This window comes from Candidatus Methylomirabilota bacterium (assembly GCA_035936835.1).
Classification (GTDB): Bacteria; Methylomirabilota; Methylomirabilia; order Rokubacteriales; family CSP1-6; genus AR37.
Genome location: DASYVT010000123.1, coordinates 1 through 57,157, shown reverse-complemented (window position 1 = coordinate 57,157; position 57,157 = coordinate 1). Strand labels below are relative to the sequence as shown.

Annotated in this window: 52 protein-coding genes and 2 pseudogenes (1 of these 54 cut by a window edge); 36 read left to right on the top strand and 18 right to left on the bottom strand. The window is 68.6% G+C overall.

Annotation, left to right across the window (positions count from 1 at the left end; translation table 11 throughout):
• From VGV06_10490 to arc, 9 genes are all read right to left on the bottom strand, one after another.
• Window positions 1–1,005 carry the 5' portion of an FAD-dependent oxidoreductase gene (locus tag VGV06_10490; GenBank protein ID HEV2055584.1) on the bottom strand. 144 nt of this gene lie to the left of the window's left edge, so 1,005 of the gene's 1,149 nt are visible here — the first part of the coding sequence; the start codon lies at window positions 1,003–1,005; its stop codon lies off the left edge, out of view.
• A 16-nt stretch (window positions 1,006–1,021) separates the two neighbouring features.
• On the bottom strand, window positions 1,022–2,284 hold the full coding sequence (locus VGV06_10485; GenBank protein ID HEV2055583.1) for a Glu/Leu/Phe/Val dehydrogenase: 1,263 nt from the start codon (window positions 2,282–2,284) through the stop codon (window positions 1,022–1,024).
• Window positions 2,284–4,437, bottom strand: coding sequence for a glycogen debranching protein GlgX (gene glgX / locus VGV06_10480; GenBank protein ID HEV2055582.1), 2,154 nt, complete (start codon window positions 4,435–4,437; stop codon window positions 2,284–2,286). The genes VGV06_10485 and glgX overlap by 1 nt, the downstream gene beginning before the upstream one ends.
• Window positions 4,438–4,442: 5 nt before the next feature.
• A complete protein-coding gene (gene glgB / locus VGV06_10475) occupies window positions 4,443–6,647 on the bottom strand; it encodes a 1,4-alpha-glucan branching protein GlgB (GenBank protein ID HEV2055581.1) in 2,205 nt (734 codons plus the stop codon).
• A 30-nt stretch (window positions 6,648–6,677) separates the two neighbouring features.
• Window positions 6,678–8,033, bottom strand: coding sequence for a Pup--protein ligase (pafA, locus tag VGV06_10470; protein HEV2055580.1), 1,356 nt, complete (start codon window positions 8,031–8,033; stop codon window positions 6,678–6,680).
• A gap of 38 nt (window positions 8,034–8,071) precedes the next feature.
• Window positions 8,072–8,782, bottom strand: coding sequence for a proteasome subunit alpha (gene prcA, locus VGV06_10465; protein ID HEV2055579.1), 711 nt, complete (start codon window positions 8,780–8,782; stop codon window positions 8,072–8,074).
• Window positions 8,782–9,597: a proteasome subunit beta gene (prcB, locus tag VGV06_10460; GenBank protein ID HEV2055578.1), complete on the bottom strand. Its 816-nt coding sequence runs from the start codon at window positions 9,595–9,597 to the stop codon at window positions 8,782–8,784. The genes prcA and prcB overlap by 1 nt, the downstream gene beginning before the upstream one ends.
• A 2-nt stretch (window positions 9,598–9,599) precedes the next feature.
• Window positions 9,600–11,099 carry a depupylase/deamidase Dop gene (gene dop / locus VGV06_10455; GenBank protein ID HEV2055577.1) on the bottom strand — a complete coding sequence of 500 codons (1,500 nt, stop codon included), beginning with the start codon at window positions 11,097–11,099 and terminating at the stop codon, window positions 9,600–9,602.
• A gap of 76 nt (window positions 11,100–11,175) precedes the next feature.
• A complete protein-coding gene (gene arc / locus VGV06_10450) occupies window positions 11,176–12,927 on the bottom strand; it encodes a proteasome ATPase (GenBank protein ID HEV2055576.1) in 1,752 nt (583 codons plus the stop codon).
• Between the two features lie 534 nt (window positions 12,928–13,461).
• Between arc and VGV06_10445 the strand changes: the two genes are divergently transcribed.
• From VGV06_10445 to VGV06_10365, 17 genes and pseudogenes are all read left to right on the top strand, one after another.
• Window positions 13,462–15,015, top strand: coding sequence for an ABC transporter substrate-binding protein (locus VGV06_10445; GenBank protein HEV2055575.1), 1,554 nt, complete (start codon window positions 13,462–13,464; stop codon window positions 15,013–15,015).
• 80 nt (window positions 15,016–15,095) lie between these two features.
• The gene (locus VGV06_10440; GenBank protein ID HEV2055574.1) at window positions 15,096–16,079 is read left to right on the top strand and encodes a hotdog domain-containing protein; all 984 of its coding nucleotides are present in this window, start codon (window positions 15,096–15,098) and stop codon (window positions 16,077–16,079) included.
• A gap of 4 nt (window positions 16,080–16,083) precedes the next feature.
• On the top strand, window positions 16,084–16,836 hold the full coding sequence (locus VGV06_10435) for a YebC/PmpR family DNA-binding transcriptional regulator (protein ID HEV2055573.1): 753 nt from the start codon (window positions 16,084–16,086) through the stop codon (window positions 16,834–16,836).
• Between the two features lie 19 nt (window positions 16,837–16,855).
• Window positions 16,856–17,344, top strand: a complete 489-nt coding sequence (locus VGV06_10430) for a crossover junction endodeoxyribonuclease RuvC (protein HEV2055572.1) — start codon at window positions 16,856–16,858, stop codon at window positions 17,342–17,344.
• A 115-nt stretch (window positions 17,345–17,459) separates the two neighbouring features.
• The gene (gene ruvA, locus VGV06_10425) at window positions 17,460–18,116 is read left to right on the top strand and encodes a Holliday junction branch migration protein RuvA (GenBank protein ID HEV2055571.1); all 657 of its coding nucleotides are present in this window, start codon (window positions 17,460–17,462) and stop codon (window positions 18,114–18,116) included.
• Window positions 18,113–19,147 (top strand): Holliday junction branch migration DNA helicase RuvB, encoded by a 1,035-nt coding sequence (ruvB, locus tag VGV06_10420; GenBank protein ID HEV2055570.1) that lies wholly within the window; start codon window positions 18,113–18,115, stop codon window positions 19,145–19,147. Before ruvA ends, ruvB begins: the two co-directional genes overlap by 4 nt.
• An 11-nt stretch (window positions 19,148–19,158) precedes the next feature.
• Window positions 19,159–19,386 carry a DUF2905 domain-containing protein gene (locus tag VGV06_10415; GenBank protein HEV2055569.1) on the top strand — a complete coding sequence of 76 codons (228 nt, stop codon included), beginning with the start codon at window positions 19,159–19,161 and terminating at the stop codon, window positions 19,384–19,386.
• Between the two features lie 56 nt (window positions 19,387–19,442).
• Window positions 19,443–20,492 (top strand): SpoIID/LytB domain-containing protein, encoded by a 1,050-nt coding sequence (locus VGV06_10410; protein ID HEV2055568.1) that lies wholly within the window; start codon window positions 19,443–19,445, stop codon window positions 20,490–20,492.
• Between the two features lie 20 nt (window positions 20,493–20,512).
• Window positions 20,513–20,846: pseudogene (locus tag VGV06_10405) on the top strand (tRNA-binding protein).
• A 170-nt stretch (window positions 20,847–21,016) separates the two neighbouring features.
• Window positions 21,017–22,054 (top strand): tRNA preQ1(34) S-adenosylmethionine ribosyltransferase-isomerase QueA, encoded by a 1,038-nt coding sequence (queA, locus tag VGV06_10400; protein ID HEV2055567.1) that lies wholly within the window; start codon window positions 21,017–21,019, stop codon window positions 22,052–22,054.
• Window positions 22,051–23,211 carry a tRNA guanosine(34) transglycosylase Tgt gene (gene tgt, locus VGV06_10395; GenBank protein HEV2055566.1) on the top strand — a complete coding sequence of 387 codons (1,161 nt, stop codon included), beginning with the start codon at window positions 22,051–22,053 and terminating at the stop codon, window positions 23,209–23,211. The genes queA and tgt overlap by 4 nt, the downstream gene beginning before the upstream one ends.
• A gap of 5 nt (window positions 23,212–23,216) precedes the next feature.
• Window positions 23,217–23,552 (top strand): preprotein translocase subunit YajC, encoded by a 336-nt coding sequence (yajC, locus tag VGV06_10390; protein ID HEV2055565.1) that lies wholly within the window; start codon window positions 23,217–23,219, stop codon window positions 23,550–23,552.
• A complete protein-coding gene (secD, locus tag VGV06_10385) occupies window positions 23,552–25,105 on the top strand; it encodes a protein translocase subunit SecD (protein ID HEV2055564.1) in 1,554 nt (517 codons plus the stop codon). Before yajC ends, secD begins: the two co-directional genes overlap by 1 nt.
• Window positions 25,106–25,129: 24 nt before the next feature.
• Window positions 25,130–26,068 carry a protein translocase subunit SecF gene (secF, locus tag VGV06_10380; GenBank protein ID HEV2055563.1) on the top strand — a complete coding sequence of 313 codons (939 nt, stop codon included), beginning with the start codon at window positions 25,130–25,132 and terminating at the stop codon, window positions 26,066–26,068.
• A 68-nt stretch (window positions 26,069–26,136) separates the two neighbouring features.
• Window positions 26,137–28,284, top strand: a complete 2,148-nt coding sequence (locus tag VGV06_10375; GenBank protein ID HEV2055562.1) for a bifunctional (p)ppGpp synthetase/guanosine-3',5'-bis(diphosphate) 3'-pyrophosphohydrolase — start codon at window positions 26,137–26,139, stop codon at window positions 28,282–28,284.
• Window positions 28,281–28,652 (top strand): metallopeptidase family protein, encoded by a 372-nt coding sequence (locus VGV06_10370; GenBank protein HEV2055561.1) that lies wholly within the window; start codon window positions 28,281–28,283, stop codon window positions 28,650–28,652. The genes VGV06_10375 and VGV06_10370 overlap by 4 nt, the downstream gene beginning before the upstream one ends.
• A gap of 300 nt (window positions 28,653–28,952) precedes the next feature.
• The gene (locus tag VGV06_10365) at window positions 28,953–29,876 is read left to right on the top strand and encodes a type IV toxin-antitoxin system AbiEi family antitoxin (protein ID HEV2055560.1); all 924 of its coding nucleotides are present in this window, start codon (window positions 28,953–28,955) and stop codon (window positions 29,874–29,876) included.
• Between the two features lie 329 nt (window positions 29,877–30,205).
• On the opposite strand, the gene rpmB is transcribed toward VGV06_10365, so the two are convergent.
• The gene (gene rpmB / locus VGV06_10360; GenBank protein HEV2055559.1) at window positions 30,206–30,403 is read right to left on the bottom strand and encodes a 50S ribosomal protein L28; all 198 of its coding nucleotides are present in this window, start codon (window positions 30,401–30,403) and stop codon (window positions 30,206–30,208) included.
• A gap of 121 nt (window positions 30,404–30,524) precedes the next feature.
• Here rpmB and recG point away from each other — a divergent pair, with 121 nt between their 5' ends.
• The 6 genes from recG (at window position 30,525) to VGV06_10330 (ending at window position 35,995) form a co-directional block, all read left to right on the top strand.
• Window positions 30,525–32,618: an ATP-dependent DNA helicase RecG gene (gene recG, locus VGV06_10355; GenBank protein ID HEV2055558.1), complete on the top strand. Its 2,094-nt coding sequence runs from the start codon at window positions 30,525–30,527 to the stop codon at window positions 32,616–32,618.
• Complete coding sequence (gene rsmD, locus VGV06_10350) at window positions 32,618–33,172, top strand: 16S rRNA (guanine(966)-N(2))-methyltransferase RsmD (GenBank protein HEV2055557.1); 555 nt, start codon at window positions 32,618–32,620, stop codon at window positions 33,170–33,172. Before recG ends, rsmD begins: the two co-directional genes overlap by 1 nt.
• Before the next feature lie 50 nt (window positions 33,173–33,222).
• A complete protein-coding gene (gene coaD / locus VGV06_10345) occupies window positions 33,223–33,708 on the top strand; it encodes a pantetheine-phosphate adenylyltransferase (protein ID HEV2055556.1) in 486 nt (161 codons plus the stop codon).
• A 9-nt stretch (window positions 33,709–33,717) separates the two neighbouring features.
• The gene (locus VGV06_10340) at window positions 33,718–34,908 is read left to right on the top strand and encodes a pyridoxal phosphate-dependent aminotransferase (protein HEV2055555.1); all 1,191 of its coding nucleotides are present in this window, start codon (window positions 33,718–33,720) and stop codon (window positions 34,906–34,908) included.
• Window positions 34,905–35,348: a carbon monoxide dehydrogenase subunit G gene (locus VGV06_10335; protein HEV2055554.1), complete on the top strand. Its 444-nt coding sequence runs from the start codon at window positions 34,905–34,907 to the stop codon at window positions 35,346–35,348. The genes VGV06_10340 and VGV06_10335 overlap by 4 nt, the downstream gene beginning before the upstream one ends.
• A gap of 149 nt (window positions 35,349–35,497) precedes the next feature.
• Window positions 35,498–35,995: a hypothetical protein gene (locus VGV06_10330; GenBank protein ID HEV2055553.1), complete on the top strand. Its 498-nt coding sequence runs from the start codon at window positions 35,498–35,500 to the stop codon at window positions 35,993–35,995.
• Here the strand turns inward: VGV06_10330 and VGV06_10325 are convergent.
• The 3 genes from VGV06_10325 to VGV06_10315 form a co-directional block, all read right to left on the bottom strand.
• Window positions 35,992–37,173, bottom strand: a complete 1,182-nt coding sequence (locus VGV06_10325; GenBank protein HEV2055552.1) for an MFS transporter — start codon at window positions 37,171–37,173, stop codon at window positions 35,992–35,994. The genes VGV06_10330 and VGV06_10325 overlap by 4 nt on opposite strands.
• Window positions 37,174–37,230: 57 nt before the next feature.
• Window positions 37,231–38,598: an MATE family efflux transporter gene (locus tag VGV06_10320; GenBank protein ID HEV2055551.1), complete on the bottom strand. Its 1,368-nt coding sequence runs from the start codon at window positions 38,596–38,598 to the stop codon at window positions 37,231–37,233.
• A 63-nt stretch (window positions 38,599–38,661) separates the two neighbouring features.
• Complete coding sequence (locus VGV06_10315) at window positions 38,662–39,471, bottom strand: alpha/beta fold hydrolase (GenBank protein HEV2055550.1); 810 nt, start codon at window positions 39,469–39,471, stop codon at window positions 38,662–38,664.
• 40 nt (window positions 39,472–39,511) lie between these two features.
• On the opposite strand from VGV06_10315, the pseudogene VGV06_10310 reads away from it, so the two are divergent.
• Window positions 39,512–39,808 (top strand): annotated as a pseudogene (locus VGV06_10310) (indolepyruvate ferredoxin oxidoreductase).
• A gap of 146 nt (window positions 39,809–39,954) precedes the next feature.
• Window positions 39,955–40,683 carry an enoyl-CoA hydratase/isomerase family protein gene (locus tag VGV06_10305; GenBank protein ID HEV2055549.1) on the top strand — a complete coding sequence of 243 codons (729 nt, stop codon included), beginning with the start codon at window positions 39,955–39,957 and terminating at the stop codon, window positions 40,681–40,683.
• 132 nt (window positions 40,684–40,815) lie between these two features.
• On the opposite strand, the gene VGV06_10300 is transcribed toward VGV06_10305, so the two are convergent.
• The 5 genes from VGV06_10300 to VGV06_10280 all read right to left on the bottom strand — a co-directional run bounded on the left by VGV06_10300 (window position 40,816) and on the right by VGV06_10280 (window position 45,546).
• Window positions 40,816–42,099 (bottom strand): MFS transporter, encoded by a 1,284-nt coding sequence (locus tag VGV06_10300; protein ID HEV2055548.1) that lies wholly within the window; start codon window positions 42,097–42,099, stop codon window positions 40,816–40,818.
• 3 nt (window positions 42,100–42,102) lie between these two features.
• A complete protein-coding gene (locus VGV06_10295) occupies window positions 42,103–42,864 on the bottom strand; it encodes a CoA-transferase (GenBank protein HEV2055547.1) in 762 nt (253 codons plus the stop codon).
• Between the two features lie 55 nt (window positions 42,865–42,919).
• On the bottom strand, window positions 42,920–44,047 hold the full coding sequence (locus VGV06_10290) for a mandelate racemase/muconate lactonizing enzyme family protein (GenBank protein ID HEV2055546.1): 1,128 nt from the start codon (window positions 44,045–44,047) through the stop codon (window positions 42,920–42,922).
• A 21-nt stretch (window positions 44,048–44,068) separates the two neighbouring features.
• The gene (locus VGV06_10285; GenBank protein HEV2055545.1) at window positions 44,069–44,989 is read right to left on the bottom strand and encodes a CoA-transferase; all 921 of its coding nucleotides are present in this window, start codon (window positions 44,987–44,989) and stop codon (window positions 44,069–44,071) included.
• A 74-nt stretch (window positions 44,990–45,063) separates the two neighbouring features.
• Complete coding sequence (locus tag VGV06_10280; GenBank protein HEV2055544.1) at window positions 45,064–45,546, bottom strand: hypothetical protein; 483 nt, start codon at window positions 45,544–45,546, stop codon at window positions 45,064–45,066.
• Window positions 45,547–45,652: 106 nt separating this feature from the next.
• Here VGV06_10280 and VGV06_10275 point away from each other — a divergent pair, with 106 nt between their 5' ends.
• From VGV06_10275 to VGV06_10225, 11 genes are all read left to right on the top strand, one after another.
• Window positions 45,653–45,922, top strand: coding sequence for a hypothetical protein (locus VGV06_10275; GenBank protein ID HEV2055543.1), 270 nt, complete (start codon window positions 45,653–45,655; stop codon window positions 45,920–45,922).
• On the top strand, window positions 45,919–46,518 hold the full coding sequence (locus VGV06_10270) for a plasmid pRiA4b ORF-3 family protein (GenBank protein HEV2055542.1): 600 nt from the start codon (window positions 45,919–45,921) through the stop codon (window positions 46,516–46,518). The genes VGV06_10275 and VGV06_10270 overlap by 4 nt, the downstream gene beginning before the upstream one ends.
• A gap of 622 nt (window positions 46,519–47,140) precedes the next feature.
• On the top strand, window positions 47,141–47,752 hold the full coding sequence (locus VGV06_10265) for an N-6 DNA methylase (GenBank protein ID HEV2055541.1): 612 nt from the start codon (window positions 47,141–47,143) through the stop codon (window positions 47,750–47,752).
• A 159-nt stretch (window positions 47,753–47,911) separates the two neighbouring features.
• A complete protein-coding gene (locus VGV06_10260; GenBank protein ID HEV2055540.1) occupies window positions 47,912–48,418 on the top strand; it encodes a (2Fe-2S)-binding protein in 507 nt (168 codons plus the stop codon).
• 34 nt (window positions 48,419–48,452) lie between these two features.
• Complete coding sequence (locus tag VGV06_10255; protein ID HEV2055539.1) at window positions 48,453–50,879, top strand: molybdopterin cofactor-binding domain-containing protein; 2,427 nt, start codon at window positions 48,453–48,455, stop codon at window positions 50,877–50,879.
• Window positions 50,876–51,859 carry a xanthine dehydrogenase family protein subunit M gene (locus VGV06_10250; GenBank protein HEV2055538.1) on the top strand — a complete coding sequence of 328 codons (984 nt, stop codon included), beginning with the start codon at window positions 50,876–50,878 and terminating at the stop codon, window positions 51,857–51,859. Before VGV06_10255 ends, VGV06_10250 begins: the two co-directional genes overlap by 4 nt.
• Complete coding sequence (locus tag VGV06_10245; protein HEV2055537.1) at window positions 51,856–52,404, top strand: XRE family transcriptional regulator; 549 nt, start codon at window positions 51,856–51,858, stop codon at window positions 52,402–52,404. The genes VGV06_10250 and VGV06_10245 overlap by 4 nt, the downstream gene beginning before the upstream one ends.
• A gap of 51 nt (window positions 52,405–52,455) precedes the next feature.
• Complete coding sequence (boxC, locus tag VGV06_10240) at window positions 52,456–54,129, top strand: 2,3-epoxybenzoyl-CoA dihydrolase (GenBank protein ID HEV2055536.1); 1,674 nt, start codon at window positions 52,456–52,458, stop codon at window positions 54,127–54,129.
• Window positions 54,129–55,547, top strand: a complete 1,419-nt coding sequence (gene boxB / locus VGV06_10235; GenBank protein HEV2055535.1) for a benzoyl-CoA 2,3-epoxidase subunit BoxB — start codon at window positions 54,129–54,131, stop codon at window positions 55,545–55,547. The genes boxC and boxB overlap by 1 nt, the downstream gene beginning before the upstream one ends.
• An 11-nt stretch (window positions 55,548–55,558) precedes the next feature.
• Window positions 55,559–56,029: a RidA family protein gene (locus VGV06_10230; GenBank protein ID HEV2055534.1), complete on the top strand. Its 471-nt coding sequence runs from the start codon at window positions 55,559–55,561 to the stop codon at window positions 56,027–56,029.
• A gap of 26 nt (window positions 56,030–56,055) precedes the next feature.
• Window positions 56,056–57,157: benzoate-CoA ligase family protein (locus VGV06_10225; GenBank protein HEV2055533.1), on the top strand; the 1,102-nt coding region annotated here is incomplete at its 3' end.

Here is a 57,157-nt window from a genome sequence, read left to right as displayed (position 1 = left end):
GGCGGTCGCGAGAAAGACGCCGGGCATCTCGGGGTGGAAGTCGAGCAGGAAGTCGTTGCTCGTGGAGAGGTTGTACATGCAGCTCTCGTAGGTGGCGCGGTAGTCGCCGGGATCGACACCGAACCAGCTACGCATGAACTCCCCGGCAGCCTCGATGAATCCCCTTGGCGTCGTCCGCCGGTCGAAGTCGGGATCGTCGATGGGATGGGTGACGAGATGCCGGGCCAGCTTGAGGCCCGCGCGGCCGGGTTCGGCGGGGAAGCCGTAGAAGCCCGTGTCGGCTCCCGAGTACGGGACGAACGCGGGGCGGCAGAACGCCGCGGGCACACCTTCGAGGTACATGATGCCCTGCTGGCACTGCCAGAGGGCGCGCCCCAGCTCGGGAAAGAGGTGATTCGACCAGCCACCGGCCGCCACGACGACCTGGGGAGCGTGATACGTCGCCGTATCCGTCCGGACTTCCACCCCGCTGCCGCTGCGCGCTACGGCGGCTTCGTGTCCGGTCGCGAACAGGACGCCGTGCTTCTCGGCCAGCTCCCTGAGCGCGGTGACGCAGTCCGTGGCGCGGAGGAAGCCGGCCTCCTCTTCCAGGAGGGCGCGGTGACCGCGTCGAAACTGCGGGAACTCCCGGCGCAGTGTGGCCGCGTCGAGCCAGCGGACCTTCGCGCCGCCCCGCCGGGCATTGGCCTCGAGCGTTTCCAGATGCGCGTCGGCTGGGCTGTCGCTCACGTTCAGATTACCGGCGGCGACGTAGAGCGCCTTGCCCGTCTCGGCCTCGATCCGCCGCCATCCCGCCATCGCCTCGAGGGCGAGGCGCGTGTAGTGCGGGTCAAGGTACGTGGAACGAATTTTTCTCGACGGGCCATACGAGGCCGAGATGGAATTCGGCACCTCGCGCCGATCGACGACCAGCGTCTGCCGCCGCCGCCGCCCGGCCTCGAGCGCCGTGCTGAGCCCAAAGACGCCCCCACCGACCACGATGAGATCGAAGCTCCGGGCCGTCACGACGGATTCGGCCCAGCTACGGGTAGAGCCCGCGAATCTGGTGGGCGTCGGCCACGCGGCGGACGCCTTCCATGAGCGCGGCGGTGCGCAGGTCCACGTTGTCCTTCTTCGAGGCGTTCCAGACGCGCGTGAAGGCGCGCGCCATGATCTCCTGGAGCCGGCTCGTGATCTCGCTCTCCTTCCAGAAGAAGAACTGGAGGCCCTGGACCCACTCGAAGTAGGAGACGACGACGCCGCCCGCGTTGGCGAGGATATCGGGGATGACGGTGACGCCGCGGTCGCGAAGGATCGCGTCGGCTTCAGGGGTGGTCGGGCCGTTGGCGCCCTCGACGATGATCTTCGCGCGGATCCTGTCGGCGTTGTCCTCGCGAATCTGGGAGCCCGTGGCCGCGGGCACCAGGATGTCGCAGGGCTGCTCGAGGAGGTCGTGGTTGGAGATCGCGTCGGCGCCTCGGAAGCCCAAGACGCTGCCGGCCTCCTTGACGTGCTCGTCCAGCGCGCGGAGGTCGAGGCCCTGGCTGTTCCAGACGCCGCCCCTAAAGTCGCTGAGGCCCTGGATCACGGCGCCGTCGCGCCAGAGCATGCGCGCCACGACGCCGCCGACGTTGCCGAAGCCCTGGATGACGACCTTCTTGCCCTTGAGCTCCTCGCCCAGGCTGTGGGTCGCCTGGTAGAGCACGTAGACGATGCCGCGCCCCGTGGCCTCGCGCCTGCCCGCCGAGCCGCCGACCAGGATCGGCTTGCCCGTGACGACGCCCGGCACGCTCCTGCCCTGGGTCATGGAGTAGGTGTCCATCATCCAAGCCATGGTCTGCTCGTCGGTGCCGAGATCGGGCGCCGGGATGTCGAGGTCGGGACCGATGAACAGCATGATCTCGGCCGTGTAGCGGCGCGTGAGCGCTTCGAGCTCCCGCTTGGACATGCCGCGCGGGGTGCACCGCACGCCACCCTTGGCGCCGCCATAGGGCAGGCCCATGAGCGAGCACTTCCAGGTCATCAGCATGGCGAGCGCCGTCACCTCGCCCATGTTGACGTCGGTATCGTAGCGCACGCCGCCCTTGGTCGGGCCGAGGGCCGTGTCGTGATGGACCCGGTAGCCCATGAAGACTTCCGTGCGCCCGTTGTCCATCCGCACCGGGATGGACACCACGAGCGCCCTCCTCGGGTAGCGAAGCCGGATGTGGGTGTCGTGGTCGAGGTGGAGGCGCTCCGCGACCTGATCGAGCTGGGCCACGGCGGTGCGGTGCATCTCGGATTCGAATTCGGGCATGTCGGCCATCAGGCGGACTCCTTCACGCGTTGCCGGAGCACGGCCAGCGTGCGGCCTTCGAGCGGGTAGGGCTCGCTGCCCTTGAAGAGCCGTCCTTCGAGGACGGGCTCCCAGTCGCGCGTGTCGAGGTAGGGCTCCCACTCGATGCGCGGCTGGTGGTTCGGCAGGACGAAGGGCACGGCCTCGTCGTGGGCGTTCAGCAGGATGAGGAAGGTGTCGTCCCGCACCGGCAGCCCCTCGTCGTCGACCTCCTCGATGGCGTCGCCGGCCAGGTGGAGACCGAGGCAGCGGCTGTGCGAGTTGCTCCACTCCTCGTCGGTCATCTCGGTGCCGTCGGGTTTCAACCAGGAGAGGTCCTTGACGGCCGAGCCGTGGATGCGCCGCCCCTGGAAGAAGCGGCGGCGCTGGAAGACGGGGTGGTCGAGCCGGAGACGAATCAGCCGTCGCGTGAAGTCGAGCAGGCGGGCGGCCGAGCCCATCGGCGGCCACGCGAACCAGGACGTATCGTTGTCCTGGCAGTAGGCGTTGTTGTTGCCGCGCTGGGTGCGGGCAATCTCGTCGCCGCCCGACAGCATCGGCACGCCCTGCGAGAGGAGGAGCGTGGCGAGGATGTTGCGCTGGTGGCGCTCGCGGAGCGCCCGCACGTCCGCGTCGTCGGTTTGCCCCTCGACACCGCAGTTCCAGGAGAAGTTCTCGTCGCTGCCGTCGCGGTTTTCTTCCCCGTTAGTGTCGTTCCGCTTCCTGGTGTAGGCGACCAGGTCGGCCAGGGTGAAGCCGTCGTGCGCCGTGACGAAGTTGATGCTGGCCGAGGGGCGCCGGCCGCCCTGCTCGTAGAGGTCGCTCGAGCCCGTCAGGCGGTAGGCGAGCTCGCCGACCTGGCCCCAGTCGCCCTTCCAGTAGCGGCGGATGGTGTCGCGGTACTTCCCGTTCCACTCGGCCCAGCCCGGCGGAAAGTTGCCGACCTGGTAACCGCCCTCGCCGAGGTCCCACGGCTCCGCGATCAGCTTCACCTGCGAGATGACCGGGTCCTGGTGGATGACGTCGAAAAAGGACGACAGGCGGCCCACGTCGTGGAGCTCGCGGGCCAGCGCCGAGGCCAGGTCGAAGCGGAAGCCGTCCACGTGCATGTCGAGCACCCAGTAGCGCAGGCTGTCCATCAGGAGCTGGAGCGAGCACGGGTGCGTCAGGTTCAGCGTATTGCCGCAGCCGGTGTAGTCGCGGTAGCGGCGGCGGTCGCCCGTCTCGACGCGGTAGTACGCGGCGTTGTCGATGCCGCGGAAGCAGAGCGTGGGCCCGCCGTGGTTGCCCTCGGCCGTGTGGTTGTAGACCACGTCGAGGATGACCTCGATGCCGGCCTGGTGCAGGCGCTTGACCATGGTCTTGAACTCGGCGACCTGCTCGCCGCGGGCGCCGGTGGAGGCAAAGCGGGAGTCCGGAGCCAGGTACCCGATCGAGTTGTAGCCCCAGTAGTTCGTGAGCCCGCGCTCGACGAGGTGCTGCTCCGCGACCGAGTGGTGGACGGGCAGGAGCTCGACGGCCGTCACGCCCAGCCGCTTCAGATGCTCGAGCGCCGGCGGGGAGGCGAGCCCCGCGTACGTGCCGCGGAGCTCCGGCGGCACCTGCGGGTGCCGCGCGGTGAAGCCCTTGACGTGGACCTCGTAGATGACGGTCTTGTGCCACGGCGTGCGGAGCAGCCTGTCGTCACCCCAGGAGAACGCCGACTCGACGACGACGCACTTGGGGACGAAGGCCGCGCTGTCGCGCGGGTCGGGCGTCGCGCTCGTCTCCGCGTCGCCGGGGCGGTAGCCGAAGAGGGCGTCGTCCCAACTGACGCTGCCGGCTACGGCCTTCGCGTAGGGATCGAGCAGGAACTTGGCCGGATTGAAGCGGTGCCCGACGGCGGGCGCGTAGGGGCCGTGGACGCGGTAGCCGTAGAGCAGGCCAGGGCGCGCTTCGGGCAGATAGACGTGCCAGATCTGGTCGCTGCGCTCGGTGACGGCGATCCGCCGGACCTCGCGCGCGGGGTTCGCCGCGTCGAAGAGGCAGAGATCGACCGCCGTCGCGTGCTCGCTGAAGAGTGCGAAGTTGACGCCGGATCCGTCCCAGGTGGCGCCCAGCGGGTAAGGACGCCCCGGTCGGGTGCGGAAGGGCGCGGCGGCCATCGCGCCTAGCCCTCCACCAGCGTGAGCCACAGCGCGCCGAGCGGCGGCAGCGTCAGGAGCACGGAGTGAGGCTGGCCGTGCCAGGCGATCGGCTCACTCCTGACGCCCCCGCCATTGCCCGCGTCCGAGCCGCCGTAGAGACCGCTGTCGCTGTTGAGGGCTTCCCGGTAGAAGCCGGGGGTGGGGACGCCGACGCGGTAGCCGTGGCGCGGCACCGGCGTGAAGTTGCAGACGCACAGCGTGAGGCGGCTGGGGTCGCGCGCGAAGCGGGCGAACGCGACGACGCTCTGCTCCGCGTCGGCGCAATCCATCCAGGCGAAGCCCGCCGGCTCACAATCCTGCTGGTGAATCGAGGGCTCCGCGCGGTAGAGGCGGTTGAGTTCGCCCACGAGGCGCTGGAGGCCGCGGTGGTAGGGCCCCATGTCGAGCAGATGCCAGTCGAGGCTCTGGTCGTGGTTCCACTCACCGGACTGGCCGAACTCGCTGCCCATGAAGAGGAGCTTCTTGCCGGGGTACGCCCACATGAAAGCGTACAGGAGGCGCAGGTTGGCGAAGCGCTGCCAGTCGTCGCCTGGCATCTTGGCGATCAGCGAGCCCTTGCCGTGGACGACCTCGTCGTGGCTGAGCGGCAGGACGAAGTTCTCCGTCCAGGCGTAGAGCATCCCGAACGTCAGCTGGTTGTGGTGGTACTTGCGGTGCACGCTCTCCCGGCGCATGTAGTCGAGCACGTCGTGCATCCAGCCCATGTTCCACTTGAGCCCGAAGCCCAGACCCCCCAGGTGCACGGGCCGCGAGACCATGGGCCAGGCCGTGGACTCCTCGGCGACGGTGACGACGCCGGGGTGAGCGCCGTAGACAACTTCGTTGAGCCGCTTCAGGAACGCGATGGCCTCGAGGTTCTCGCGCCCGCCGTGGACGTTCGGCACCCACTCGCCGGCCTTCCGCGAGTAGTCGCGGTAGATCATCGAGGCGACCGCATCCACGCGCAGGCCGTCCACGTGGTACCGCTCGAGCCAGAAGAGCGCGTTGCCGATCAGGAAGTTGGCGACCTCGCGCCGGCCGTAGTTGAAGACGCGCGTGCCCCAGTCGGGGTGCTCGCGCTCGCGCGGGTCGGCGTGCTCGAAGAGATGCGTGCCGTCGAAGTAGGCGAGCCCGTGCGGGTCCCGGGGGAAGTGGGCCGGCACCCAGTCGAGGAGCACCCCGATCCCGCGCCTGTGCAGATGGTCCACGAAGGCCATGAAGTCCTGCGGGCGGCCGAAGCGCCGCGTGGGGGCGTAGTACCCGAGCGTCTGGTAGCCCCACGAGGCGTAGAAGGGATGCTCCATCACGGGCAGGAGCTCCACGTGCGTGAAGCCCATCTCCGTCACGTAGTCCGCCAGCTGCTCGGCGGCTTCCCGGTAGTCCATGGAACGGTGGCCCTCCTCGGGCTTGTGGCGCCACGAGCCGAGATGCACCTCGTAGACGCTCATGGGCGCATCGAGCGCCTGCCGCCTGCCGCGCTCGGAAAGCCACGCGCCGTCGGACCACGGGTAGCCGTCGAGGCGCTCGACCACGGAGGCCGTGCGGGGCTCGTCGGGCTCGAAGCCGAACGCGTACGGGTCGCTCTTCAGCGCGAGCGGCGCGCCTGAGTTGGACAGGATCTCGAACTTGTAGCGCGCGCCCTCGGCCACGCCCGGCAGGAAGAGTTCCCAGACGCCGTTGCCCGGGTGCAGGCGCATCGGGTGCCTGCGCCCGTCCCAGCCGTTCCAGTCGCCGACCACGCTGACGCGCTTCGCGTTGGGCGCCCACACGGCGAAGATGACGCCCGCCACATCGTCGAGGGACGCCGCATGGGCGCCGAGCTTGTCGTAGACGCGGTAGTGGGTGCCTTCGCTGAGCAGGTGGAGGTCGAAGCCGGACAGCGTCGGCGGGAACCGGTACGGATCCTCGACGTCGGCGACGTGTCCCGCGCCGTCCGTCACCCGGAGACGATACGCCAGCGGCGGCCGCCCGGCGATCTCGCCCTCCCAGAGCCCGTCCGGATGGATCGGCTTGAGCGGATGGGCGAGGAAGGCGCCGCCGTCGGCCACGACCGCGACCTCGCCGGCGCCGGGCAGGAAGGCGCGGACGGTGACGCTGCCGTCGCGGGACGCGTGAGGACCCAGCACCGAGAAGGGATCGCCGTGCTCCCCGGTGACCAGCATCTGGATGGCTTCGGAAGTGAGGCTCATGGACGTCGCCTGGTCAGGCGGCCGCCGACGCTAGAAGGAGCGGATCAGGCGCTCCACCCGCTCGTCGTGGCTCTGGAACGGGTCCTTGCAGAGGATGGTCTCGCGCTCCGGGTCGTTGAGCTTCAGGTACACCCAGTCCACGCGGTAGTCCTTCCCCTTGAGGTTGGCCTGCCGGATGAATTCGCCCCGCAGGCGCGCCCGCGTCGTCTGCGGCGGCAGGTGCTTGGCGCGCTCGATCGCGTCGTCCGTCGTGATCCGGTCGACCATGTCGTGCTTGACCAGCTGGCAGTACAAACCCTTGTGGGGGCGGATGTCGTGGTACTGGAGGTCCATGAGCGAGACCTTGGGGTCGCGCCAGGACAGCCGGTGCTTCTCCATGAAGGACTCGATGATGCGCTTCTTGATGACCCAGTCCACCTCGCGGTACAGGTTCATCGGGTCGCCGTGCAGGGCCTCGATCACGTGCGTCCAGCGCGCGAGCACGTCCTTCGTCACGGGGTCGGCGTCGATCGAGTTGACGTAGCGCGTCGCGTGCTCGAGGTACTCCGTCTGCAGCTGTAGCGGCGTGATCGTCCGCCCGTCCTTGAGCCTGACCGTCTCCCGCAGCGTCGGGTCGTGGCTGATGTCCCGGATGGCCTGGACCGGCGACTGGAGGCTGTAGTCCTTGTCGAAGAAGCCGTCCTCGATCATGTCGAGCAGCAGCGCGGTGGTGCCGACCTTGAGGTAGGTCGCCACCTCCGACATGTTCGAGTCGCCCACGATGACATGCAGGCGCCGGTATTTCTCGGCGTCGGCGTGCGGCTCGTCGCGGGTGTTGATGATCGAGCGCGACGAGGTCGTGGCGCCGGAGATCTCCTGGCAGATGTGCTGCGCCCGCTGCGAGAGGCAGTAGTGGAAGCCGCGCGGGGTCTGGAGCACCTTGCCCGCGCCGGCGAAGATCTGCCGCGTGACGAAGAAGGGGATCAGCCCCTCGGCCAGGCGCTGGAACGAGACGTCGCGGCTGACGAGATAGTTTTCGTGGCAGCCGTAGGAGTTGCCGGCCGAGTCCGTGTTGTTCTTGAAGAGCAGGATGTTGCCCGAGATGCCGTCCTCGCGCAGCCGCTTCTCGGCCTGGTGCAGGAGGTCCTCGACGATCCGCTCGCCCGCCTTGTCGTGGATGACCAGGTCGGTGATGTCGTCGCACTCGGGCGTAGCGTACTCGGGGTGGAAGCCCGTGTCGAGGTAGAGCCGGGCGCCGTTCTCGAGGAAGACGTTGGCGTTGCGGGCGCCGGGGATGACCTTTTCGAACAGGTAGCGCGCGACGTTGTCCGGCGACAGGCGCCGCTGGCCGTTGAGCGTGCACGTCAGGCCGTACTCGTTCTCGATACCGAAGATGCGGCGCTTCATGAGGGACTCAGCCTAGCAGGGCAGGGGACCGAGGGCAACTATTCCGAGTGGGGGGGCGACTTGTCGTCCGCGAGGAGCTGATGGAGCACCTCGGCCGGGATGCGGCGGAACTTTCGGCGCTCCTTGCCGCGGTCCAGGACGGCAACCTCGAGGTCGCGCTCGGTCAGGGTCTTGTTCTGCGTCACCATGAGGGCCCGGACGCCCAGCTTGACGGCGCCCGCGAAGTCGAGCCCCTCCTGGTAGTTGTCCTTGAGGTAGCGCCGGATCTCGTCTGACTGTCCCCCCATGGCCGCGTAGTTCTTCTCGTCCTCGATCGTGCCGTCGTAGAGGATGTGGTAGATCTCGTTTTTCGTGTCGTTGCTGTCGCCGACCTCGACCACCAGCACCTCGACTTCGAAGGGCTTGTTGTCCTGGGTGAAGATGTTGCCGAGCGCCTGGGAGTAGGCGTTGGCGAGCGACTTGGCGGTCACGTCCCCGCGGCTGTAGGAGTAGCCCTTGATGTCCGCGTGCCGGACGCCCGCCACCCGGAGGTTCTCGAACTCGTTGTACTTGCCCACGCCGGCGAACGCGATGCGATCGTAGATCTCCGAGATCTTGTGCAGGAGCGTCGAAGGGTTCTCGGCGAGCAGCAGCACGCCGTCGCGGTATTCGAGGGCCACGATCGCTTTGCCGCGGGAGATGCCCTTGCGGGCATACTCCGCCTTGTCCTTCATCATCTGCTCGGGCGATACGTAGTACGGCAGCGGCACTACAGGCGCCCTCGCTCGCCCAGGATGGCTTCGCAATACCGGCGGATCTCGTCGTCCGCCACGTCGCCGAAGCCCGACCGCGTGATCGTCTTGACGGTCGGGTAGATCCCGCGCTGGAGGTCCGGCCCGCCCGTGCCGAGGTCCTCGTCGGCGGCGTCCATCAGGGCCTCGATGGCCACGCGCACGGCCTCGTCCTTGGCCATGTCGCGCTTGAAGCGCTTCTTGAGCGAGTCGCGGGCGTCCTTGCCCCCCGAGCCCTGGGCGAAGTAGTCGGTCTCCTCGTAGCGGCCGCCGGTGACGTCGTACTTGAAGAGCCGCCCCACGCCCGCCCGCTCGTCGAAGCCCGCGAAGATCGGCACCACGACGAGGCCCTGCATGGCCATGGGCAGGTTCATCCGGATCATCTGCCCGAGCTTGTTGGCCTTACCGTCGAGCGAGAGGTTCTCGCCCTCGACCTTCTCGTAGTGCTCGAGCTCGGTCTGGAAGAGGCGCGCCATCTCCATGGCCGGCCCGGCCGCGCCCGCGATGCCGACGCCGGAGAGGTCGTCGGACTTGAAGATCTTGTCGATGCGGCGGGAAGCGACCTGGTAGCCCTCGCTGGCCTGCCGGTCGCCGGCCATGATCACGCCGTCGCGGTAGCGGAGCGCCAGCACCGTCGTGCCGTGGGGCACCGCCGGGGCGCTGTGCGGGCCACGTTCTTCGCGGGGGAGGTCCTCAGGGTGCGGCAAGAGATGGGGCGCCGAGTTGCGGAGGATGTCCGCGAAGCTCGACGTGGCGTAGTCGAAGAACGCGCCCTGCCAACGGTCAGGCGTCATGCTCACACGTCACCCGTCGGCTTGCCGAGGTTGCGCAGCAGGTCCCTGGCGGTGGCGGATTCGGCGAAGAGCTGTCGGACGTGCGCCTCGGTGCCGCGCAGCGGTTCCAGCATGAAGATCTTCTTGAGCGGGCCTTCCTTGAGGTCGAAGATCACCGAGTCCCAGGACGCCGACACGACCTCGTCCGAGTACTTCTGCAGGCACATGCCGCGGAAGTAGGCGCGCGTGTCCTTGGGCGGGTCGTAGATCGCCTTGGTCACCTCGTCTTCCGAGGTCATGCGCTCGACCGCGTCGGACTCCTCGAGCTTGTAGTAGAGCCCCTTGCCCGGCCGGATGTCGTGGTACTGGAGATCGATCATCGCCACGCGCGAGTCGGACCACTCGAGGCTGTGCTTGCCCATGTAGCTTTGAATGAGCGAGCGCTTGATGACCCAGTCGACCTCGCGGCCGAGGCTCATCGGGTCCCTCGCCAGGCGGTCGAGCACCGAGCCCCAGCGCGCCATGACGTCGTCCACCCAGGGCTCGTGCTCGCGGGTGCGGTAGTACTCGCGCGCGAGGGCGAGGAACTCCTGCTGGAGGTCCACGGCGGTGAGCGCGCGGCCGTCCTTGAGCTTGAAGGTCTCGCGGCAGGCGAGGTCCCGGGACACCATGCGGTACGCGAGCACCGGGCTCTCGAGCGAGAGGTCCCGCTCGATGAAGTCGTCCTCGATCATGCTGAGCACGATCGCCATGGTGCCGCACTTGAGATAGTTCGCGACCTCGCTCATGTTCGCGTCGCCCACGATGACGTGGAGGCGGCGGTACTTCTCCGGGTCGGCGTGCGGCTCGTCGCGCGTGTTGATGATGGGGCGGCTGTGCATCGTCTCCAGCCCCACCTCGGTCTCGAGGAAGTCGGCCCGCTGCGAGACCTGGTAGTCGCAGTGCTCCGTGTTGTTCTCGGCGCCGACCTTGCCCGCGCCGGTGAAGACCTGCCGGCTCGCGAAGAACGGCATCAGGTACTGGACAATGCGCGCGAAGGGCACCTTGCGGTCCATGAGGTAGTTCTCGTGGGTGCCGTAGGAGTTGCCCTTCGAGTCGGTGTTGTTCTTGTAGATGAGGATCCGCTGCTCGGGAGGCGAGACGGCCTCCGCCCGCGTGCGGGCGAGGTCCAGGATGCGTTCACCGGCCCTGTCCCAGATGACGCAGTCGCGCGGGTTGGTCGTCTCCGGCGAGGAGTACTCGGGGTGCGCGTGGTCGACGTAGAAGCGCGCGCCGTTCGAGAGGATGAGGTTAATGAGGCGCGACTCCTCCTTCGACGGCGTCTCCTTCTCCTCCATGTACTCGAAGCCGCGCGCGTCCCGGAGGGGGCTCTCGGCCTCGTAGTCCCACCGGATGCGCGAGGAGCGGTACGTCTCGTACGAGTTGATGAGCAGGAGCGACGAGAGGATCGGATTGAAGTCGGGCTGGTTCTTGACCGTGATCCCGTACTCGGTCTCGATGCCCATCACTTTCGGAATCGCCATGGAGCCCCCGGACGACAGCTCGTGGTGAGAACAGACGGCGGGAGGAGGTGCTTATGCCCCCCTCCCGCCGGGATGCTTACAGGTACTGGCCGGTGTTGATCACCCGCTCGACGGCCCGCTGCTTCTCTTTCGCCTCGCCCATCAGCGGCTTGACGTAGACGATCCGCTCGCCCTTCTTGCCGGCGATCTTGGCCCAGTCGTCGGGGTTCGTCGTGTTGGGCAGGTCCTCGTTCTCCTTGAACTCCTCGCGGACGGCGTTGAGGAGGTCGTCGAGGTTGATGCCCTTCTCGCTCGTCTTGATATAGCGCTTCAGCGCCAGCTTCTTGGCCCGGCGCACCACGGACTCGATCATTGCCCCCGACGAGAAGTCCTTGAAGTACAGGACTTCCTTGTCGCCGTTGGCGTACGTCACCTCGAGGAAGCGGTTCTCCTCTTCCAGGCTGTACATCTCCGCCACGGCGGCCGCGATCATGCGGTCAACCGCCGGCTGGATCTCGCCGCCGTTCTGGCTGAGCTCCGACTCGTGGATCGGCAGCTCGGCGGTCATGTACTTGTTGAAGATGTCCACGGCGGCGGCCGCGTCCGGCCGCTCGATCTTGATCTTCACGTCGAGCCGGCCGGGGCGCAGGATGGCCGGGTCTATGAGGTCCTGGCGGTTCGAGGCGCCGACGACGATGACGTTCCGCAGGTACTCGACGCCATCGATCTCGGCCAGGAGCTGCGGCACGATGGTCGTCTCCACGTCCGACGAGATGCCCGAGCCGCGCGTGCGGAACAGCGCGTCCATCTCGTCGAAGAAGACGATCACAGGCACGTCCTCGGCCGCCTTCTCGCGGGCCTTGACGAAGATCTCGCGGATCTTCCGCTCGGTCTCGCCGACATACTTGTTGAGCAGCTCGGGGCCCTTGATGTTCAGGAAGTAGCCCTTGACCTTCTCGCCGCGCTTCTCGGAGATCTTCTGGGCGAGGTTGTTCGCCATCGCCTTGGCGATCATGGTCTTGCCGCAGCCCGGAGGGCCGTAGAGCAGCACGCCCTTGGGCGGCCTCAGCTGGTGCTCGCGGTAGTAGTCGGCGTAGAGGTACGGCAGCTCAACGGCGTCCCTGATGGCCTCGATCTGGGTCGTGAGACCGCCGATGTCCTCGTAGTTAATGTCCGGCACTTCCTCGAGCGCCAGGTCTTCGACCTCGCTCTTCGGCAGCTTCTCGAGCAGGTAGCCGCTCTTGCCGTCCATCAGGATGTGGTCGCCGACCTTGAGCTTCACGGAGCGGAGCGGATCGGCCACGATGCCGACCTTGTCCTCGTCGGCGCGGAGCGTGACGATCGCGCGGCCTTCCTCGAGCAGCTCCTTCAGGATGACCACGTCGCCCTGGATCTCGTAGCCCGCCGCCTCGACCACGTTGAGCCCTTCGTTCAGCACCAGCTCCTGGCCGGGCTTGAGCCCGTCGGGCTTGATGGACGGGTGCAGGTTGACCTTGACCTTGCGGCTCTGGGACAGCACGTTGACCGTCCCGTCCTCGTTGACCGAGAGGTAGACGCCGTACGTCGACGGCGGCGCGCAGAGCTTGTCCACCTCCTCCTTCAGCGAGGTGATCTGCTCCCGCGCCTCGTAGAGCGCGTTGACGAGCTTCTCGTTCTGGTTGAAGGCCTGGACGAGCTGGCGGTTGGCCTCGCGCAGCTTGTTCTCGAGGACCATGAACTCCTTCGGCGCGTCCTCGAGCTTCTTGCGCAGGCGGCCGGTCTCGGCTTCGAGCGAATGCACGTAGGCCTGGAGGTCCTGGACCTGGACCTCGTACTCGGTCAGCCGGCGGCGGTAGTTGGAATCGGACATGGGCAGAAACTTGGACAGGCCCGTCATCCGTTCGGACGACGGCTCCCGGCTCGGAGTCTTCTTCTCGAACTCCTTCATGTTCGCCCGTTCCTTTCTGGTGGTCCAGCGGGCGCTTCCTGAGAGCCGGCCTCTGCTCTCAGTCGCCAGCCCCTGCTCTCAGTCGGTGGTCCCGAAATTTTTCTCAGTATAGGGGGCCGGTTTGAAATAAGTCAAGGGAATTGGCCCCGGATGACGGTTCAGAGCTATTGAATTCATTCGAGTTTTTCCATTTCGTCTCTTCGGCTCCTCCGATGGCTCTCATCAAGTGCAACTTGCGGCCGTCGATGCCGGTTCCGCGATGGCTCGAAGGGCCCCTTTGTTCCTGCCAGAGAACAGAGCACGTTTGGTGCCACGGAAGGGCCGGAGCCGGAAAGCCATGAGAACAGCCCCATGCCCGCCGCAGACGGCCGCGCCGGTGCGGACCCGTGCGGAAAGGATGAGCAGCGTGTGCCGCGCCACGGCACATCAAGTTCCATGCTTTGATATAAAGGCTCCATGTCCTGCAGGTTCGGCGGCCTGATCCTGGCGGTGCTGGCCGCCGTCGCGACGCCCGCCCCTGCTGCAGCCCAAGGTGTCCCGCTCCGGGTCGGCCTGCCGTCCATTCCCGCCGCACTGGATCCGGCCACGGCTCTCGATGGCTCCGTGCCCCTGATCGCGCGCCAGGTGTTCGACACCCTTGTCCAGTACCGCGAGGGCTCGAGCGACGTGGAGCCCGGGTTGGCGACCTCGTGGACGGTCTCCCGCGACGGGCTCCAGTGGACCTTCCGCATCCGCGACGGTGTCCGCTTCCACGACGGCACCCCGCTCGCGGCGCGCCACGTGGCGGAGAGCCTCGACCGCATCATCGTGCCCGGCCACCCTATGGCGCCCTCGCCGAACCCGGCGCCCTCCCGGCTCCTGCGGGGTTCGCCCGGCGTAGTGAGGGAGATTCTGACGCCGGACCAGCGAACGGTGCAGATCAACCTCGCCCTGCCGTACGCGCCGCTCCTCACCGTGCTCGCGCACCCCGTCTTCTCCGTCGCGCACTCGGGCACGGGCGCCATGCGCTGGATCGGGACGGGGCCCTATTCAGTCAGCGAGGTCAGCCCCGGCCGCATCACGCTCGACGCCAATCCCTCGTACTGGGCCGCGCCGCCGCGCTCGGCGCGGGTCGTGCTGCTCGACGCCGGCGACCCCGCCAAGGCCGAGGCCGATCTCGACTCGCGCGGCCTCGATCTCCTTGTCCCTTTGGGCGCGCCCTCACGGATGCAGGGGGCGCTGTCGGTGCCGGGCTGGCGGATCGGTTACCTGGCCGTGCAGACTGAAAAGGAGCCCTTCAAGCGGAAGAAGGTCCGCCAGGCCATCGCCGCCGCGCTCTCGCCCGCGGCGATCACCACGTCGGTCGAACCGCTGGCGGTCGCCCTCGGTCTCTTCCTGCCTCGCGGCGTGTGGGCGTGGACCGAGACCCCGCCGTTGGCCTTGGGCGACGTCGCGGCGGCCAAGCGCCTCCTGGGAGAGGCTGGCGTCGGCCGGGGCTTCACGGCTTCCCTGGTCGCCGACGCGGGTGCGGGGCCCGAGATCGCGCGGGTGGCTGAGACGATCCGGGAGGCGCTCGGCGCCGCATCCATCACAGTGAGCGTGCGGGCCGAGGCGACGGACGCGGCCCTCGCGGCGATGCAGGGCGGCGCCAACGACCTGGCGCTCGCCGAGGCGAGGGCGGAGGCGGGTGACCCGCACCTGCTGCTGTACCCGCTGTCCACCAGCGAGGGCGCGGTCCGCGGGCCGACCGCGACCAACTTCTCCTTCTACCGCAACGCACGGCTCGACGATCTCCTGATCCGCGCGAGCCAGATCTCCTTCAGGCTGGAGCGTCAGCGCGTCTACGCGCGGACCCAGGCCTTCCTCGCCGAGGAGATCCCGTGGATCCCCCTCTACGTGCGCCGTCACTGGGTAGTAGCGCGGCCCGAGGTGCGCAACTTCCGGCTGCACCCGAGCGGCAATCACCGTCTCGATCGCGCTTGGGTAGACGCCCCGCCGCAGGCTCAACCGCTCGCGCCCCGCACGCCGTAGCGCGGCGGCCACGCGGCTGGACTTGGCGCGGGCCGCATGGTAGATAAATGAAGGACTTACGCCTGTCCCGGCGCTGACCCATGCTATCGATCAACGACACCGTCACCGAGATGGTCCAGTGGGTGTTCCCCGAGCACGCGGGAGCGCCCGGGCAGATCCACGGCGGACGCATGATGCAGTGGATAGCCACAGTGGGGAACATGGCCGCCGCGCGCGTGGCCCGCGGCCAGTGCCTGCTCGGCGCCATGGACGACATCGACTTCCTCCATTCGGTCAAGGTGGGGGAGATCGCCCTCCTGCGGGCTCAGGTCGAGGCGATCGGGCGCTGCTCGATCGAGGTGGGGGTCCAGGTTTTTGCCGAGAACCTGGCCTCCGGGGCCCGGGCCATGACTCTCAACTCGCACCTGGTCTTCGTGAAGGTGGACGAGCACCTCAAGCCTGCGCCCGTGCCCACGGCCATCGCGCCCAAAGGGGCCGTCGAGGAGGCGCTGTTTACCGCGGCGCAGGAGCGTCGGCGCCAGCGGCTCGAGCGCCTCAGCCGCCGGCGCTCAGCCGCCGCGCAGGTCCGCGACGAAGGCGGCGAGGAGCTCAGGTGGGCGTTCGAGTCCTGCCGATCGGTACTGCCAGAGGACACGATTTTCGGGAACACCATGTTTCCCGGCAAGCTCCTCATGGACATCGACGAGGCGGGCGGCATCTTGTCCATGCGCTACAACCGTGGCCACGTGATGACGGCGTGCCTCGACGCGCTCGATTTCTACGCGCCCATCTCCACCCACGAGGTCGTCACGTTCAAGGCGGCGCTGAACCACGTCGGCAGCTCGTCGCTCGAAGTCGGCGTCAAGGTCCTGACCGAGGTGCCCTGGTCCGGGGAGGTGCGTCACGCCTGCACGGCCTACCTGACCTTCGTACACCTCGGCCCGGACCTCCGGCCCCGGCCGTGCCCGCGCTTCGTGCCCGAGACCCCGGGCGAGAGGCGGCGCTGGGCCGAGGCCGAGGAGCGGCGGGCGCACAGGCTCGAGCGCGTCAAGCGGCTCAAGGCATCCATCCAAGAGGGAAGGTGAGGACATGTCCGGACACTCCCGGTGGTCCCAGATCAAGCGGAAGAAGGGCAAGGCCGACGTGCAGCGCGGAAAGCTCTTCTCCAAGATCCTCAGAGAGATTACAGTGGCGGCTAAGCACGGCGGCGGCGACCCCAAGGGCAACCTGCGGCTCAAGGCGGCGATCGAGTCGGCCAAGGCGGCGAACATGCCCGCCGACAACATCAAGCGCGCCGTCCAGAAGGGCACGGGCGAGCTGCCGGGGGAGCAGTACGAGGAGATCACGTACGAGGGCTATGGCCCGGGCGGCGTGGCGGTGCTGGTGCGGGTCCTGACGGACAACAAGAACCGGACTGGGCCCGAGATCAGGCACATCTTCGAGAGGCAGAGCGGCCGCATGGGCGTGGCGGGCTCCGTCGCGTGGATGTTCGACCGCCGCGGCGTGATCCAGGTGGACGCCGAGAAGTCCAAGGAGGACGAGGTGCTGGAGCAGGCGCTCGAGGCCGGCGCCACGGACATGCGGACCGTGGAAAAAGTTTTCGAGATCACCACCACGCCTGATGAAATGGAGACGGTGCGCCACGCGCTCGAAGCGAAGGGGATGCCGGTGCTCGAGGCGGAAGCCGCCATGGTCCCCCAGTCCACCGTGCGGGTGGAGGGCAAGGACGCCGCCGCCGTGCTGCGGCTCATCGAGGCGCTGGAGGAGCAGGAAGACGTCCAGGCCGTCTATTCCAACTACGACATTCCCGACGAGATCTTCGACGCCATCTCCGCGGCCTAGCGGCTTGCGCGTGATGGGCGTGGACCCGGGGCTCGTCGCCACCGGCTTCGGGGTCCTCGAGGCCGCGCCGGGCGCCGTCACCGTCCTCGATGCCGGCGTGATCACGACCGCCAGCACCCAGCCCCTGGAGGCCCGGCTCAACGCCATCTACCGCGCCGTGCTCCAGATCATCGAGGCGCGCACGCCGACCTTCCTCGTGGTCGAGGACCTCTACACGGAGTACAAGTTCCCGCGCACCGCTATCCTCATGGGCCACGCCCGCGGCGTCATCTATCTCGCGGCCCGCCAGCTGGGCGTCGGCGTCACAGCGCTGGCGCCGTCGGAGGTCAAGCGCGCGGTGACGGGCAGCGGCTCGGCCGGCAAGGCGCAGGTCCAGCGCGGCGTCCAGACGCTGCTGGGCCTCAAGGATCTGCCGCGGCCCTCGCACGTAGCCGACGCTCTCGGTCTCGCCGTCACGGGCCTCGCCCGTGTGACCGGCATCACCCCAAGGGCGCGAGCCGTCCGATGAGGGGTCAACGTAGAGGCTGCCGACGGGGGGAGTACGGGGGCCATTCGATGAGACCCGCACGGGAGGACTGCCGACGGGGGGAGTACGGGGGCCATTTCGAGGCCCCCGTTCCCAAATGATAGCGCTCATCAGGGGAAGGCTCAGGCGCAAGCACGAGGATCGCGTCGTGATCGAGGCCGCCGGGGTGGGCTACGAGGTGGTGCTGCCGCCGGTGGTTCAGCGCGCGCTCGTGGGCGCGATGGCGAGCGACGGCGATGGAGCCGCGGAGGTGACGCTCGAGATCCACTACCACGCGACGCAGAACCAGCCCTCGCCGGTCCTGATCGGCTTCCTCTCGGGGCTCGACAAGGAGTTCTTCGAGAAGCTCATCACGGTCAAGGACGTGGGGCCCCTCGTGGCCGCCCGGTCGCTGGCCGCTCCCGTCGCCGAGATCGCCGCCGCCATCGCGCGCCAGGACGAGGCGTACCTGCGGCGGCTGCCGGGCATCGGACCCCAGAAGGCCAAGAACATCGTGGCGCAGCTGTCCTCGAAGGTCGCGAAGTTCGCCCTCTCCCAGCCTGGAGCCCCCGTAGACGGCAGCGCCGCCGGGCCTGTGCCGGGCGGCATGGACGAGGACGGGCTGCGCGGCGCCGTCTTCGAGATCCTGACCAAGCAGCTCGGGCACCGGCCCAGTGAGGCTGCCCAGCTGATCTCGACGGCCCTCGGCCGCAACCCCCGCATCGTCACGCCAGAAGAGCTCTTCGACGAGATCTACCGCGGAGCCAAGCCGTGACCGACGAGGCCCGCGTGATGAGCCGCATTGCCCTGCCGGAGGAGACGCAGATCGAGCGCCAGCTGCGCCCCCAGCGGCTCGATGAGTACGTGGGCCAGCGCGCGACCGTCGAGAGCCTGCGGGTGTCGGTCGAGGCGGCGCGTCAGCGCGGCGAGCCGCTCGATCACGTGCTGCTCTCGGGACCGCCGGGCCTCGGCAAGACCACGCTCGCGACCATCCTCGCCAACGAGATGGGCGCCGCCATGGTCACGACGGCGGGGCCGTCGCTCGAGCGCGGCGGCGACCTCATGGGCATCCTGACCAATATCAACGAGCGCGACGTCCTCTTCGTGGACGAGATCCACCGGCTGCCGCCGGTGGTCGAGGAGCTGCTCTACCCGGCGATGGAGGACTTCACGGTCAACTTCATCATGGACAAGGGTCTGAACGCCCGGACCATGCGCATCCCGCTACGCCCCTTCACCATGGTGGGCGCGACCACGCGGCCGGGGATGCTGTCCTCTCCGCTCCGGGAGCGCTTCGGCATCTTCCACCACCTCGACTTCTACTCGCTGGAAGAGCTGCAGGCCATCGTCGCCCGCTCGGCCTCCATCCTGGGCGCCAACGTCGAGCCCGATGGCGCCGCCGCCATCGCGAAGCGCTCGCGCGGGACGCCGCGGATCGCGAACCGGCTCCTGCGCCGGGTGCGAGACTACGTCCAGGTCAAGGGCAGCGGCGTGGTGACGGCCGCGGGGGCCGTCGACGCGCTCGACCGCGAGGGCGTAGACTCGGCCGGCCTCGACAGGCTCGACCGCCGCTTCCTCGGCGCCATCATCGAGCAGTACGGCGGCGGTCCCGTCGGGCTCGAGGCTATTGCGGCGACCATCAATGACGAGGCCGAGACCTTGGCCGAGGTGGTCGAGCCCTTCCTGCTCAAGATCGGCTTCCTCATCCGTACGCCCACCGGCCGCAAGGTGACGCCCCCGGCCTATGTCCATCTCGGGATCAGCGCCCCCGCCGCGCCGGGCGGCCAGGGGCAGCTGCCGCTCTAGTGCGTGCCGCCGTGGCCGATCTGGGGAAAATCCTTCTGGGTTTGGGGCTCGTGATGGTAGTTCTGGGTGGAATCCTCCTATTGGCGGGCAACTCCGCCGGAAAGGTGCCATGGCTCGGACGGCTGCCGGGCGACATCTCCATCGAGCGAGAGAACTGGCGGTTGTACTTCCCGCTCGGCACCTCCATCCTTCTCTCCGTCGTGTTGTCGCTGCTCCTCTGGCTCTTCTCCCGGCGCTAGCCTTCGCAGTCGTTTTCGCCCTTCCCGCTCCGGCTCACGCCGCGGGCGACATCCGCGTGGGGCTTGGCGAGGGGCTGGCGGCCGTCGAGCTGAGCGGCGCGCCGATGCTCGTCCAGGATCTCAGCGGGCGCGCCATGGCCGAAGACCCGGTCACCTCGCTCCGTGTCCTGCGCAAGGACGGCGCCGTCGAATGGCGCGGCCGGCGCGTGCCGGGGGTACGCGTCGTTCCGGCAGGAGCCGCCCCGCTGCGCTTCCAGCAGCGGCCGTACGCCGGGATCATCGATCTGGTGGGCGCGCCCGAGGGGCTGATCGTGGTCAACGAGCTGCCCTTCGAAGAGTACCTGGTCGGCGCGGTGAAGGCGGAGGCGGGCGACAAGATGCCCATCGAGATGCTCAAGGCCCAAGCCATCGTCGCCCGCACCTACACGGCCTACCACCGCCGCCTCAACGCCGCCAAGCCGTACCACATCGTCGCCGGCACGGCGAACCAGCAGTACGCCGGCCGGGTCAATGCCGACTCGCCCGCGTGGACCGCGGTTCTCGACACGGAAGGGCAGGTGCTGCTCTGGGAGGGTGACCTCTTCCCCGCCTTCTACCATACGGACAGCGGCGGCCACACGGAGGACCCGCGCGTGGTGTTCGCGGCCGCCAATATGCCGGCGCTCCAGCCTGTGCGCGTGGAATTTCCTTCGCACTCGCCGCATCACGCGTGGAGCCTCGACGTGGCGCTCGGCGACCTCGCGGCCGCGCTCAGGCGGGGCGGCGTCTCGGTAGGCAGCATCACGGGCCTGCGGGTGCTGGAGCGGAGCGTATCGCTCCGCGTCTCGCGCATCTCCGTCTTGGGCACGCGCGGGTCGGCGACCCTGCGCGGAAACGAGTTCAGGCGGCTCGTGGGCTACGACACGCTCAAGAGCACGCTCTTCGCAGTTTCGGTGGACCGGAGCTACGCCCGCTTCGCCGGCCGCGGCTACGGGCACGGCGTCGGCCTCGACCAGTGGAGCGCGAAGACCATGGCCGATCAGGGCTACACGGCGCGCCAGATCGTCCAGTATTACTATCCGGGCGCCACGCTGTCCTCGCTGACCGGCATCTCGTCGCTGAAGTAGTCCAGCCGGGCCAGCGCCCCATGGCGATCACGTGGGCCAATTCCGAGCGGGTGGACATGCGCGTGGGCATCGTCGTCGACGCCCAGCCCTTTCCCGAGGCCAGGCGGCCCGCCCTCAAGCTCTGGATCGATGTCGGCCCGTTGGGCGTGAAGCGCGCTCGAGCGCCCAGATCACGGAGCGCTACGCGCCTGCTGTGCTCGTGGGCCGGCGCGTGATGCCGTGATCAACTTCCCGCCCAAGCAGATCGGGCCGTTCGTCTCCGAGGTGCTCGTGCTCGGCGCCTTCGATGAGCCAGGGCACGTGATCCTGCTGCGTTCCGACTTCGACGTCACTCCGGGGTCAAAGATCGGGTAGCTCTCTGGTTCGGCAGATTACCCCCGCCCGCCCGAGGCCGGGGCGCCCCCGTCACCCCCAACTGCACGGGGGTTCGGGGGGCATCCCCCGGCCCCGGCCGGGCTATGCGTGATTTTTCGCCGTCTTCGGCGGTTGGCCCTGGTGCGGCGCAAACTGTAGACTCACACGACATGGACGTCGGACTGTTTGACTATGAGCTGCCGCCCGAGAGGATCGCGCAGGAGCCCGCGGAGCCGCGGGATGCCTCGCGGCTGCTCGTCCTGGATCGGGCGCGGGGGGCGCGGGAGGATGCGCGCTTCTCGGATCTGCCGCGCTGGCTCAGGGCGGGGGACTGCCTCGTCGTGAATGAGAGCCGGGTGATCCCGGCCCGGCTCATCGGCGCCCTCGAAGGAGACGGACGGCCTGTGGAGCTCCTGATGCTCTGCCCGCTCGATGGCGGGCGCTGGGAGGCGCTGGTCCGCCCGGGGAAGCGCTGCGGCCTCGGCGCGCGCGTCACGCTCGCGGGAGGCGCGGCGCGCGCCACGGTGCTCGAGCACCGCGCCCTGGGCGCGCGCGCGGTCGAGATCGAGGCGCCGTGGCCGGTCGACGAGCTGATGGAGCGCCACGGCCTGCCGCCGCTGCCGCCCTATATCGAGAGGCACGATGCGCCAAAGCCGGAGGACTGGGAGCGCTACCAGACAGTCTATGCGACCGAGAAGGGCTCGGTGGCGGCGCCCACTGCCGGACTTCACTTCACCCCGGCGCTGCTCGAGCGCCTGCGCGCGGCGGGTGTCGAGATCCATCGCGTCACCCTCCACGTGGGAGCCGGGACTTTCCGGCCGATCCGCGCGGCCGAGGTCGAACAGCACCGGCTCGAGCCCGAGGCCGCCCTGGTCCCGGCCGCGACGGCTGAGGCCGTCAATCGCGCGCGCGCCCAGGGCCGCCGGGTCATAGCGGTGGGCACGACCACCACGCGCACCCTCGAGTGGGCGGCCGACGAGACCGGCCGGGTCCGCACGGGCCGCGGCGGCGCCGACCTCTTCATCTACCCCGGCTATCGCTTCCGAGTCGTCGACGCCCTCGTCACCAACTTCCACCTGCCGCGCTCGACCCTTCTGCTCCTTGTCTCAGCCTTCGCCGGCCGCGACCGGGTGCTCGACGCCTACCTCCACGCCATCGCCCTCGGGTACCGCTTCTATTCCTACGGCGACGCCATGCTGATCCTGTGACGGCGCGGGTCAGCTTCGAGCTGCTCAAGCAGGACGGCGCCGCGCGCGCCGGGCGGCTCACGACGCCCCACGGCGCGGTGGAGACTCCGGCCTTCATGCCGGTCGCGACGCAGGGCACGGTGAAGAGCGTGAGCCCGGCCGACCTGCGCGCCGCGGGCACCCAGATCGTGCTGGCCAACACCTACCACCTCTTCCTGCGTCCCGGCCATGAGCTGGTGCGCGAGATGGGCGGGCTCCATCGCTTCATGGCCTGGGACGGGCCCATCCTGACCGACTCCGGCGGCTTCCAGGTCTTCAGCCTCTCGAAGCTCCGCCGGCTCGCGGAGGAGGGCGTCGAGTTCCGCTCGCACATCGACGGCTCGCTGCGGCTCCTGACGCCGGAAATCTGTGTGGAGATCCAGCACGCCTTGGGCGTGGACATCCTCCACCCGCTCGACGAGTGCTTGCCCCATCCGGCGCCCCTCGGCGACACGGAGCGCTCCCTGGCGCTGACGCTCAGGTGGCTCGGCCGCTCCGTGGCGGCTCACGCCGCGGCCGGCGACGGACGCGCGCTCTTCGGCATCGTCCAGGGCGGCGGGTACGAGATGCTCCGGCGCCGCGCCGTGGAGGCGACCTGCGCCTACGACCTGCCGGGCTACGCCATCGGGGGCCTGGCGGTGGGCGAGACGAAATCGCTCCTCTACGACATCGCGGAGCTCGTCGCCGGTCTCCTGCCGGCCGGCCGGCCGCGCTACCTGATGGGCGTGGGCAAGCCGCACGATCTGGTCGAGGCCGTCGCGCGCGGCGTGGATCTCTTCGACTGCGTCCTGCCGACGCGCAACGCCCGCAACGGGCAGGTCTTCACTGCCGACGGGCCGCTGACCATCACCCATGCGCGGTTTACGCGGGACCCCGAGCCGCTCGACGCCGCGTGCCCCTGCGAGGCGTGCCAAGGCTTCTCGCGGGCGTACCTCCGGCATCTCTTCCTCTCGCGCGAGCTCCTCGCGTACCGGCTCCTGTCGCTGCACAATCTGACCTTCTACCTTGGTCTGATGGCGGCGATGCGGCGCGCGGTTGCCGACGGCGCGTTCGGGCCATTCCGCTCTCGGTTTCTGGACCGATATGGGGTAGAATCCGTGGGCGGTTCGGACCCCACTTCGACACAGACGGAGGCCTGAGGCTCATGGTCGACTTCGCGTACGCCGCGGCGCAAGCGCCGAGCGGGCAGGGCAGCGGCTCAATGATGGTGCAGCTGGCGTTCTTCGCGGCGATCTTCGCCATCTTCTACTTCCTCCTGATCCGGCCGCAGCAGAAGCAGAAGCGCGAGCGCGGGACCATGCTGTCCGCCGTCAAGCCGGGCGACCGCGTGGTGATGTCGAGCGGGCTCCACGGCACCGTGGTGAAGCTCTCCGAGCACGGCGTCACCCTCAAGGTCGCCGACCAGGTGCGCCTCGAGTTCGACCGCTCGGCGATCGGGCGCATCGTGCCCGCCTCGGGCGAGGGCGGCGCCTCCTCCTGATGACGCGGCGGCTCTGGCTCCGCATCGGTATCGTCGCCGTCGTCGCGGCGGCGGCGGTCTTCTACCTCTACCCGCCGAAGAAGTCCATCAACCTCGGCCTCGACCTCCAGGGCGGCATCCACCTCGTGCTCGGCGTGGACATCGACAAGGCCCTCCAGGTGCAGACGGAGCGCGCCGGCGACACCGTGCGCGCCGCGCTGGAAAAAAAGGGCGTCGGCGTGAAGTCCGTCGAGCGCCGCGGCGTCACGGAGCTCACCGTGCAGCTGGCGTCGCCGCAGGCCTGGGCCGACGCACAGCCCGTGCTCAAGGACCTGCCCATCTTCGACGTCAAGGACGCCGACCAGTCCGCGGGGCGCCTCGTGCTCTCGATGCGGCCCCGAGAGGTGGCGGCGCAGCGCGAGTGGTTCGTGAAGCAGGGGCTCGAGACCATCCGCAACCGCGTCGACCAGTTCGGCGTGACCGAGCCGTCCATCCAGCAGCAGGGCGACAACCGCATCCTCATCCAGCTCCCCGGCGTGCAGGACCCCGAGCGGGCGAAGGCGCTCATCGGCAAGACCGCGCTCCTGGAGTTCAAGCTCGTCAACGACGGCGCCGGTGTCGAGCAGGCCATCGCGGGGCAGGTGCCGCCGGGCTCGGAGCTCCTCTACCAGCGCCGCGTGGACAAGGAGACCAAGGAGGAGCGCCGGGTCCCCTTCGTGGTGGAAAAGAAGGCCCTGCTCACCGGCGCGGACGTCGCCAACGCCCGCGTGTCGATCGACCAGAACACGAGCGAGCCCTACGTCTCGCTCGAGCTGACCGGGGCCGGCGGCCGGCTGTTCGCGGACCTGACCTCGGCCAACGTGGGGCGGCGCCTGGCCATCGTCCTCGACGGCAACCTCTACTCGGCTCCGGTGATCCGCGAGCGCATTCCCTCGGGCCAGGCCCAGATCACGGGCGGCTTCAACTCAGAGGACGCGACCGACCTCGCGATCGTCCTGCGCGCGGGCGCGCTGCCCGCGCCCGTGCAGATCCTCGAGGAGCGCACGGTCGGGCCCTCGCTCGGCGCGGATTCGATCCGCAAGGGCATCCTCTCCAGCGCCGCCGCAGCCATCGCGGTCGTGTTCTTCATGCTCATCTACTACCGCCTCTCCGGCCTCATCGCCGACGTGGCGCTCGCGCTCAACCTCCTGATCCTGCTGGCGGCCATGGCGGGCTTCCACGCCACGCTGACCCTGCCCGGCATCGCCGGCGTGGTCCTGACCATCGGCATGGCCGTGGACACCAACATCCTCATCTTCGAGCGGATTCGGGAGGAGCTACGGTCCGGCAAGACGGTGCGCGCCGCCATCGAGTCCGGATTCGCGCGTGCCTTCCGCACCGTGATCGACACCCACGTCACCGTGCTCGTTTCCGCGGCCATCCTCTACCAGTTCGGGACGGGGCCCGTGAAGGGCTTCGCCGTGACGCTGGCGATCGGTATCTTCGCCAGCCTTTTCACCGCCGTGTTCTTCACGCGCCTCGTCTTCGACCTCATCTACATGCGCGGCCGGCGCGTCGAAAGCATCTCGATCTAGAGGCCCCAACTAGAGACCCCATAGATGCTCCAGATCTTCGTCAATGCCAACTACGATTTCATCGGCAAGCGGCGGTGGTTCTACGTCGCCTCGGGCGGGTTCATGCTCCTGAGCCTGGCCACGATCCTCTTCCGCGGCGGTCTCAACTACGGTATCGACTTCACGGGCGGCACCCTGGTGCAGGTGCGCTACGACAAGCCCGCCACCGTCGACCTCGTGCGGCGGGGCCTCGACGAGATCAAGCTGGGCGGCGCGGTCATCCAGCAGTTCGGCGACGTCCAGGAGTACCTGATCCGCCTGCCCCAGGGCGGGGAGAAGCCCGACCAGCTGTCGAAGCAGGTGCAGGACGCGCTGGCGAAGGCGGCGGATGCCAAGGTCGAGATCAGGCGCGTTGAGTTCGTTGGACCCCAGGTGGGTCGGGACCTCCAGCTCCAGGCCCTGTATGCGGTCCTGGCGGGGATGGCGGGAATCCTGATCTACGTTGCATTCCGTTTCCACTACCGCGACGGCGCGATCTCCGTGGTCGCGATCGCTCACGATATCATCGTCACGCTGGGGGTCATGTCGCTCACCCACCGGGAGATGTCGCTACCGGTGCTGGCGGCCCTCCTGACCATCGTCGGTTACTCGATCAATGACACCATCGTGGTCTTCGACCGCATCCGCGAGAGCCGCGGGAAGGGCCTCCGGAAGGGGCAGACCTGGGCCGAGGTGGTCAACACGGCCATGAACCAGACCCTGTCCAGGACGGTGCTGACGTCCTTCACCGTCTTCCTGTCGGCCCTTGTGCTCTTCCTCTTCGGAGGCGAGGTGCTCAGGGACTTCTCCTTCGCGCTCCTGGTCGGGGTGGTGACCGGGACCTACTCCTCCATCGCCGCGGCCTCCCTGGTCATGGACTGGGAGACTTGGAGCCGGGCCCGCGCCCGAGCGGGGGGCAAGGTCCCAGCCAAGGCGAAGGCCTGAGGTAAAAAGTCGTAGCAAAATACTGATTTCAGTGGCAAAATTGCGGGTCAACCTTAGGAGGGTGCGGGTTGATCCAGTTACAGACGCTGATTGAGGAGATTCCGAAGTACCAGCCGGGTGCCGACCTGGACCTGGTGAACCGCGCCTACCGCTTCTCCGAGAAGAGCCACGAGGGCCAGCAGCGCGCGTCGGGCGAGCCCTACCTTTCCCACCCACTGGAAGTCGCCGGCCTCCTCGTGGACTTCAAGATGGACGTCACCACGGTCATCGCCGGCCTCCTGCACGACGTGCTCGAGGATACGCGGGCCACCAAGGACGACCTGGCGCGGGAGTTCGGGCCGGAAATCGCCGAGCTCGTCGACGGGGTGACCAAGATCGGCAAGCTCTCCTTCTCGTCGCGAGAGGAGCGGCAGGCGGAGAACTTCCGGAAGATGGTCGTGGCCATGGCCCACGATCTGCGCGTGCTGATGATCAAGCTCGCGGACCGCCTGCACAACATGCGCACGCTTGACTACCTGGCGCCCGAGAAGGCCAAGAAGATCGCCCAGGAGACCCTCGACATCTACGCCCCGCTGGCGCACCGGCTCGGCATGGCCAAGGTCAAGGCCGAGCTCGAGGACCTGGCGCTGCGGGTGATGCAGCCGGAGGACTACCAGGAGCTGATGCGCCGGGTGGCCAAGCGCCGGCTCGAGCGCGAGGCCGAGATCAACTCCCTGATCGCCCTGCTCCAGGAGAAGCTCGGAGAGGTCGACATCGAGTCCAAGATCGCGGGCCGGCCCAAGCACTTCTACTCGATCTGGAAGAAGATGCACGAGGGCGGGCGGGAGTTCGACGAGATCTACGACCTGACTGCCGTGCGGGTCTTGACCAAGACCGTGCGCGACTGCTATGGCGCCCTCGGCGTCATCCACTCCCTCTGGAAACCCGTGCCCGGCCGCTTCAAGGACTTCATCGCGATGCCCAAGGTGAACATGTACCAGTCGCTTCACACGACGGTCATCGGGCCCAAGGGCGATCCGGTCGAGATCCAGATCCGCACCTGGGAGATGCATCGCGTGGCGGAGGAAGGCATCGCGGCCCACTGGCTTTACAAGGAGAAGAAGGGCGACCGGGACCGCTTCGACGAGGCCTTCACGTGGCTCCGGCAGCTGATGGAATCGCAGAAGGAGATGAAGGACCCGAAGGAGTTCCTCGACACGGTCCGGTTCGACCTCTTCCCGGACGAGGTCTACGTGTTCACGCCAAAGGGCGACGTCAAGGCGCTCCCCGAGGGCTCGACGCCCATCGACTTCGCCTACGCCGTCCACACGGACGTCGGGCATCACTGCGTCGGCGCAAAGGTCAACGGCAAGCTGGTGCCGCTGCGCTACACGCTCCGCCAGGGCGACATCGTCGAGGTGGTCGCGTCGCCCACCCAGCATCCGAGCCGGGACTGGCTCAAGATCGTCAAGTCCAGCCGCTCCAAGGCCAAGATCAACCAGTGGCTCAAGGTCGAGGAGCGGGCCCGCTCGCTCGAGCTGGGCCGCGGGCTCTTCGACCGCGAGGCCAAGAAGTACCGCCTGGTCCCGGCCACGCTCCTGGCCTCGGAGGAGATGAAGAAGCTCCTCGCCGAAATGGGCTACGCCACCGCGGACGACCTGCTGGCCTCGATGGGCTACGGCAAGGCGTCCGTCCACCAGGTGCTGGGCAAGCTGGCTCCCGCCGTGGTCCGCGACCACGAGCAGGCGCCCGAGTCCAAGCCCCAGAAGGCCGCCCGGAAGAGCGAGGGCGCCGTTCGCGTCCGCGGCGTGGACGACGTCCTGGTGCGCTTCGGCAAGTGCTGCTCGCCGGTGCCGGGCGACGGCATCGTGGGCTTCATCACGCGGGGGCGCGGGCTGACGGTGCACGCGCGCGACTGCCTGACCGTCGTCAAGAACGTGCTCGACAAGGAGCGTCTGCTGGCGGTCGAGTGGGACGGCGGGGAGCCGGCCACGCGCCCCGTCAAGATCGCCGTCTACATCGGCCGGGACCGCCCCGGGCTCCTGGCGGAGATCACCGCGGCCATCTCCTCGCAACGGGGCAATATCACCAAAGCCGAGATCACCGTCACCGACGACCGCAAGGGCATCAACCACTTCGTGATCGAGGTGGAGGATCTCCACCAGCTCCAAAGCATCATGCAGGGCATTCGGGACGTGAAGGACGTGATGAACGTCGAGCGCGTCAGAGGGCTGTGACCCACAGCGAGTTCGAGGCCCTCGTCGAGCGGGCCCTGCGCACGCTGCCCCGCCGGTTCAAGGAAAAGATCGCCAACGTCGCCATCGTGGTCGAGGACTGGGCCGACGACGAGACGCTGCGCGAGCTCGACATCGAGCCGCCCGAGACCCTCTACGGTCTCTACCGCGGGATCGACCTGACCCACCGCGATACCTCGTACGGCAACGTCCTCCCCGACACGATCCACATCTATCAGGGGCCCATCGAGGAAGACTGCGCCGACGCCGCGGAGATGGCCGAGCTTGTCCGGGACACGGTCATCCACGAGATCGGGCACTACTTCGGCCTCGACGACGACACGATGGAAGGCATCGAGCAGGGCCAGTAGCAAGCCCGGTCTGGCTCTCGACTCGGCCCGGCGGCCGACCGTCCGGCCGCTCCCCTCCCGCCAATGAAGACCTCCTGGGTGTTCTAGGCGCCGGCGGGAGAACCTTTTCCCTTGACAGCACTTTCAATTGTTCGTATGTTTTCAGCGTACGCTGAAAATCGTACAACCAATGAAACCATGGAGAATACGCAGGAAATCAGGCGATCGGCGGCCCAGCGACTTCGGGAGCTGTTCCCGAAGGCTGTGGCATGGGAGGAGTCTGCCGGCCCCAAGGTTAAGGGCCAAAAGACTGATCTGCTGGTGAAATTCAAGCTCGGAGGCCAGGATCAGACCTTGCTCCTAGAAGTAACTTCCGTCGGTCAGCCCAAGCAGATCCGTGAGGCTATTACCAGGCTGGGAGAGCTTCGCGCGGAGATTGACGGGGCCTACCCGGTTGCCGTCGCCCAGTACATCAGCCCCCAGGGGGCCGGGCTGCTCAAGCGAAATGGGCTGGGCTACCTCGACCTGTCCGGGAATTGCTATCTCGCCTTCGGGAATGTCCTGATCGAGAAGGAAGGAAAGCCCAACCTCAGGCCGTCCACGCGCCCGCTCAAGGCCCTCTTCGCGCCCCGGGCGACCCGAGTGGTCCGGACGCTCCTCGTCGATCCCGGCCGTCTCTGGCGGCTCGACGAGCTGGCGAAGGCCTCGCAGGTCAGCCTCGGCCACGCCCACAACGTGGTCAAGCGGCTGGGCGACCTGGCGTGGGTCGAGCGCGGCGAGCAGCAGCGTATCCACCTGAGCAAGCCGGCCGATCTGCTCGACGCATGGGTAGACGCTTACACGTATCGCCTCAATGAGATCGCGACCTACTTCTCGCCGGAGCGGATCACACGGAAGCTGGTCGGCGACCTCGCCCGCGCTGCCCAAGAGGCGGATCGGCGCTTCGCGTTCACGCTCCATGCGGGCGCGGCACTCGTGGCGCCCAATGTCCGTTTTCCGGCCATCCACTGCTACATCGAGGGTGACCCCGAGCCGGTGGCGAAGGCCCTTGGGCTGAGGCCCGGCGAGGACGAGGGCAACGTCCACCTCCTGGCGCCCTATGACCCGGGTGTCTTCCACGCGCCAATCACGAAGAGCGGGGTGCCGGTCGTGTCCCTGCCTCAGTTGTACGCGGACCTCTACCACTACGAGCGGCGGGGCCGAGAGCAGGCGGCCCACCTCCGCCGCGAGGCCATGGGTTTCTAGACGTCCACACGCGGGACCGGCCAGACGCGGGACCGGAAGGAGGTGAGCCCTCCAATGGCGAAGAAGAAGGCGAAGAAGAAGAGCGCAAAGCGGAGGAAGGCGACGAAGGGGCGGAAGCGGCACTAGCCGCGCTGCTACTAAGCCGTACGATTGCAGAGGAAAGGGGGTGACTTCCAAATGGCGAAGAAGAAGAAGGCGGCCAAGAAGAAGAAGAAGTAGTGTTTTGGGCTGGTGGGAGGTGGCGGCCTTCCACCGGCGTTTACCACGCTGCAACAGCAGGACCCGACGGGGGGCGGCAACGCCCCCCGTCGCGCGTTTTCACCTGGGCCTTACAGGACCTTGGTGACCTTGCCGGCCTTGAGGCAGCGGGTGCAGACGCGCAGTCGCTGCACGACGCCTGCCGTCCCGATCTTGCCCCGCATCGAAACGAGATTGGCCAGCCAGCGCCGCTTGGTGACATTGTGGGCGTGACTGATTTTGTGGCCGACGGACGGGCCCTTTCCACAGACGTCGCAACGCTGAGCCATGCTGACTCCTTGAGGGGATCTGCGTCTGATTTGCCGGACGCGAGGCCTTTTTATAGCATGATCGAGTGAGCGGAGCAACGACTTGACCCCTGCGAGAGGGAAACCGGGACGCGGCAGCGCGGTGACCGTGGCGGAAGCGGCGCCCGGGCCGCGGACGGCGCTCGGAGACCTCGCCGGCGTCGGCCCGCAGCGCGCCAAGGCCCTGGCCAAGCTCGGCCTCGCCACCATCGAGGACGCCCTCGTCCAACACCTGCCGCTGCGCCACGAGGACCGGAGCCGCATCATCCCGCTCGGGCGCGTCTCAGTGGGGGAGGCCCGCACCTGCGCCGGCGCCATCGCCGGCATCAGCCCGCCCCCGCGCGGGCGCCCGCGCATGCCGCTCGTCGTCATGATCCGGGACGTGAGCGGCTTCCTCAACTGCGCGTGGTTCAACCAGCCGTATCTTGCGCGCGTCTTCAAGCGCGGCCAGCGCCTGATCGTTCACGGCAAGGTCCAGCCGTACGGCCGCGGGCCGCTGCAGATGCTGGTGAAGGACTACGAGGTCGTCGAGGACGGCCCGGACGAGATGCTCCACACGGGACGCCTCGTGCCGGTCTACCCGCTCACTGAGGGGCTGACCCAGAGGCCGTTCCGGCGGCTGATGAAGCGCCTGGTGGACGGCTGGGCCGACCAGATCGACGATCCGCTGCCCGACCGCGTCCGGGTGGGGCGCGCCTTGTTGCCGCTGCCCCAGGCGATCAGGGGCGCTCACTTCCCTGAGACTTCGGTCGAGCAGGCCGCGGCCCACCGAAGGCTCGTCTTCGACGACTTCTTCCTGCTCGAGACCGGGCTCGCCATCCGCCGCCACCGCGAGGGCCGTCGCCGCGGTCTCGCGATGAATCCGCCGGGCGCGCTCGTGCGCCGCTTGCGGGCGTCCTTGCCCTACACGCTGACGGCGGCGCAGGAGCGCGTGTGGGGCGAGATCCGCACCGACATGGCCGAGCCCTATCCGATGAGCCGTCTCCTCCAGGGCGATGTCGGCTCGGGCAAGACGGTCGTCGCAGCCCTCGCCATCCTGACCGCGATCGAGTCCGGCTACCAGGCGGCGCTCATGGCACCCACCGAGATCCTGGCCGAGCAGCACATGATCACGCTCTCCCAACTGCTCGAGCCGCTGGGCGTGCGCGTGGTGCTCCTCACGGGAGCGGTCAAGGGCAAGGCGCGGCAGGCGGCCGCGGCGGCGGCGGAGACGGGAGAGACAGGGTGCGTCATCGGTACCCACGCGCTGGTGCAGGGGGGTGTGGGCTTCAAGCGGCTGGGGCTGGCCGTGATCGACGAGCAGCACCGCTTCGGCGTGGCACACCGGGCGGCGATCCGCGGCAAGGGCGAGAGCCCGGACGTCCTCGTGATGACGGCCACGCCCATCCCGCGCACGCTGGCGCTGACCGTGTACGGCGACCTCGACGTCTCGGTCCTCGACGAGCTGCCGCCCGGACGCCGGCCCGTCGTCACGGTCGCGCGCGGCGAGTCCAAGCGCCGCGAGATTTACGATTTCCTCCGCCAGCAGATCGGCGAAGGGCGACAAATCTACGTCGTCTGCCCGCTGGTCGAGGAGTCCGAGGACTCCGATCTCAGGGCCGCCACCGAGATGGCCGAGCGTCTCCAGCGCGAGGTCTTCCCGGAGCGTCGGGTCGGGCTTCTCCATGGGCGGCTGGGCTTCCAGGAGAAGGAGCGCGTCATGCGCGAGTTCAAGGAGGGCGTGGTCCACGTCCTCGTCTCCACCACCGTGATCGAGGTCGGCATCGACGTGCCCAACGCCGCGGTGATGCTGGTCGAGCACGCCGAGCGCTTCGGGCTCTCCCAGCTCCACCAGCTGCGCGGTCGGGTGGGGCGGGGGTCGTGGAAGAGCTACTGCATTCTCCTCGCAGGCTCGTCCTCGGAGGACGCGCAGCGCCGAATCGCCGCCATGACCGGGACCAACGACGGCTTCCGCATCGCGGAGGTCGACCTGGAGCTGCGCGGGCCCGGTGACTTCTTCGGCACCCGGCAGTCGGGGCTGCCCGAGTTCCGCGTCGCCGATCTCTTGAGAGACGGGGCCATGCTGGAGGAGGCGCGACGCGAGGCCTTCGCCCTCGTTCACGCCGACCCGCAGCTCATGGCATCCGAGCACCGGGGTCTGCGCGGCGCCCTCCTCGCGCGCTGGCGCGGCAAGCTCGATCTGGCGGGGATCGGCTGATGCGCGTCATCGCCGGCGCGCTCAAGGGCCAGCGCCTGACCACGCCCAAGGGGCGGACCACGCGGCCGACGGCAGACCAGGTCCGCATCGCCTGCCTCGACACGCTCATGCCCTATCTCGAGACCGGGCCCTTCCTCGACTTGTTCGCCGGCGCGGGGGGCGTCGGCATCGAGGCGCTCTCGCGCGGGGCGCCGTCGGCCTGCTTCGTGGAGCAGGACCGGCAGGCCGTGACGGCGCTCGAGGACAACATCGAACGGCTAGGCCTGACCGGCCGCGCCAGGGCTTTCAGGCAGGACGTCCTCCGCGCGCTCGAGGCGCTCGCCCGCGAAGGCGCCCGCTTCGGCGTCGTCTTCCTCGACCCGCCCTACGCCTCGGCCGACGTGGCGCCCGCTCTCGAGCGGCTCGCGCGCGGCGACTGCCTCCTGCCCGGTGCAATCGTCGTGGCGCAGCATTCGACCAAGGCGCCCCCGCCGGCCGAACCCGGTGCCCTCACGCTCTGGAAGAGCCGTCGTTTCGGGGAGACCACCTTGACTTTCTTTCGCCGCGGCGCGTAGAGTGAGCGTGGTTTTTCCAAACCTTTCGCGACATGCGAGCGGGGGACGCCGTGGGCAAGCGAGCCGTGTACCCGGGGATGTTCGATCCGATGCACAACGGGCACCTCGACCTGATCGAGCGGAGCCTGCGCATCTTCGACGAGCTGATCGTCGCCGTGGTCGCCAATCCGTCCAAGCAGCCGCTCTTTGAGGTCAAGGAGCGGCTCGAGATGATCGACGAGGCGACGGCCGGCATGGGACGCATGCGCATCACGTCCTTCGACGGGCTCCTCATAGACCTGGCGCATCGGGAGCAGGCCGACTGCATCGTCCGGGGCATCCGCGCGGTGTCGGACTTCGAGTACGAGTTCCAGATGGCGCTGATGAACCGCAAGCTCCGCCACACGGTGGAGACGGTCTTCCTCATGCCGCACGAGAAGTACACGTACATCTCTTCCCGCCTCATCAAGGAGGTCTCGTCGCTCGGCGCCGCCGTCACCGGGATGGTGCCGCCGCTGGTCGAGGAGCGGCTGAACGCGAAATTCTCCAGAAAGTAAGGTTTCCGCATGCTCGCCGACCGCCTCAAGACGCTCCAGCCTTCGCCCACGCTCGCCATGCAGGCCAGGGCCAAGGCCATGCGCGCGCAGGGCATCAACGTCATCTCCTTCGGGGCGGGGGAGCCCGACTTCGACACTCCCCGCCGCATCAAGGACGCGGCGATCCGCGCGCTCGAGAGCGGCCAGACCAAGTACACCGAGGTCGGCGGCATCCCCGAGCTGCGCGCAGCGATCTGCCACAAGCTCAAGCGCGACCTGGGCCTCGAGTACGCGCCCGACGAGGTCACCGCTTCCTGCGGCGCCAAGCACACGCTCTACAACATCGTCATGGCGCTGGTGAACCCGGGCGACGAGGTCGTGATCCCGAGCCCGTTCTGGGTGTCCTATCCCGAGCAGGTGCGGCTCCTGGGCGGCGTTCCCGTGCCCGTCGAGACGCTCGAGTCCACCGGCTTCGACCTCGATCCCGAGGCTGTCCAGCGGGCGGTGACGGCAAAGACCAGGATCCTGGTGCTCAACAGCCCTGGAAACCCGACGGGGGCGGTCTTCTCGGCGGCGGCGCTCAAGGAGGTGGGGCAGCTCGCCGTCGAGCGCGGCTTCTGGATCGTCTCGGACGAATGCTACGAGGCGCTGACCTACGAGGGGCGCCACGTCTCGATTGCGTCGCTCTCGCCGGAGATCAAGGCGCGCACCCTCGTCGTCAACACCTGCTCCAAAGCGTACGCCATGACGGGCTGGCGGCTGGGCTACGCCGCGGGCCCCAAGCTCATCATCAAGGCGATGACCGACATCCAGAGCCAGGTGACGTCGAACCCGACCTCGATCGCCCAGTGGGCGGCCGTCGAGGCGCTGGCAGGACCGCAGGATGAGGTCGCCAAGATGGCGGGCGAGTTCGACCGGCGCCGCCGCGTTATCGTGGAGGCGCTCAACGCCATCCCCGGCATCAGCTGCGTCATGCCCAAGGGCGCCTTCTACGTCTTCCCCAACGTCTCGGGGCTTTTCGGCAAGCGCTGGAAAGGCGGCACGCTCAAGGGATCCGGAGACGTCTCCGCCTTTCTCCTGGAAGAAGCCCTGATCGCCACGGTGGCAGGCGTAGACTTCGGCTCGGACGCCCACATCCGTCTCTCGTACGCGACGGGGCTCGAAACCATCAAGGAAGGCATGAGCCGGATGGCCGCGGCCGTGCGCGCGCTCGAAGGATGAAGATCGAAGGCGCCAACGACATCCCCGCCCCGCGCGAGCGCGTGTGGGCGGCCTTTCTCGATCCCGATACGCTCGCCCGCGCGCTCCCGGGCTGCGAGGGCCTGGAGGCCATCGGTCCCGGCGAGTACAAGGCGAAGATGAAGATCGGCGTCGGCGCCATCAAGGGCACGTTCGAGGGCAAGGTGCGGCTCTTCGACCTGGAGTCGCCGACCCGCTACCGGATGGCGCTCGAGGGCAGTGGCGGGCCCGGCTTCGTGCGCGGAGAGGCGGGCATGGAGCTCTCCGACGCGGACGGCGGCACGCGAGTCAGCTACAGCGCGGATGTGCAGGTGGGCGGGCTCATCGCCAGCGTCGGCCAGCGCATGCTGGGCGGCGTCAGCAAGATGATGCTGGAGCAGTTCTTCACCCGGATGACCGAGATCCTCGCCGAGGGCGGTTAGCCCGAGGTCGTCCCCTGTTTCTTTTCCGGCTGCTGCCTCTCGGCGCTCTCCTCCTGCTCGCGCAAGGCCCGGTCTCGGCGGCCACGCCGGCGGCAGCTGAATGCTCGGGCCCCGGCGGCAGCGGCCCGTCCCACTGCCTCTACCGGTCGGTGCTGCCGAGCGCGGGTATCGTCGCCGACTGCCGGAGTGACCGTGACTGCCGCGTCGGCTACTACTACGGTGGGCCCGAGCGGGCGACCTGGTTCACCCCGCCCGCCGGCATGGCCGGGCTGGGCAAGCCCGAAGTCATCTGGCACACCGCGACCTTCGCCGAGGCGCGCTTCGACTGCGGCCGGCGGTGCACCTGGAGCTACTTCTTCGAGGCCAGGCGCCACCAGCTTTCCGAGCCGCGACGGGACGTGCTCAACGCGGACTACCGGCGGCTGCTCATGGCCCAGCCGGACGGCCGCGCTCTCGCCATCCGGCAGATCTTCTCGGCGCGTGAGGTGCTCCGGATCGAGCGGGACTGGGCGCCGGGGTTCTCCCCCGGCGAGGCGATCAAGGAAATCCGCTTCGGCCCCGACGGGCGGCTGACCTTCACCTGGCTCAAGGGGCCGGGCCGGGAACGGGTGACCGAGCGCGTCTCGGTGCCGTCCCTCGCGCGCTAAACTGGCGCGGCCGCGAGCGGGCGCCGCAGCAGGAGCGTCAGCGGGAGCGTCAGGAAGACGAGCGAGCCCACAATGGCGAGGGCCAGCGGCACACCACCCCAGTCGCTGACGACGCCGTAGACCGACGGGGACAAAGCCGACGCGCCGACACCCACGGTGTAGAAGACTGCGTAGCTGCGCCCCCGCCTGTCACTGGTGACCAGGTCGGCGACGGTGCCGTAGAGGACAGACGACGTGCCGTTGAGCGCGATCCCGAGGACGGGGAGCAGCGCCAGCGATGGGCCGAGCGGCAGCCCGAGCAGCAGCAGGATGCCGGCGCCCGTCGCCGCTTCGGTGATGATCACGGTGCGGATCACGCCGAGCCGCTCAGCCAGCACGCCGCAGGCGAACTTGCCCGCCGCGCCACCCGCGAAGACCAGCATCAGCGCGAAGCCCACGGCCCGGACCGACGACCCCTTGGCGATCAGCAGGAAGGGCAGGAAGGTGAGGAAGCCCGTGCGTGTCGAGTTGTCGATCACGTGGATCACGGACAGCGCCTGGAAGCCGCGCACGTCGCGGATGCCCCAGTCGGACACCGACCGCCGCCCTCCGCCTTCCGCTGGGAGGGGGGCGTGGCCCACTCGGAGGCTAGTGAGCGCCACGAGCACAAGGACGGCGGCCACCATCCCGACCGCGGCGAAGCTCTCGACGGCCCCACGCCAGCCGAGCCACGGGACGGCGAAGGCCACCGCCGCGGGCACCACGACCTTGCCGAGATCGCCCGAGAAGTTGTACGTGCCCAGCGCCACGCGGCGGCGCCCGTCCTCGTAGGCATGCGACACGAGCGAGGACGAGAGCGGGTGCTGGACGCCCGAGCCGAGCCCCGCGGCGAGGAGACATCCCAGGAGCGCCGCATAGCCTCCCGCGAAGCCCGCCACGACGAAGCCAAGCGCCGTGGCGGCCGTCCCCGCCGCCAGGAGCCGCGCCTCGCCCCAGCGCTCCGCGAGGAGCCCTGCCGGGATCTGGAAAGCCGCCATGCCGCCGCTGTACACCGTGCGTAGCAGGCCGACCTGGGCGAAGGTCAGCCCGAACTCGCGGGCCCAGACCGGGAAGAGGACGTAGAGGATATCGGAGAAGCCGTCGTGGACGAAGTGCGTGCCGCAGGCGGTACCGAGAACGGCGCGGGCGCGGCGGCTCATGCGCCCGATTGTTTCACAGGTGCGGTGACGCGGGCAACGACCGCTCCGGCGCTCGGCCTAGCGCCAGGCGCCCCATCTGACAGCCGCGGCGATCGTGCCGCCAAGCACGACGAGGGCCGCCGCCATGGCCGCGAAGATCCCAGGCAGGCCCCAGCCGAGCCAATAGCCGCCGACCCAGCCCCCCGCCGCCGCGAGGAAGAGGCGCGCGAAACCGGCCGCGAGGGGCCAGCCGAGGCGTCCCGCGCCCTGCGAGGCGAAGTACAAAGTCAGCCCCAGGCCGAAGAAGCCGTAGACCGGGCCCACGATCCGGAGATAGCTCGCGCCCGCGGCGATCACCTCCGGGTCCGTCGTGAAGAGTCCGAGCCACGCACCCGGGAAGATGGCGGCGAAAAGGCCGATCGCGCCCGTCACGGCCGCGGCGATACCCGCGCCCGTCCACGCGATACGCTCGGCGCGCGCGATCTGCCCCGCGCCCACATTGGCGCCGACCATCGCGACCAGCGCCGAGCCCATCCCGAAGGCGAGCAGGATCTGGAGATACTCGAGCCGCGCGCCCATGCCGTAGCCGGCCAGGGCGGCTACGCCGAACGGGCCGACGAGGCCCGTCATCAGCACCACGGTCAGGTTGGTCAGGATCGTGTTGAGCGAGGCGGGAGCGCCGACGCGCAGGATCTCCCAGAAGAGCGCCCGCCGCAGCCGGAAGGCCTCCCAGGACAGCCGCACCGTGCTTCGCGGCGACAGCAGATAGGCGCCGAGCACGAGCGTCGAGGCGCCGAAAGCGATGAGATTCGCCGTCGCCGTGCCCGCCACCCCGAGCCGCGGTAACGGGCCCCAGCCCATCACCAGAGCCGGCGCCAGGCTCAGATAGATGATGGCCGAGCCGATATTGACGGCCGCCGGCAGCACCATGGTGCCCGTGCCGCGGACAATGCTCGAGAGCGTGTTGAGGAGCCAATAAACGACGGCGCCGCCGAAGATCACGCGGGAATAGGTCAACGCGGCCTCGAGGGTGGCGCCTGTCCCGCCCATGGCGCGGTACAGCGCAGGTCCCCCCCAGAGGAGCCCGGTGGTGAGCAGCGCGGACATGCCGATCGCGATCACGAGGGCGTGAGCCGCCAGCGCCTGCGCCTCGGCGCGCCTGCCGGCGCCCAGCGCGCGCGCCACGGCCGAGGCGACGCCGCCGCCCATGCCGCCGGCCGACATGGTCTGCATGAGCATGAGCAGTGGGTAGACCAGCGACACCCCCGCGAGCGCGCTCGAGCCGAGCCAGCCCACGAAGACGGCGTCGAGCGTGCCGACGGTCGCCTGGAGAATGGTGACGAAGACAGTGGGCGCGGCCAGGCGCAGCAGGGTCGGGACGACGGGGGCTTCGAGCAGCCGCTTCGTGCGGGCCGCCACGGGCCCGGCCGAGGGCGTCGAACTCATCACGGACGGATGCAGGTCAAGCGAGGTCTTTCTGGAACTCGACGCCGGCGCGGGCGCGGCGCCTCAGGCGAGGCCGGACAGGAATTCGACGACAGCGCGGTTGAACGCCACGGGCTGATCCCGGTTGGCGAAGTGGCCGGCCAGGGAGAGCAGGGCGAAGCGGGTGTGCGCGATGCGCTTCTGGATCTCTCGCATGGGTCCGAGCGAGGGGTCCTCGTCGCCGCAGACGAGGAGGGTCGGCGCCGTGATCTCGCCCAGGCGATCCGTGATGTAGTCCATCTGGAGCAGGGCCCGCAGCGCGTTGGCGTAGCCGATGGGCGTGAGCATGCGGTAGTAGTCGAAAAACTCCTTCCGCGCCGATGGGTCCAGCTTGATCCGCCCCGCCACGTTCGGGTTGGACTCGATGGCGAACTCCGCCATGGCGTCCATCCCGCCCTTGAGCGTCACCTCGATGCTCTTCGCGCGCATCACGATATTGTCCACTCCCAGCGGCAGGCCCGACGCGGAGGACGAGTCGATGATGAGGAGGGCACGCACGCGCGTGGGGTGCGCCAGCGTGAAGCGCGTCGCGATGCCCCCGCCGAGCGAGAGTCCGCCCACGACGGCCCGCTCGAGCTCGAGATGGTCCATGAGGTCGTGGAGGTCCCAGACCCAGTGGGCGAAGGTGACCTTCTTCGGGTCCTCGGGGCTGTCGGAGCGCGCGTGCCCGCGCGGCTCCCAGAGGATGAGCCGGTGGCCGGCGGAGAGCGCTCCGATATTGGGCTCCCACATGCCCGCATTGCCGCCGATGGCGTAGGCCAGCAGGACCGGCTCGCCCCGCCCGTGCTCCTCGTAGTAGACCCTGACGCCGTCGCGCGTGGTCGAGTGGGGCATGGCCGCCCTCCGGATGCGGAATGTGGTAAAAGAGGGCCCTATGGAACGGTCGTTCGCGGAGGAAGTCAAGCAGCTCCAGCTCGGGCAGGGGCAGGTCCTCCGGGGCGAGGGTATCCTCGCCATCACCAAGGCTCTCCTCCAGTCGGGCGTGTCCTATGTCGGCGGCTACCCGGGCGCGCCTGTGTCCCATCTCCTCGACGTCATGGCGGACGCCAACGAGCGCGTGCTCAAGCCCATGGGAGTCTACCTGGACGCCTCGGCCAGCGAGGCCGCCGCCGCCGCCCTCCTGGGCGCATCTATTAACTACCCCATGCGGGGGGCCGTCACCTGGAAGTCCATCGGGATCCTGGCGCCGGCCGTCGCCCGCAACCGGGCGGCCGGGAAGGGCTATGCGCGCGCCCGGGACATCGTCGGCGAGACACGCGAGAAGCTCCTCGCCGACGAAAAGGGCATCGAGTCGGCGCTCCTCGAGGCCGCGCGCTCGTGAGCGGCCACGTCACGTTGATGCGGGACGGGGCTGTGGCCACGCTCACGCTCAACCGTCCCGAGCGACGCAACTCGCTGAGCGACGCCATGCTGACCGACCTCGGGGCGGCGCTCGCCGAATTGCGGGACGACGCGGGCACGCGCGTCGTCATCCTGACGGGCGCGCCGCCAGTTTTTTCGGCCGGGGCGGACGCGCCACACGCCCGCGCCAAGACGGACGAGGAGCGCCGGCGCCTCTTCAAGGAGAACAAGAGCCAGTTCCGCAGGCTTTTCGAGCGGGCCACGGGAGCGCTCGAGACCCTTGAGCAGGCGACGATCGCGATGGTCAACGGCCACGCGGTCGGCGGCGGCTGGGGCCTGCTGCTGGCCTGCGACTTCCGTTTCGCCGCGGCCGAGGCGCAGTTCTGGATTCCCGAGGTGGACCTAGGCGTGCCGCTCGGCGTGGCTTCGACGACGCGCTTCGTCCGCTTCGTCGGCCCGACCAAGGCCAAGGAGATCATCATGGGCTGCCACCGCTACTCGGCGGCCGAGGCCCACGCCATGGGGCTCGTGACGCTCGTCGTGCCTGGTTCGGAACTCGAACAGGCCGTGAAGGACTACGCCGAGCACCTGCTCAAGAAGCCCTTCCGCGCGCTCGCCGAGGTCAAGGCGCGCATCAACGCCATCGCGTCCAACGGCATCCCCGTCGTGAACGCGATGACCGAGGGCTTCCTCGAGCGCGCCTAGCAGGCGGCCGATAAGGGCCCATCTGCTTCGTTGGCGCCCTCGGCCGCACGCTCAACGTAGAGAGACTACGCCTCCCGTGCGGCCTTCGCGCGCCGCCTCGCAGCTGGACCCTTCTCGGCCGCCTGCCGGAGGCTAGTTTCCCGGGTAGAGCTCGTGATAGATGTTGCGCCCACGGGTCTCGCGCAGGAGCAGGCTCAGCCCCGCCGCGATCAGGACGAAGACGGCGCAGAGCTTGAAGGCGCCCGCGTAGGCCGCCGCGGGGTAGACGCGCGCGCCCTCGACCATCGCGCCGGTCCAGCCGGCGTCGAGCACGCGGCCGACGTATTTCTGGGTCAGCGCGGCGCCGACGAAGCCGCCCATGTTCGAGACGGCCACGGCAGTTCCCGCGAGCTGCGGCAGGTTGACCTCGCGGGCGATCGGCCAGGTCAGCACGAACGCGCCGCCGACCGCGCCCATGCCGAAGAGGAGCGCGGCCACACCCCAGAGAGGCAGCGTCCCCGCGGTCAGCGCCAGCGCCGCCCAAAAGACGAAGAAGCACCCGGAGAGCACGGTATAGGGGAGCTTGCGCCGGCGTAGGACCCGGTCGGAGAGGTAGCCGGTGAGCGGCGCCGAGAAGAGCAGGGCGAACGCCACGAGGGAGGCGTACCCCGCGGCCTTGGTCGTCGTCAGTCCGTAGATGTCGTGGAGGAACGGCACGGCCCAGAGCATGAGGTTGCCGATCGCGGCGTAGAAGAAGAAGAAGGCGAGGAAGGGTGGCCAGGTGTGCCGGTTGGCGAGCACCTTCGCGACGCCGCGGAGCACGTGGCCGAGGCTCGGCGCCGCCGCCGTCGCGGCTGAGGCGCCCGGCGGATGATCACGGACGAAAAGGAAGCACGCGGCGCCGCCGGCGAGCGTCAGCGCGGCGATCACCGTGAACGCACCGCGCCAGCCCGCGAGGGCGACCAGCGCCGCCAGCGGCAGCGTACCCCCGAGCGCTCCGAGAATGCCGACCGTCGCCGTCACGGCCGAGAGCGTGCCGAAGTGGGAGGGCGGGAACCAGTCGGCCGCGATCTTGAGGCACCCAATGAAGGTGACCGTCGCGCCCGCGCCGACGAGGAAGCGCCCGGTCATGAGCGCGCCCTGCGAGGCGGCGAGCCCCATCGCGAGAGAGCCCAGCGCCATGACGGCGCTGCCTGCGGCGACCACGCGGCGGACACCGAAGCCGTCGATGAGGACACCGGCCGGGATCATGAAGGCCGCGTACGAGTAGAAGTACATCGCGGAGAGGAGCCCGACGATCTCGCCGGTCGCGCCGAAGGCCTGCATGATCTCCTTGACGATGACGCCGGGGGCGACGCGGTGCAGGAACGCGAAGAAGAAGACGAAAGCGGGGATGCCCCACATGATCCAGCGGAGACGGGCGGGCGACTGCTCCACGCGCTAGCGGGTCCAGAAGCCCGCGGGGTCGCAGGCGCGCACGATCTCGAGCTCCGCTGCCGTCGGTATCGCCGTTTGGCGGCAGCCGTCCGCCACGCGCAGATCCCAGCCTGTCGCGGCTCGCACCGACTCGGCGCTCTGCCCCCGGTGCCAGGAGGCGAGGACCATCTCGCGGGTCTTGGGGTCGAAGCGATAGACGCCGAGCGTCGTGATGACCGCGGCCGGACCGCCGCCCGGCAGCCCCACGCGCTCGCGCCAGCCGGCGCCGTCGCCAAAGCCCGGCGAGGTGATGAAGTCCACGCGCTCTTTGAAGCGGTGCTTCTCCTGCGGCATGATGACCACGAAGCGCTTAGCCAGGCTCGCGATGTCCGCGCCGCCGCCGCTGCCGGGCAGCCGGACTTTCGGCATGCGCCAGTCGCCGACGTAGTTGGTGTTGAGGTTGCCGTGCTTATCGATCTCGGCGCCGCCGATGAAGCCAAGATCCACCAGCCCCTGCTGGAGGAGCGACATGATCTCGAGCGTGCCTGTGGACCAGAGCGCGCCCGGGATATTCGGCGTGTCGCTCATGGTCATGAGGGTCTCCGGCGCCGGCTGGTCGCGCACGATGCCGTTCTCGAAGAGGCCAATCGCGCCGGGGGCGTGCGTGCGCTTGGCAAAGGCGAAGGCCAGGAGAGGCAGCCGCATGCCGACGAAGGCCAGGTCGCCGTCGCGGATCTCGCGCCCCGCGGCGATGACCATCAGCTCGCGATCGGTGTACTCCGGCATGGGTTATCTCAGCCCTCGCCTCACATCGACCTGGGCCTTTGGCCCCGGCCGACGTTCAGCTCGAAGTGCCATGGAGCACGAAAGGCTTGGCGCCCGAGGCGGCGTAGGGATGGCGGCGAATGGCCTCTTCGTTGATCTCGACGCCGAGCCCGGGACCCATAGGTACTTCGACGTGGCCGTCGTGCGCCTGGATAGGGCGCGCGAGAAAAGACGTCTCGTGCTCGCCCGTCGGGAACTCCACGGGCATCGCGCTACCCAAGGTCGCCGCCACATGGAGCGTGGCCGCCAGCCCCGGGCCGAAATAGAAGGAGTGCGGCGCGATGGGCAGGTTGGCCGCCTGGGCGAGCGCTGCGATCTTCTTGAACTCCGTGATGCCGCCGACCTTGGTGATGCTGGGCTGGAGGATGTCGCCCGCGCGGCGCTCGATGATCTCGCGGAAGCCGTAGAGCGTGGACTCGTTCTCGCCCAGCGCGATGGGCGTGTCGGTGGCCCGCGCTACCTCAGCGAGCCCCGTGTAGTCCTCGGGAGGCCACACCGGCTCCTCGAACCAGAAGAGCCGGTAGGGCGCGAGCGCCCGCGCCATACCGATGGCCTCGGCGGGAGTCCAGGGGCAATTCACGTCGAGCATCAGCTCCACGTTCGGCCCCACGGCCTCACGCGCCGCGCGGACCGAGGCCACGTCGGTCTGGTGGAGCTTCAGCATCGTGAAGCCCTGGGCGACGAAGCCCTTGCAGGCGCCCGCCACGTCCTTGGGCGAGTCGTAGCGCATGAGGCTCGCGTACACGGGTAGCGTGGGACGTGTCGCGCCTCCCAGGAGTGCATGGACGGGGGCGTTCAGCGCCTTGCCGAGAAGATCCCACAGCGCGATGTCCACGCCGCTGATGGCGAACATCGCCAGCCCCCGCCGGCCGTAGATCATGGTGCCGCGGTGCATGAGGTCCGCCAGATACTCGATCCTGAGCGGGTCCTGGCCGATCAGCAGCGGCGCCAGGCTCTCCTCGATCACGTTGCAGACCGCGAGCGGCGCGCCGTAGGCGAAGGCCTCGCCCACGCCCGTGAGTCCCGCGTCGGTCCTGACGCGCACGACGATCTGCTTGCGCGTGGCCGCGGTCCAGGGCGACGGCGGGTCGAGCGGTTTCATCGGGATGGCGAGACAGATCGCCTCGATAGATGTGATCTTCATGGGGCTATGATCTTCATGGGCTCAGGCTCCGAAGTCGAGAGGTTCAGAGAGGCGCGGCGTTTTGACCCGCACGGCTTCGCGGGCCTCGGGACCCAGCGTTGAGAGAAAGCCCTTCCAATCGCCGGCATCGAAGATCCAATGGTCGAGCCAGGCCCGCGTGCCTTCCACCGTCCGCGTTTCCTCGTGGTAGCGGTGGTAGAAGTCGTGCCCGCGCCCGTAGTAGCCCTGGACCGGCGAGGGATAGGCGCCAAAGGGCTCGTGGACCACGGCCGCGACCTTGAGAGCGGGCGCCAGCACGAGGCCGGGGTCGGAGAGGATGCGCTCGCGCGGCCAGATCTCCTCGGCCACGATGATGACCCTTCGGGCGGCCATCGCCGCCTGCCGCGTAACGCCGAGAGTGCCCCAGCAGTGCGCGTGGCCCTCCGCGTCCGAGCGCTGGACGTGGAGGATGGCCACGTCCGGCCTGAGCGCCGGGATCAGGACCACGGGATCGCCTGAGAACGGGTCGCGGGCTTCTTTAAAGGACGGGTTGGAGTCGAGGAGCCCCGTGCCCAGAAGTGAGCGGGTCGGGATGTAGGGCGCGCCCATCGCGCCTGCCTGGAGCGCCAGGGCGATACTGAGATTGGAGTGGTCCTCGACGGCGACGGGGTGGGGGACGCCGTGCTCCACCGCGCGGCGGTAGTTGTGGCCGAGCCCGGCCGAGACGTTGCCCACCCAGGCGGCCTGGATGCGGGCGACGCAGCCCGCGGCGATCAGCTGGTCGAAGAGGATGTCCGAGATCGGGCCGATCAGTGTCAGATCCCGCCGGCGCTGGCGGATCAGCTCATGGCCGGCGGCGAAGGGGATGAGCGCCTCCAGCGCCGTGCCCATGCAGACCGAGGCGCCGTCGGGCACGAAGCGCGCCACCGCCTCGCGCATTGGGACGACCTTGTCTTGGGGCACCCGGCCATACTACCCCAGGGTCCCGTGCGGCAGGCGTTCGACCGGTTCGACTGACCGGCGCGGGATCCCGGGCGTCAGCGCTCGCGCCGGTGGAAGGCGCCGCGCACGCCGCGGATGAGGAGCCAGACGACGATGAAATCCATGATCGCGGCGCAGATGCCGAAGGCCGCGCGGCCGGTCCAGTCGCTCGATGGACCCGACCAGGATACGAAGGGGATCGCGACGCCGCCGCTGAAGTGCCGTGGGCCCGCCCCGAACGCGATCCAGTTGAGGATGAGGACGAGCACCAGGGCGGCGGCGCCCCCGAGATAGGGATTGGCCGCGATACTGTTCGGTGTGGCGCCGGGACGGGCCAGCGCGACCGCGGCGCCTGCCAGCAGGAAGCTGAGGCCCGCGCAGCCGGCAATCCATCGCGGCGCGGAGAAGCGCGAGTCGGCGACGGGAATCACGTTCGCCGAGATCAGGATGATGAAGAGACCCAGGGTCATCGTGCCGAGCCCGATCAGCCGATACGGTGGACGTCCTCCGCCCTGATCCGTGTCCGCACTCGTTCCCATGAGCGGAGTATGCGGCACGGGTGGCCCTGGCAAGCAGAACTGGGATGCGCCGCGTGCCCTCCCGTCACGCATTTGTAGCAATCGCTTCCCCTTATAATGGGCCGGCATGTCACTGGGCGAGTCCGACACACGGGCCAAGCTGATCGATCCGGCGCTCCACGCCTGTGGGTGGACGGAAGACCTTATCCGAAGCGAGGAGACGGCGGGGGCAGTGGCGGTGGTTGAAGGGCAAGCCCGGCGGCGCGCAAAGGGTCGCGCGGATTACACGCTGCGGGTCCGGGTGAACCAGGCGAGCCAGCCTGTGGCTGTGGCGCTCATCGGAGCCAAGGCTGAGCGTTTCCCGCGCCAGATTAAAGAAAGGCTCTTCGCCGCATGACGCCGACTGCACGGACTCCGAGACGCCGCCTCACCGTCGCCCCTCGCGAGGACACGCTCTACGTTCTCAGGATCACGCTCGAGGAAGTCGAACCGCCGGTGTGGCGCCGTGTCCAGGTGCCCGGCTCCATCACGCTCGAGCGGCTTCACACGGTCATTCAAAAAGCCATGGGCTGGCGCGACGTGCATCTCCATGAGTTCGAAGTCGGCGGCAGGCGCTACGGCCGGCCGGAGCCGGACGAGCCGCACTACAAAGTAGAGCCCGAGTGGAAGCTGACACTGCGCGCAGCCGCGCCCACCGAAGGTGTACGGTTCCGCTACGTCTACGACCTCGGCGATGGGTGGGGTCACGAGGCGCTGGTGGAGGCGATCCAGGCTCCCACGGCTCCGTTCAAGCATTCGGCATGCCTCGCAGGTGAGCGCGCCTGTCCGCCCGAGGACTGCGGCGGCGTGCCCGGCTACGCGAACCTGCTCGACGTGCTGCACGACCGCAGCCACCCGGAGCACAGGGACATGTTCGCCTGGGCGGGCCGCGGCTTCGACCCCGAGCGCTTCAACCTGGCCGCCGTCAACCGCAAGCTGAAGCTGCTGAAGTGACGTGGCCAGATCGTCTCGTGCCCGGCCCGCCCACCGACATGCTGCCCCCGAGCAAAGGCGGGTACTTCGCCGCGTGAGCATCGTCAGCCCCGGCTCCGCGAGCACCGACAAGCATCGGCTTCCCGCAGGATGGCGTTGGGTGCGGCTTGATAGATTCTACCGAGTCACTCATGGCGGTACGCCAAGCAAGGACAACCCTTCCTTCTGGGCGGGCAACATCCCTTGGGTGTCTCCGAACGACATGCGCTCGACCACGACCGAAGATGCCCAGGATCACATTTCGGAAGAAGCAGTACGAGACAGCGCCACGAATCTCGCTTAGCCCTGGAGCATCCTTGCCGTCGTAAGATCCGGAATTCTGGCTCAGACGGCTCTCATTGCTGTGGCCTCGGTCCGCGTGGCGTTCAATCGGGACATCAAGTCGATTGAGGCTGATCCTGCCAAGGTTGACGTGTGGTTCTTGTACCGGGTGCTGAAAGCCTATGAGTCCGTGATCCTCAGTGATGGCGTCAAGAAAGGCGCCACCGTTCATAGCATTCGGTCCGGATTTCTGGAATCTCCCGAAATCCCGCTCCCGCTCTTAGACGAGCAGCGGCGTATAGCGAACATCGTCGGAGTACAGATGGCGGCGGTGGAGCGGGCGCGGGCAACGGCCAAGGCTCAGCTCGAAGCCGCCAAGGCCCTGCCGGCGGCGCTGGTGCGTCGGGCGTTCAGTGGGGACCTTAGCCTCAAGCCGGGCGGGCGCTGCGGCATCGTGCTGGATGAAGGCGTGCTGTTCCGCACCAACGAGACGGCCTTCGCCCAGACCAAGCGGAAGCTGCTCGACGAGTGCGACCTCTGGTGCATCGTCAGCCTGCCCTCCGGCGCCTTCGTGAATGCGGGCGCGGGTGTGAAGACGAACCTGCTCTTCTTCACCCGGGGCAAGCCCACCGAGCGCATCTGGTACTACGACCTCTCCGACATCAAGATGGGGAAGAAGAGCCCGCTGACGCTCGCCCACTTCGAGGAGTTCTTCCGGCTCTTACCCGCGCGGGGCGACAGTGAGTACTCGTGGACGGTGGAACGGAAGGAGATCGACGCGCGAGGCTACGACCTCAAGGCGGTCAACCCGCACGCCAAGCGCGATGAGGACACGCGGACGCCCGAGGAGCTGCTGGACATCATCAAGGCCAAGGGGCGGGAGGTGGCGGAAGCTTTGGCGGCGCTTCGGGCATTGACGGGGAGGAAGGTGTAGGGCCTCGGCCCCTCACCCTGGCCCTCTCCCCCGGTGGGGGAGAGGGGAGTGGGGGGTGGCGTAAAGCCGCTTGACAGCCCTCCGGGCGATTTAGTATTACTTAAGTCGACTTTCGTGTATCCGTAATCAGCCCGGGGCTCACCCGACGGGGGGCGGCACGTGAAGACGCAGCTCACGCTCACGGTCAATGGCGAGACGCGGGACGTAATCGTCCCTGTGCACAAGTCCCTGCTCGAAGTCCTCCGCGAGGACCTCAACCTCACCGGCACCAAGCACGGCTGTGAGCTCGGGGAATGCGGCACCTGCACGGTGCTTGTGGACGGCGTGCCCGTGCTCTCGTGCCTCGCGCTGCCCGTCGAGCTCCAGGGGCTGGAGATCAAGACCGTCGAGGGCATGGCCGAGAACGGCCACCTCCACCCGCTCCAGCAGGCCTTCGCCGAGCTGGGCGCCGCCCAGTGCGGGTACTGCATCCCCGGCATACTCCTCACCGCCGAGGCGCTGCTGGATGAGACGCCGACGCCGACACGCGATGAGGTCCGCGAGGCGCTCGCCGGCAACCTCTGCCGCTGTACCGGCTACACCAAGATCCTCGACGCGGTCGAGCTCGCCGCCCTGCGTATGCGCGGCAGTGCGAGCCGAGGGACGGCCGAGGTGCCGAAGGCATGAGCGTCACGAGGCGAGCAATTCACGAAGACCGCGTATGAAGAACAACAAGCTCTCGGTCATCGGCCAGTCGCTGCCCAAGATCGACGCCTGGGCCAAGGTTACCGGCGAGACCAAGTTCGCCGATGATCTGGTACTGCCGCGCATGGCCCACGGCAAGCTCCTGAGAAGCCCGCACCCGCACGCGCTCATCAAGCGGATCGACACCGCGCGCGCGGCGGCGCTGCCCGGCGTCTACGCCGTCATCACGGGGCACGACCTGCCGCGGGTCAAGTTCGGCATCCTGCCGGTCTCGCAGGACGAGGAAGCGCTCTGCGTCGAGAAGGTCAGGATGGTGGGAGACGCCGTCGCCGCCGTCGCCGCGGTGGACGAGGAGACGGCCGATCGGGCAGCGCGCCTGATCGAGGTCGAGTACGAGCCGCTCAAGCCCCTCATGTCCATCGAGGAGTCGCTCGCGAACCCGGACGTGCGTATCCACGAGTATGGCGACGGCCCCAACGTCCACAAGGCCGTCTCGCTCCAGTTCGGCGACGTCGAGGCGGCGTTCGCGGGCTCGCACCTTGTCCGCGAGGACGTCTTCTTCTTCGAGGGCAACACGCACCTGCCCATGGAGCAGCACTCGGCCGTCGCGCACTGGGGGCCGGACGGCAAGCTGACCCTCTGGTCCTCGACCCAGACGCCGCACTACGTCCACCGCCTCCTCGCCAAGATCCTCGACCTGCCGCAGGCGCACATCCGGGTGGTGGCGGCGCCCGTCGGCGGCGGCTTCGGCGGCAAGCTCGACCCCTTCGCCCACGAGATCGCGGCGTGCAGGCTCTCCCAGCTGACGGGCCGGCCGGTGAAGATCACGCTCACGCGCGAGGAGGTCTTCTACGTCCACCGCGGCCGTCACCCGGTGCTCATGTGGATCAAGACCGGTTTTACGAAGAACGGCGCCATCACCGGGATGCACTTCCGCTCGTGGCTCGACGGCGGCGCCTACGGCTCCTATGGCGTTGCCTCTGTCTTCTACACGGGGGCGCTCCAGACGGTCACCTACAAGATTCCGGTCTACAAGTTCGAGGGGGCGCGCATCTTCACCAACAAGCCGCCCTGCGGGCCCAAGCGCGGGCACGGGACGCCGCAGCCGCGCTTCGCCATGGAGTGCCAGATCGACAAGGCCGCCGAGCAGCTAGGTCTCGATCCGGCCGACATGCGGCGGCGCAACCTCGCCGAGCCCTTCACGAAGACGGCCAACCACCTGACGGTCAGCACGATCGGGCTGGGCGAGTGCATCGACCGCGCGGTCGAGGCCTCGGGCTGGCGGGAGAAGCGCGGCAAGCTCCCGCCCGGGCGCGGAATCGGCATCGCATGCTCGTCGTACCTCACGGGCGCGGGCTTGGCGATCTACTGGAACGACATGCCGCATTCGGGCGTCGTCCTCCGGGCCGACCGGAGCGGGCTCGTCGCCGTCCTCTGCGGCGCGACGGACATCGGCCAGGGCTCTGACTCGGTCCTCGCCTACCTCGTCGCTGAGGTGCTCGGCATCGAGCCCAAGGATATTCGCGTCCACCCGGCCGACACGGACCTCACGCCCGTGGATCTCGGCTCCTACTCCTCGCGCGTTACGCTCATGGCGGGCAACGCCGCCATCCAGGCGGCGACGCGGCTCCGCGACAAGATCTTCGAGGCGGTGGCGAAGAAGCTCGAGGTCGCGGCCGACACGCTCGTCGCGCGCGACCGCCGCGTCTTCGTCGAGGGCGACGAGGACAGGGGCATCTCCTTCGCCCAGGCGGTGGTGCTGGGCGAGAGCATGCACGGCGTCCTTGCCTTCCCGGGCTCCTACGCGCCGCCCAAGCGTGCGGGCAAATACAAGGGCGGTGGTGTGGGGCCCTCTCCCTGCTACTCCTACTCGGCCTGTGTCGTCGAGGTGGACGTGGACGTCGACACGGGCGATGTCAAGCCGAGAGAAATCTGGATCGCGCACGACGTCGGCCGCGCGCTGAACCCGCTGCTGGTCGAGGGGCAGGTCGAGGGCTCGGTCTACATGGGGCTGGGCGAGGTCCTGATGGAGGAGCAGGTCTTCCGGAAGGGCGTCCACAAGGCGCCATCGATGCTGGAATACAAGAGCCCGACGACGCTCGAGACGCCCGAGATCCACACCATCCTGATCGAGACCGACGACCCCGAGGGCCCGTTCGGCGCCAAGGAAGCGGGACAGGGGCCGCTCCTGCCAGTCATTCCGGCCGTCGCCAACGCCGTCCACAATGCCGTCGGCGTCCGCATCGACGAGATCCCGATCTCGCCCGACAAGGTTCTGAGGGCGCTCGACCTGAAGCGCCAGGGCAAGGCCGCGCGCATCGGACCCGACAAGCTGCCGCTCTTCAAGTTCCCCGAGGCGAGGGCGGTTGAGTCGGCCTTCGGGCAGCCCGCGGAAAAGATCGTCGAGAGGCCCTTCGGCCCCCAGAGGCCTTTCGCCAAATGATGCGACTGCCGCCGTTCACGTACCTCGCGCCGGTTTCGGTCGGCGATGCCGTGAAGCTCATGGCCGACCACGGGCCCGAAGCGATGTTCGTGGCGGGAGGCACCGATCTCTACCCGAACATGAAGCGCGGCCAGTTCGAGCCGTCGGTGCTGATCGGGCTGCGGGGCATCCGGGACATCGCCGGCGTGAGCGGGTCGGCGAAGACCGGATTCACCATCGGCGCGGGCACGACGCTCAGCGACGTCTCGTCCCATGCCGATGTCGCGCGCCACTACCCGGGGTTGGCGACGGCCGCGGGGCTTGTCTCGAGCCCGCAGATCCGCAACATGGGCACCCTCGGCGGCAACGTCTGCGTGGACACGCGCTGCAACTACTACAACCAGTCCTACGAGTGGCGGAAGGCCGTCAACTTTTGCATGAAGAAGGACGGCGACATCTGCCTCGTGGCGCCCAGCAGCTCGCGCTGCTGGGCCGTGTCCTCGTCGGACACGGCGCCGATGCTCTGGAGCCTCGGCGCCAGCGTCAGGCTCGCGGGGCCGAAGGGCGAGCGCGTCATTCCCATCTCGGCGCTCTACCGGGACGACGGCATCCAGTACCTGAGCAAGGAGCCGGGCGAGGTCGTGACGGCCATCGTGCTGCCGCCCGCGGACGGCTGGCGCTCGACCTATCTCAAGCTCCGCCGGCGTGGGTCAATCGACTTCCCGATTCTCGGCGTCGCCGTGGCGCTTCGCATGGACGGCGACACGGTGAGGGAAGCGTCGATCACGCTCGGCGCCGTCGCTTCCCAGCCACGGCCTACGCCGGCGGCGGCCGCCCTCCTCGTCGGCGAGCGGCTCACGCCGGAGCTGATCGACCGCGTCGCCGATGCCGCCTTCAAGCCGTCGAAGCCCCTCGACAATACCGACCTGACGCACCCGTACCGCAAGAAGATGACGCGGGTGTTCGTGGCGCGCGCGCTCCGCCGGCTGGCGGGCCTGTGACCTCACTGGGGGCGCGCATCAAGGGACTGCGGGCGGAGCGGGGGCTCCAGCAGCGGCAGCTCGCCGAGAAGGCCGGCATGACACCGAGCATGGTGTCCCAGATCGAAGCGGGGAGGCTGACGCCGTCGCTGCCGACGCTGGGGAAGCTCGCGGCCGCCCTCGGCGTCCCGATCGCCTCGCTCTTCGAGCCCACGCCACACGGGCGGCTCCACGTGACCCGGAAGAGCGAGTACCCGGTGGTCTCCTTCGACGGGACCACGGAGAAGTGGCACGTGCTCGGCGCGGGGCTCTTTCAGGGTAAGATTCGCGCTGTGGTCTCGACGCTCGGTCCGCGCGCCAAGGGCGTCAAGACCGACAAGGTCGTCATTGACCCAGGCCAGATGAAGCTCTTCTACGTGCTCGAGGGCAAGGTCGCGCTGCATTACGATGGAAGCTCCCAGCAGCTCGAGGCGGGCGACAGCGCCTACCTCGACGGCGGGACGCCCCACGGCTGGGAGAACCTCGGGCCCAAGAGCGCCAAGGCGCTCTGGGTCATCTTGGGATAATGCAAAGTTGGGGCTAAAGAAAAATTGGGGGCTAAAGGAGAATCACCGAGCATGGCTGACGGCGGCGTACCGATGACGGTGGATTTCCGCACCGAGCCCGCGAAATACAAGCACTGGAAGCTGTCCTTCGACGGTCCCGTCGCCACGCTGGCGATGGACGTGAGGGAAGACGGCGGGCTCAAGCCGGGGTACGAGCTCAAGCTCAACTCCTACGATCTCGGCGTGGACATCGAGCTCTACGACGCGATCCAGCGTCTGCGCTTCGAGCATCCCGAAGTCGGGGCGGTGGTGCTGACCTCGGGCAAGGAGCGCATCTTCTGCGCCGGCGCCAACATCCGCATGTTGAACCAGTCCTCCCACGGCTGGAAGGTTAACTTCTGCAAGTTCACCAACGAGACCCGTAACTCGATCGAGGATGCGACCGCCGAGTCTCGCCAGAGCTATCTCTGCGCGGTCAACGGCCCCTGCGCGGGCGGCGGCTACGAAATGGCGCTGGCGACCGACTGGATCATCATGGCCGACGACGGCTCGACCACTGTGGCGCTTCCCGAAGTTCCGCTTCTTGCCGTCCTGCCCGGCACCGGAGGCCTGACGCGCCTGGTGGACAAGCGGCATGTCCGCCGCGACCGTGCCGACTTCTTCTCGACGCTCGAGGAGGGCATCAAGGGGCAGCGCGCCGTCGAATGGCGGCTCGTGGACGAGGTCGTGCCGCGCTCCAAGCTCGAGGAGACGGTCAAGCGCCGGGCCGCCGAGCGCGCCGCGCGCACCGACCGGCCCGCGGCCGCCAAGGGCATCAGCCTCACGCCGCTCCGGCGCGCGATCGAAGGTATGCGGATCACCTACGGCACCATCACCTGCGCCCTCGACCGTGGGCGAAGCGTCGCGGAGATCACGGTCAAGGGGCCCGGCGCTCAGCCTCCTGCCACCCTCGAGGCTATTCATGCCGCCGGCGCCGCCTTTTGGCCGCTCGCCCTGGCGCGCGAGCTCGACGACCTCATCCTCCACCTTCGCGCCAACGAGGAGGAGATCGGCATCTGGGTGTTCAAGACGGAGGGGAGCGCCGATCTCGTCGAGGCCCATGACCGCGCGCTCCAGGAGCACGCGGCGGACTGGCTGGTGCGCGAGATCCGGCTCTACCTCAAGCGCACCTTCAAGCGCCTCGACGTCTCGTCACGGTCCATCTTCGTCCTGGTCGAGCCGGGCTCCTGCTTCGCGGGCACCCTGCTCGAGCTGGCGCTGGCGGCCGATCGGTCCTACATGCTCGACGGCGCTCTCGAGGGCGACACGCGCAAGCCCGCCGCCGTGCGTCTGACCGGGATGAACTTCGGGCCGTACCCGATGGTCAACGGGCTGACGCGCCTCGCGAGCCGCTTCCTCGACGAGCCGGCGCGCTCCGACGACCTCAAGCGGCGCATCGGCGAGGACATGGAGGCTCCCGCCGCGGCTGACGCGGGGCTCGTCACCTTCACCCCCGACGACATCGATTGGGAGGACGAGGTCCGCGTCGGCATCGAGGCGCGCGCCGCGTTCTCGCCCGACGCGCTCACCGGCATGGAGGCTTCGCTCCGCTTCGGCGGGCCCGAGACGCTCGAGAGCAAGATCTTCAGCCGCCTGTCGGCGTGGCAGAACTGGATCTTCCAGCGCCCCAACGCCGTCGGGGACAAGGGTGCGCTCCGCGTCTACGGCACGGGCCAGCGCAGCGAGTTCGACCGAAGGAGAGTGTGATGGCCGGCATCGACTACACCACGCTGATCCCGAACAACGTCAACCTGCACGAGAACCGGCGGCTCCAGCGGGCGCTCGAGGACTGGCAGCCGAAGTTCCTCGAGTGGTGGCAGGACATGGGGCCGACCGGATTCCAGACGAAGGACGTCTACCTCCGGACGGCCATCAGCGTGGACGCGCAGGGCTGGGCGAAGTTCGGCTACCTGAAGATGCCGGACTACCGCTGGGGCATCTTCCTCGCCGAGCCCGAGCCGGGGCGCCAGGTCAACTTCGGCGACCACAAGGGCCAGCCCGCGTGGCAGGAGGTGCCGGGCGAGTACCGCGGCACGCTTCGCCGCCTCATCGTCACCCAGGGAGACACCGAGCCGGCATCCGTCGAGCAGCAGCGCCACCTCGGCCGGACTTGTCCATCGCTCTACGACCTCCGCAACCTCTTCCAGGTTAACGTGGAGGAAGGGCGGCACCTCTGGGCCATGGTCTACATCCTGGACGCGCACTTCGGCCGCGACGGGCGCGAGGAGTCGGAGGCCCTGCTTCAGCGCCGCTCAGGCGACGCCGACAAGCCGCGCATCCTGGGCGCCTTCAACGAAAAGACCCCCGATTGGCTGTCCTTCTTCATGTTTTGCTTTTTCACCGACCGCGACGGCAAGTACCAGCTGGCGAGCCTGGCGGAGAGCGGCTTCGACCCGCTGTCGCAGACCTGCCGCTTCATGCTGACGGAAGAGGCGCACCACATGTTCGTGGGCGAAGCGGGCATCATGCGGATCGTCCAGCGCGCCTGCGAGCTGATGCGCGAGCACAAGACGGACGATCTCCGGAAGCACGGCGGCATCGACCTGCGCACGATGCAGCGGTACCTGAACTTCCACTGTTCGGTCTCGCTGGACCTCTTCGGCTCGGAGATCTCCACCAACGCCGCCAACTTCTACACCGCGGGGCTCAAGGGGCGCTTCGAGGAGATCAAGAAACACGATGACCACCTGCTCAAGGAGGCGACATACACCGTCGCCGAGCTCGAGGGCGAGCGGATCGTGATGCGCGAGGAGCCGGCGCTGGTCTCGCTCAACGAGCGGCTGCGCGACGATTACGTCGCCGACTGCGCCCGGGGCGTCGCCCGGTGGAACGAGGTCATCAAGAAGCACGGGATCGACTTCGAGCTGCGGCTCCCGCACCGGGCCTTCCACCGCGCCATCGGCAGCTTCGCCGAGGCGCGCGTGGCGCCCGACGGACGGGTCATCAGCCAGGCCGAGTGGGACGCCAAGCACCGCGACTGGCTGCCGACCGAGGAGGACAAGGCGTATATCGAGAGCCTCATGCAGCCGGTGACCGAGCCCGGCAAATTCGCCCACTGGATCGCCCCGCCCGCGCGCGGCATCAACGGCCAACCCGTGGACTTCGAGTACGTGCGGTTGGCCTGATCGGAGGAATCATGCCCAAGGTCGTGACGCCGAAGAGCTTTGGAGCTCCGCTGGGGATGTACTCGCACGGGATGGTGGCGCCGGGCGGGGAGATCGTCGTGGTCGCCGGCCAGGTCGGCATGGGGCAGGGCGGCCAGGTCGCAGGCGGAGACGTCGTCGCGCAGACGAAGCAGGCTCTGGACAACGTGCGCGCCGTCGTGGAGGCGGCCGGCTGCGCGATGCGCGACATCGTACGGTTCCAGACCTTCCTGACCCACGCCGGGGACATCGACGGCTTCATGAAGGCGCGCGCCGAGGTCTTCCCGAGCTACTTCCCTGACGGCGCCTACCCGCCGAACACGCTCCTCGTCGTCACGCGGCTCGTGAAGCCGGAGCTGCTTGTCGAGATCGAAGCCATGGCCGTCAAGCCCGCGAAGGCCCCAACGACGCCGCGGCGGACAGCCAAGACCGCGAAGCGGCCGCCCGTCAAACGTCGCCGCTAGGCCGCGCGCCGCACGGAGAAACCGACATGGCAACGTCGCCGTTCGAGGTGCCCGACCGCTTCAACGCCGCCACCTTCTTCGTGGACCGGCACATCGCCGAGGGCCGCGGGGGCAAGGTTGCCTTCCTCCACGAGGAAGGCGAGCTGACCTATGCCGGCCTCCAGGAGCTGGTCAACCGCGCAGGCAACGCGCTGCTTGGCCTCGGCGTCGAGCCCGAGCACCGCGTGCTGTGCCTGCTGCTGGACTCGCCCGCCTTCCTCGCCACCTTCTGGGGCGCCATCAAGATCGGGGCCGTGCCCATCCCGATCAACACCATGATGCGCGGCCAGGACTACCTCTACTTCCTGAACGACAGCCGCGCCCGGGTCGCCGTGATCTCCGAGCCGCTCCTGGCCGAGGCCGGGCCCATACTCGCCCAATCGCGCCACCTCAGGCACGTTGTCGTGGTCGGCAAGCCCGGCGCCGGGCAGATCGGCTTCGACCCGTGGCTCGCCAAGGCCTCGTCCACCCTCGAGGCCGTGGACATGTCCAAGGACGACGTCTGCTTCTGGCTCTACTCCTCGGGCTCGACCGGCTTTCCAAAGGGCGCGGTCCATCTCCAGCACGACATGGTGGTCTGCACCGACACGTACGCGCTCCAGGTGCTGGGCATCACGCCCGAGGACAGGACCTTCTCGGCGGCCAAGCTCTTCTTCGCCTACGGCCTCGGCAACAACATGTACTTTCCGATGCGTGTGGGCGCGCAGGCAGTGCTCTACCCGCATCGCCCGCTGCCCGAGGCCATGTTCGAAGTCATCCACCGCCACAAGCCGACTATCTTCTTCGGCGTGCCGACGCTCTACGCCGCCATGCTCCAGGTCAAGGAGGCCGAGAAGCGCTACGACTTCTCCTCGGTGCGCCGCTGCGTGTCGGCCGGCGAGGCGCTGCCGGAGGAGATCTACAAGCGTTGGCGCGAGCGCTTCGGCGTCGAGATCCTCGACGGCATCGGCACGACCGAGATCCTGCACATCTTCCTCTCGAACCCGCCGGGGCGGGCGAGACCGGGCTCGAGCGGGCTCGCGGTGCCGGGGTACGCGGCGCGCATCGTGGACGACGAGGGGTTGCCCGTGGCGCAGGGCGAGATCGGCA

What these genes read in the sequence shown, in the direction of transcription:
- dop (HEV2055577.1), bottom strand. Translation starts at nt 11,099, where the DNA reads ATGGCGATTCCGAAAGTGATGGGCATCGAGACCGAGTACGGGATCACG.
- VGV06_10440 (HEV2055574.1), top strand. Translation starts at nt 15,096, where the DNA reads ATGCTATCGATCAACGACACCGTCACCGAGATGGTCCAGTGGGTGTTC.
- queA (HEV2055567.1), top strand. Translation starts at nt 21,017, where the DNA reads ATGGACGTCGGACTGTTTGACTATGAGCTGCCGCCCGAGAGGATCGCG.
- VGV06_10325 (HEV2055552.1), bottom strand. Translation starts at nt 37,173, where the DNA reads ATGAGCCGCCGCGCCCGCGCCGTTCTCGGTACCGCCTGCGGCACGCAC.
- VGV06_10335 (HEV2055554.1), top strand. Translation starts at nt 34,905, where the DNA reads ATGAAGATCGAAGGCGCCAACGACATCCCCGCCCCGCGCGAGCGCGTG.
- VGV06_10340 (HEV2055555.1), top strand. Translation starts at nt 33,718, where the DNA reads ATGCTCGCCGACCGCCTCAAGACGCTCCAGCCTTCGCCCACGCTCGCC.
- secF (HEV2055563.1), top strand. Translation starts at nt 25,130, where the DNA reads ATGCTCCAGATCTTCGTCAATGCCAACTACGATTTCATCGGCAAGCGG.
- VGV06_10280 (HEV2055544.1), bottom strand. Translation starts at nt 45,546, where the DNA reads ATGGGAACGAGTGCGGACACGGATCAGGGCGGAGGACGTCCACCGTAT.
- pafA (HEV2055580.1), bottom strand. Translation starts at nt 8,033, where the DNA reads ATGAAGCGCCGCATCTTCGGTATCGAGAACGAGTACGGCCTGACGTGC.
- VGV06_10230 (HEV2055534.1), top strand. Translation starts at nt 55,559, where the DNA reads ATGCCCAAGGTCGTGACGCCGAAGAGCTTTGGAGCTCCGCTGGGGATG.
- secD (HEV2055564.1), top strand. Translation starts at nt 23,552, where the DNA reads ATGACGCGGCGGCTCTGGCTCCGCATCGGTATCGTCGCCGTCGTCGCG.
- VGV06_10435 (HEV2055573.1), top strand. Translation starts at nt 16,084, where the DNA reads ATGTCCGGACACTCCCGGTGGTCCCAGATCAAGCGGAAGAAGGGCAAG.
- VGV06_10265 (HEV2055541.1), top strand. Translation starts at nt 47,141, where the DNA reads ATGGCGGCGGTGGAGCGGGCGCGGGCAACGGCCAAGGCTCAGCTCGAA.
- glgX (HEV2055582.1), bottom strand. Translation starts at nt 4,437, where the DNA reads ATGGCCGCCGCGCCCTTCCGCACCCGACCGGGGCGTCCTTACCCGCTG.
- VGV06_10445 (HEV2055575.1), top strand. Translation starts at nt 13,462, where the DNA reads ATGTCCTGCAGGTTCGGCGGCCTGATCCTGGCGGTGCTGGCCGCCGTC.
- glgB (HEV2055581.1), bottom strand. Translation starts at nt 6,647, where the DNA reads ATGAGCCTCACTTCCGAAGCCATCCAGATGCTGGTCACCGGGGAGCAC.
- VGV06_10320 (HEV2055551.1), bottom strand. Translation starts at nt 38,598, where the DNA reads ATGAGTTCGACGCCCTCGGCCGGGCCCGTGGCGGCCCGCACGAAGCGG.
- VGV06_10275 (HEV2055543.1), top strand. Translation starts at nt 45,653, where the DNA reads ATGTCACTGGGCGAGTCCGACACACGGGCCAAGCTGATCGATCCGGCG.
- VGV06_10250 (HEV2055538.1), top strand. Translation starts at nt 50,876, where the DNA reads ATGATGCGACTGCCGCCGTTCACGTACCTCGCGCCGGTTTCGGTCGGC.
- VGV06_10270 (HEV2055542.1), top strand. Translation starts at nt 45,919, where the DNA reads ATGACGCCGACTGCACGGACTCCGAGACGCCGCCTCACCGTCGCCCCT.
- VGV06_10315 (HEV2055550.1), bottom strand. Translation starts at nt 39,471, where the DNA reads ATGCCCCACTCGACCACGCGCGACGGCGTCAGGGTCTACTACGAGGAG.
- ruvA (HEV2055571.1), top strand. Translation starts at nt 17,460, where the DNA reads ATGATAGCGCTCATCAGGGGAAGGCTCAGGCGCAAGCACGAGGATCGC.
- yajC (HEV2055565.1), top strand. Translation starts at nt 23,217, where the DNA reads ATGGTCGACTTCGCGTACGCCGCGGCGCAAGCGCCGAGCGGGCAGGGC.
- rpmB (HEV2055559.1), bottom strand. Translation starts at nt 30,403, where the DNA reads ATGGCTCAGCGTTGCGACGTCTGTGGAAAGGGCCCGTCCGTCGGCCAC.
- VGV06_10290 (HEV2055546.1), bottom strand. Translation starts at nt 44,047, where the DNA reads ATGAAGATCACATCTATCGAGGCGATCTGTCTCGCCATCCCGATGAAA.
- boxC (HEV2055536.1), top strand. Translation starts at nt 52,456, where the DNA reads ATGGCTGACGGCGGCGTACCGATGACGGTGGATTTCCGCACCGAGCCC.
- VGV06_10485 (HEV2055583.1), bottom strand. Translation starts at nt 2,284, where the DNA reads ATGGCCGACATGCCCGAATTCGAATCCGAGATGCACCGCACCGCCGTG.
- prcB (HEV2055578.1), bottom strand. Translation starts at nt 9,597, where the DNA reads ATGACGCCTGACCGTTGGCAGGGCGCGTTCTTCGACTACGCCACGTCG.
- rsmD (HEV2055557.1), top strand. Translation starts at nt 32,618, where the DNA reads ATGCGCGTCATCGCCGGCGCGCTCAAGGGCCAGCGCCTGACCACGCCC.
- VGV06_10255 (HEV2055539.1), top strand. Translation starts at nt 48,453, where the DNA reads ATGAAGAACAACAAGCTCTCGGTCATCGGCCAGTCGCTGCCCAAGATC.
- boxB (HEV2055535.1), top strand. Translation starts at nt 54,129, where the DNA reads ATGGCCGGCATCGACTACACCACGCTGATCCCGAACAACGTCAACCTG.
- VGV06_10295 (HEV2055547.1), bottom strand. Translation starts at nt 42,864, where the DNA reads ATGCCGGAGTACACCGATCGCGAGCTGATGGTCATCGCCGCGGGGCGC.
- arc (HEV2055576.1), bottom strand. Translation starts at nt 12,927, where the DNA reads ATGTCCGATTCCAACTACCGCCGCCGGCTGACCGAGTACGAGGTCCAG.